Raw genomic sequence first — 57671 nt, forward strand, 5'->3', positions numbered from 1 at the left:
TTGTTGAAAGCATTGACTGGCAAGCACGATCTATTAGCTGGACAGATCCAATGGGGCACGAATGTTTCGATTGGTTACTATGATCAGGAACAGACGAATCTGAACCCGAATGTAACCGTCATAGAGGAAGTATGGTCTGCCTATCCGCATATGGAAGAAGTTCGAATTCGAACCGTACTCGGAAGCTTCTTATTCAGCGGAGACGATGTACAGAAGAAGATCGCTTCCCTCAGTGGTGGGGAAAAAGCTAGAGTAGCACTAGCCAAGCTGATGCTCCTTCAAGCAAATGTGCTCATACTCGATGAGCCGACCAACCATTTGGATCTATTCAGCAAGGAAGTGCTCGAATCCGCTCTGATTGACTATGAAGGCACACTGCTCTTTATTTCACATGACCGTTACTTCCTGAACAAGATGGCTGAGCGCATCGTGGAAATGAGTGCAGAAGGAACGTGTCATTTCCTAGGAAATTATGACGACTATGTAGAGAAGAAGCAGCAGCTGGAAGAAGATAAGGATCTGCTCTCCACAAATCCATCTCAGCCGAGCAAACCTGCTTCATTCCAGAGCAGTACGGCGGAAGGCAAATCAGAAGCAGCACCTAGCGGATTGTCTACGTATGAAGCAGATAAGCAGTCGAAGCGAGAAGAACGCGCACGACAACGTAAGCTGGAGCAAATCGAGAAGCAAATTGCCGAGTTGGAAGCAGAGATTGCTGCTCGTGAGCTAGAACTTACCGAACCCGAAGTGTTCAATGATTATGTACGCGTCCAGTCGATTCAAGAACAATTAGATGCGTCCAAAGCCGCACTTGATGAAGTATATGCCGAGTGGGAGCTGCTTATGGAGGCATAAGAAAGTTTATCCTCAATACGTGTTGAAAAGGGATCTCCATTGGGATCCCTTTTTTGTATACACTTCAGGCACCATACAACTTATCCATATGAACTATGTGATAGAAACTACCTTTCCGTTCGTTAATTCCACTAACTGCTCAGGCGTTAATTGAAAGACAGCTTTGGGATGTCCTGCTGCGGCCCATATCACTTCATATTTCATCAGTTCTTCGTCGATCAGCGTCTCAATCGATTCCTTATGGGCAAACGGCGGAACACCTCCGATCACATAGCCTGTATGTTCTCGGACAAAATCAGCATCTGCCTTGCCAATCTTTTCGTTCAATAGATAACTGATCGCTCTCTCATTTACGCGATTCGTCCCACTTGCCACAATCAGCAAAGGGAGGTCTGCAGCCTTTCTGCGAAATATAATTGACTTTGCGATTTGCGATATTTCACACCCGATTGTGTTTGCGGCTTCTTGCGCGGTTCTCGTGCTATCCGGCAGCTCAACAACCTGATTAGGCAGACCCCTAGCTGCAAGCTTGTCCTGCACAATCTGAGCACTGTTCTTAAGCTCATCCATTCCAACACCTCCATCACAGCTCGGTGAATCAATTTTACTCTGAATGGCTACTTACAAGATGGATGGTCAGTGCTGAATAGCATCAGCACCGAACCATTATTTATCGGGAGAAAGATAAGTCATCCCGCAGCATCCATGCCCCGCATCCCACTCCACCATTTGGAATTTTCATAAAGAAATGCAGACCTTAAGACCACATCCACGTAAATCACAGGTTATTCACAAGATTCATCTTTATGAAACAGAATTCAAGTTTTCATTTCCACTCATTTTTTATTGGTAGAGCAGTGTTTTGATTTTGTAAACCAAGATTATCCACTGTTTTATCCACATTATCCACAATTCCAGTGTATTCCATTGCAAATGTTATTCTTTTTTTCACCAAAACTAGATCCTTAGTCCTGCATGGCCGAAAGCGTTCTATCCACGTTTTCAACGGAATATGTGGATAACTTTGTCCACACTCCGTTAGGATACCTCCACAATCCCCGACTGGGCAATAGGGTCTGACTCAGCCACTTGGCCTCGAACGGCTTGATTGCATGCAGCAACATAGGCTTGTGCAGCCGCCATTACAATATCTTGGTGCATCGCACTTCCTTGGTATCGGCATTCATTGCACGACACGGTAACTATGGCCTCGCCCGCAGCATTCTCCCCGGAAGACAACGAATGAAGCTCTAAGTCTTCAAATTGAATCGGTTCAGAGAAGGACTGCGTAATTGCCCGTATCACGGCTTCAATTGGCCCGCTGCCCACACCGGCATAAGTATGCTCCATTCCAGTATCCTGCTTCTTAACTACCACGGAGGCAACACGACTGCGAGAGCTCCCCGCTATTACTTGAACATCAAGCAGTTCAACAGCCTCCAGCTGTTCATTCAACGTCTCCCCGATGCAATGAAGCAGTTGTTCATCCGTCACAACCTTCTGCTGATCAGCCATCTGCTTGAAGTTCGCATATACCTCTTCCAACTGATTCGTATCCAATGAGACTCCATATTGGGCAGCTCTATGCTTGAGTGCATGGCGTCCCGAATGCTTGCCCAGAATAATCATATGATGAGGAATGCCCAGCTCAACAGGATCCATGATCTCGTAAGTGCTGCGGTTTTTGAGCAATCCATCCTGATGAATACCAGACTCATGCTGGAAAGCGTTGCGGCCCACAATCGGCTTGTTGAATGCAATCGGGAAATGCATCATGCGGCTAACCATGCGAGACGTTTCGTATAAGTGCTCTGGCTTGATCTGCGTGCCCGCCCGCAATACATCATTCCGCGTATTCAGTGCCATCACGAGCTCTTCCAACGCGCAATTGCCTGTGCGTTCCCCAACCCCATTTACCGTTACTTCAATCTGAGTAGCTCCTGCCTTAATCGCAGCGATGCTGTTCGCAACAGCAAGACCCAGATCATTATGGCAATGGGCACTGAATTGAACTTGGTCTGCCCCCCGCGCGCCTTGTCTCACCTTGCGGAATAATGCTCCGTACTCCTCAGGAAGAGCATAACCAACTGTATCCGGCAAGTTAATAATTGTGGCTCCTTCTTGAATAGCAGTCTCTACAAGTTCAATTACATAATCAGCGTCTGCGCGTGTCGCATCCATAGCCGTGAACTCAATCTGATCTACAAATTGCTTGGCGTAGGACACCATTTCCCGTGCCATTTGCTTCACTTCTTCCCGAGTCTTGCGCAGCTGATATTGCAGATGAATATCCGAAGCGGAAATAAAGAGATGGATACGTCTCTTCGCTGCATCTTCGGTTGCGCGAACCGCAGCATCGATATCCTCTTTTACCGCACGTGCAAAACCACAGATTTCAACCTCAGGGAACATTCTTGAAATGCGCTGTACGGCCTCAAATTCCCCTGGGCTGGATACCGGAAATCCCGGCTCCATGACATCTACACCCAATGCAGCGAGTCTCCCCGCCAGCTCCAACTTCTGATCCAACGTGAGAGCTGCACCTGGTGCTTGCTCTCCATCCCGCAGCGTAGTATCGAAAATTCGAACCATATTGCTATTGTTCGTTGACATAGAAAGTCCTCCTTCATATGGAAAGGCTATAGGGAATCAGCATAGAAACTCGTTATTCATCTTCAAACGGAAATTATTTTTCTGTCGTCCAGAGACATACTCCAAAAGGAGAAATGAATACAAAAAAACCTATCGTCTCCACGTATCAGGAGACGACAGGTTGTATGCCGCGGTACCACTCCGATTGAAGGCCATATAAGATGCAGGCGCAGCCAGCTCCTATTCGAGACCTTCCTCTCATGCCTGATAACGGCAGGTACCGTAACTGCTTATCGAATATAATCGGAATATCGTCATATCCAATCATGCTCGTTCAGCTGTTCCACTCCCAGGCGAGTTCAGACTTTACTGTCACTGCGTCGCATCACCCCGCAGCTTGCTGTGAGACAGTTCAACTCTTACTACTCCTGTTCGTTGTGTATGAATACTATGTTATTGTCGTGTCGTTCGATTAAGTTGGGTGACAATAAAAAAACCTGTCGCCTCGTTAGAGACGACAGGTGTTCTGCCGTGGTACCACTCTAGTTGATGAACTCCATCTTCGCGATAGATGAAGCCTCATCCGCTTCATGCACATGTCGATACACGCAGGCCACAGCCTAGAAATATATCGTCATGTACGCCCGATGACGGGGGCTACCGTATCTGCGTACTTCATTCCGCCGATCCGCTCACAGGCGAGTTCAGGCTTGCTGCCACTGCGTTGCACCATCCCGCAGCTCTCTTCATTTGAACAGCAATTTCCCTACTACTCCTGATCTTAGCGTTATACCGTATTTCCCATTCCATGGAAGGATTTAGGTTTGATGACTATTATATTGCCCTCATCTGAAATCGTCAATACCTAATTATCGACGCTTGAAAGAAGCTGCATTCTGCAATGGATTACACGGACCACGCTTCTAAGGAGAACGATGGCTCTGCCTTGAAGTCAAGCGGCGTAGACTGACCATGCTTCCACTTCAAGTAAGCAGCAGCTCCAATCATTGCCGCATTGTCCGTACAATATTCGAATGGCGGGATGAGCAGCGGAATCCCCTCAGCAGCACAGCGTTCTGCCAATGCTGCCCGCAGGCCCCGGTTGGCGGCAACCCCTCCGCACAGCAGAAGCTGCTTCGCACCGTATTGTTGAACAGCCCGCATCGCTTTGCCAATCAGCACGTCGATGACAGAGAGCTGGAATCCACGGGCAATTCCTGCGTAATTCGGCTCGTCCCCCTTCATCTTTGCCTGGTTGACCGCATTCAGCACGGCAGATTTCAATCCACTGAAGCTGAAGTCGTACGATTCGGGATCAAGCCAAGCTCGGGGCATCTCGACCTCCTCGATTGATTCAACTGCCAGCCGGTCGATATGCGGACCCCCCGGATATGGGAAGCCGACTGCCCGTGCTACCTTGTCATAAGCCTCGCCTACTGCGTCGTCTCTTGTACGCCCGATTAACTGGAATTTTCCTTCTTCCTCCAAGAGCACAAGTTCTGTATGACCCCCAGACACTACGAGCGCCATGCATGGGTACTCAATCTCTTCCACTAGTCGATTCGCATAAATATGACCCGCAATATGATGAGTTCCAATGAGCGGAATATCAAGAGCCATAGACAGTGATTTGGCAGCGACAACGCCAACAAGCAGCGATCCGACTAGACCCGGCCCTTGTGTTACCGCAATTGCATCTACATCTGCCATCGTAACGTCTGCTTCCTGAAGCGCCTGCTCCAGCATCACCGTAATCGTCTCGACATGCTTGCGAGAGGCAATCTCCGGAACAACTCCGCCGAAGCGGCGATGAACGTCGATTTGACTGGACACCATATTGGACAGTACCTCTCGTCCATCGCGGACGAGAGCTACTGAGGTCTCATCGCAGCTCGTTTCAATAGACATAATGAGGCAAGAATTATCTTTAATAGATTGGTTCGTCAATGATTTCACCTGCTTTAATCAGTTAGCGCCTTAGGGTCTTGCATAGGGAGCCGTAGGATCCAAGTCTGACCACATAATAAGCGCGTCTTCTTGGTTATCGGAGTAATAGCCTTTGCGCACGCCTTGCGAAGTGAAGCCGAACTTGGCATACAATCGCTGTGCGACATGATTCGAGACACGCACTTCAAGTGTCATTCGCAGCATTTCAAGTGAGTGCGCCAGCTGAACTAGCTCTTGCAGCAGCATTTCTCCGAGCCGCTGCCCTCGATATTCTGGATGTACAGCAATATTCGTAATATGCGCCTCATCCAGGACGGTCCACATTCCTGCATAACCGATAATACGCTCACCCGCTGTCATCACGATATATTTTGCAAATAAATTGTTCGTCATCTCATTACGGAAAGCATCTTGTGTCCATGGCAACGTAAATGAAGCATGCTCAACCGCGAGCACACCCGAGATATCATCAATCGTCATACGGCGAAATTGAACATGTTGAGCTTGTTTCAGCTGAGAAGAGTGATTAACATTCGCCTCGTCCTGACCTGCATGTCGCGGCTGTGACACAATTCCAGCCTTCTGTTCTTCAGCTTGTCCCATTCGAAGTACGCTCCTTTACGATTGTTGTACAGCCTTGGCTGCCGCCTGCTCCTTCGCAAGCAGCTTCGATTCCGCTTCCGTCAATTGTGTGTAATTCGGCTCCAGTCGGTGTGTGTCACCAATCTCACCTTGATGGAAGGCCTTGCTTCCAATTCGGCCGATCCAATGGGCCTTCATCATACAAGGAACCGCCTGTATCCGATCTCCGAATTGTTCTTGAAGTGCTGCAATTCGTTCCATATGCGGCTCAATCTCTCCGACGAACCATACATGTTCGGGAATATCAACCGGCTCTAAATCAGTGGATTGCAATAGGTGTGCCACCTCTTCAGCCACCTGACTGAACAATCGAATGCCATCCTCTTGCACGCGATATCCGAGTTGTGCATCCCATTCCGGTTCTTGTCTAGAAGTCTTATCTTCTACTTCGACAGCGCCTGTATCTGTCCCTGTGCGGAACCGAGCCGTATATACTTGGCCTCTCCGAGCGTCCACTAACGGATAAACCCAGTCTCTGCCTATCTTTAGGGCCCCATCTGAGACTTTTCCCTCGCGAACAGCTTCTAGTCCGCTTAGCGCTAATGCATGCAAGCTTGACACACCGACAACCGGTTTGCCCCATGCCCAGGCCATGGTCTTCGCAGCTGTAACGGAAATTCGCACACCTGTATAAGAGCCTGGTCCAATCCCCACGGCGAGGAGAGACAGATCAACCCCCTTCCAATCCAGATCCTTCAGCATGGATTGCATCGCTGGAACCAGCTTCAAGGAATGATTGCGTTCAGCTTGGGATTCAAGCTGAGCTGCTGTTCTCTTATCATGAAGAAGCGCTAGAGCCATAGTAGAAGTAGAGGTATCTAACGCTAACACCTTGACTTGCTCCTGTTGTACTGCCATGATTCATACTCCCATCCGTTTCAATTCATTCACCCATGACACGTACGGCTCCCCGTATCCAGTCAATCGAATGATGCGTTCTGTCTCTCCCTCATTCTGAATGAACAAGTGCAAATGCTGCGGAGGCAAGATCGGGGTAATAATGCTGGACCATTCCACCAAGGACACGCCTTCTCCATAGAAGTACTCATCCAGCCCCAGCTCGTCCGCTTCCGCCATCGATATCCGATATACGTCCATATGATATAAAGGCAACGCATCGCCTTCGTATTCCTTAATAATCGTAAAGGTTGGGCTGTTCACGACACCCGTAATGCCCAGCGCCTTCGCTACAGCCTGTGAGAACCTCGTCTTGCCTGCGCCTAAGTCCCCATCAAGCGCGATTACAGTTCCCGCATGGAACCGTTCAGCCAGCCGGGAAGCCAGTCGTTCCGTATCCGCTTCGCTGCTTGAGCGGAAGGCAAATTCCGCAATTTGATTCATATTTGTCCTCCATCACGATACGTATAGTAACTAAGTTATCATTATAGCATAAATTCTACATCTCCAAACCGAGATCTGCCCTAGAAACATGCGAAGTCATCGTACAAATGTACCATTGGAAAATAGATTTCTAAGACCCTACATGCAATCCATGTCACGCTCCCATCACCATCCAAGAACCATCTTCACCTACCAAAAAGAAAGGCTTACCATCAAATGTCCAATATACAAAAAGACACCTGCATGCCGCAGGCGCCTTCTCCCTTCTCTTGATACATCATTCTATAAAGAGGCGTTAATGCTTCTTCTCCTCAATTAAACGGTCAACCGCTACCGTCTGCGTGTTCAATGGATTCGTTCCCACTTGAACGGTTGCCATACTATTCGCTACATCCACACTTTCAATCCATACAGACTGTTCACCGTCCAAGCGAACAGGCACCGTATCCTTCATCTCCAATATTTGCTTCGCACGATTGGCGTCCATCATCTTGTCCCATCCTCCTTCAATTTCCATGCCGCATTCGCCAGATCCAGCCTGCAGCTACCTTCTGTTAAGATGGCTCAGCGCTTCCTATTTCATGCATGATTCTGAATGGGTAACCCCTGTGCATCTGTCACATACTGAGATCAGGCAATCATTTTACATTTGTCATGCTTACTAATGTGATCATCAAGTATCGATAAGCAAAGGAGGCACAGCATGCATACGGTTTGGAAAGGCGCCATAAGCTTCGGCCTTGTACACGTCCCTGTCAAAATGCATACCGCAACCGAGGATAAGGATATATCCATGCGCATGATTCATAAAGAGTGCGGCAGCCCGTTATCCTACGTTCGATCCTGTCCGGTATGCGACAAAGAGGTGGCCTGGGACGAGATCATCAAGGGATATGAGTATGAGAAAGGGCGTTTCGTCTTATTCGACAAAGAGGAATTGGAGCAGCTGCAAGAAGAGGCCAACCGTGCTATCTCCATCATTGATTTTGTCGACTTGCAGGAAATTGACCCAATTTATTACCAGAAAACGTATTACCTCTCCCCAGACCAAGCAGGGGCGAATGCGTATCAACTTCTGAGGGAAGCCCTCAATGAGACTGGCAAGATTGGAATTGCTAAGGTTACCCTTCGTGCAAAGAGCAGTCTTGCTGCAATCCGTGTTTTGAACAATTGCCTCGTAATGGAGACGATGCATTACCCCGATGAGATCCGGGCTTCGACTCAAGTACCGAATGTTCCGGAACAGGTACAGGTGAACCCTAAAGAACTCGAGATGGCCAAGCTGCTTATTAGCCAGTTATCAACTACCTTCGAGCCTGAAAAATATACGGACGAGTACCGAGCACGCCTATTGGAACGTATCGAACGGAAAATTGCAGGACAAGAGGTTCGAACCGCTCCTGCTGCTCAGCCTACCGCCAATGTCGTTGATTTGATGGCTGCATTGCAAGCCAGCATCGAGGCAATGAAATCACCTGCACCGATTAGCACGGATACAGGCGTAAGTCAGCCGGTAACAGCAAGCAATGCAACAGCTACAGAAGGCGCATCGTCACGGAAACGAAGAACAACTAAACGAAAATCTGAAACGGCAGCACAGGAAACAAGTACCGTGCAAACCGATGCAAATGCAGCTGTGAACGATTCAGCCCTGTCCGAAGAAGCTCCTCGAAGCAGGCGCAAGGCTCGCAGCACTTCCACACGTGTTCCAGCTAAGCAAGCAGCTAGCGGAGAAGCTGCAGAACCAGCCCCTCCTGCACGTCGGCGCAGAAGTACTAAGAAATCGAAGGAAGGCTTGAGCTCCTAATGAGAGAGGATGGGCCGCGTAATCTGACTGCAACGTCGATTGCCAATTCTAACGTTCCCTCACAATCAGACTTACTTTCTATACCTTCTAATCAAGGTACAGAACAGACGAAGGAATCTCTTTCTGCTGCGTATCGACTGCCTGCCCCTCCCATGTCCCCGCTGCTGTCCTCCCATATCCCTACAGGAGCAGGCTGGACGCATCAACTAAAGTGGGATGGGGTACGCATATTAGCTTTATGCTCTCCTGGGAGCGTACAGCTGTACTCGAAGAAATTGCTTAACAAGACCAGTATCTACCCAGAAGTAACCGGGATACTCAATCAATGGTCGAGAACGCTTCAGCACCCTGTGCTCTTGGATGGAGAAGTCGTTGTAATGGATCCTAAGACGCTGCGCCCGTCATTCCCGCTTGTGCTTCAGCGGGAGCGGACAAGAGCGCAAGGAGCAGGTAAAGCGTTGCAAGCCATCTACGTACTCTTCGACCTGCTCGCATGCAATGGGAAGGATGTCCGGGCATGTCCCTACTCTGAGCGTTATGAACGCCTTATTAGCCTGCCAATACCATCAACAGAACGTTGCTTCGTAACGGATTGCTTCGATGATGGCGACGCCTTATGGCAGTGGGTCAACGAGCGTGGGTGGGAAGGAATCGTCAGCAAGCGATTGGATTCGCCCTATGTAGAAGGGAAACAGCATCGAGATTGGATAAAGAAGAAGAAGGATATGCAGCTTGAGTCTTTCGCAATTGGCTATGTGCGTAAAGACAATCGTCCTTCAAGCATTGTCTTGGCGGATTCTGCAGGGCAATATATAGGCAAGGCCTCTATCGGATTGGACGAGCTCCGCAGACAGCTGCTTACGGCATGGGCAATCAAGCATCCAGCAGACCGTCCAACAACACAAGGGCTGCCTGCTTCCTTATCGAAGGAGCAGATTATCTGGTATCGACATCCTATCCCTTGTCTCATCGGTGCTCTAGAATACACAGACGCTGGCTTGCTTCGCCATCCGCGCATCTTAACGCTGCCACTGCTTAATACCTGAAATTCCAAAACATTTTCAAACACGGTGCCTGATAAATTCGGCTATAGCGCGTTGAAGAGTGGCCATAGAGCGGCCATCATCAATGTGCGTGAAGGAGGTTTCATATATTGGGAACTTCAAAGGGGACTATCAGCCAGGCACAGACTTCTGCCACGACATTGAACATCGGCGGGAATCATGTGCAGATTACCAATCCTGACAAGATGCTGTTCCCTGAAATGGGGATTACTAAAGGACGGTTCATGCAGGAGCTTGTACGGCTTAGTCCTTATTTGCTGCCTGCATGTGAAGGAAGATACTTAACGACAATACGTTATCCAGATGGCGTAAGCGGGAAATTCTTCTATCAGAAAAATGCCCCTGAGCCCACTCCACCTTATGTTCAAACGGCTGTATCGGAAGGCATTTCTTATGTGGTGCTCAATGATATTACGACATTGCTCTGGCTTGGGAATCTGGCTTGCATCGAATACCACCCCTCCCTGCATAAGGTTCATGACCCGCTTCCGACGGAGTGGATTATTGACCTTGATCCATCTGTCGAGGAGGAGCCTCGGATCATGGAGGCAGCTGCGCTCGTCGGTGATATGCTGGAGCAGCTGGGGCTCCGCTCCGTGCCGAAGACCTCCGGTGCAACAGGCGTACAGATTGTAGTCCCCATTGAGCAAGGCCCTTCCTTCACTCAGTTAAAAGAACTGGGACATGTGGTTGCGGCTTATTTATGTGAACGTCACCCGAAGCTGTTCACGATTGAACGATTCAAAAAAAATCGCGGCACTAAGATTTATATCGATTACATGCAGCATGACAAAGGACGAACCATCGCGGCTCCCTATACACCACGAGCAACGCGATATGCATCCGTCTCCATGCCGCTTACTTGGGATGAAGTCAGACGGAATCCGATGCCTCGGGATTTCCATCTGCTTAATGCTGCTGATCGCCTGCAGCTAACAGGCGATCTCATTCAGCTTGAGCCGAAGCAGCACATTGAGCCAGTATTGGAAGCACTAGCAAGCCACATTGCTGCATTACAGAAGCGGCGATAGCAGCCGAGCCAACGCCTCGGCTGCCCGTTGCCAGCGGGAGCGATGAACGAACTTCGTATAATCAATTTCAACACTGTCATCAAAATCCTTATAGAAATCCTGCTCCAATCGTTCAATTGCCTGCTTGTCGAACAACACCGCATTGATCTCAAAATTACTAAAAAAGCTGCGCATATCCAAATTCGCAGTTCCGACTGAACCCAGCGCGTTATCCATAATAAATGCTTTTGCATGGGCGAAGCCTTTCTGATATTGATAAAAGCGAACCCCGGACTGCATGAGCTCTTCCACATAGGATAAGGAGCCCCAATCTACGATGCGTGAATCCGACTTCCCCGGAATAATAACCCGCACATCAATTCCGCTTACCGCTGCCGTCTTCAATGCAAGCCGGATGCTTAAATCAGGAATGAAGTATGGCGTTATTATCCACATCCGTTCCTGCGCCGAGCTTAATGCTCCGAAGAACAGCTCTTGAATGGCATCCCAGCTTGCGTCTGGCCCGCTTGAAATCATCTTCACCTGCTCACAGCCTTGACAGGTATGTTCAGGAAATAGATCCTGCCGATCATTCGGCGGCTCCTTCACAAAGGACCAGTCGTGCAGAAATACGGCCTGAAGCGCGTAGACACCATCCCCTACTACCCGCAAATGTGTATCTCTCCAAAACCCCAGCTTGTGGTTCAACCCTAAATAATCGTCACCGATATTAATACCGCCAACAAATCCAATCGTCCCGTCAATCACGACAATCTTGCGATGGTTCCGGTAGTTGAGCCTGCGCCGAAAGAAAGATACCCACACAGGAAGGAACCAATGAAATTCCACGCCTGCCTGCTGGAGCTTGCGCACATATTTGCGCCGCAGCTCAATGCTTCCTACCCCATCCGCAATGATGCGCACCTTGACGCCTTCCTTCGCCTTCGCAATCAGTGCTTCTTGAAACATCGTGCCAATACCATCATCTCGAATAATATAAAATTCCATATGTATATGACGCTTCGCCCCGCGGATAGCGTCCAGCATCGATTCAAACGCAGCCTGTCCATTCGTTAATACCTCAGTTGAGTTGCAGCTGGTTATCGGGCTGGGCGACAAAGTAGAAATTAAAGAAAACAAACGTTCATGCTTAAGCATATCGCTGTTGTTCAATTCCTCAACTTGATCAATAATACTCAACTTGGACAGCTCGCTTTTATTAACGTATTCTCCCCACAATTCATGCTTGCGCACACGTCTACGAGCCGTATATTCCTGAGCCAGAAAGTAATACATGACAAAGCCAATGAGAGGAAAGCAGAAAAGAATCAATAACCAGGCAACTGCTTTAGATGGATGCTTGTATTCTGAGAGCACAATCGTCACGATTTGGAAGAAGTACACAAGCAATATTACGATGACCCATATCATGAATTCGTGCAACCTCCGTAATGTGACGTCTTCTATTTATACCATATTCCTATCCATTCCAGATCATTTGATGGTTCACACGAACAGTACTGCGTTTTTTCCATTGTATCCTCTTGTACAATAACCACACTCCATGTACAGTAAATATTACTACCCCAACACTTTCCATGGAGGATCAGTCGATCATGAACCGCAGAATTCGATTGCGCGTATTTGCACTAGGTATGATCATGGTATTTGTTTTTCTCGTCTTAATCATACGCACGTTCTGGATTCAAGTCATCAGTTATGATTTCTACATGGAACACAATGTAAAGACCTGGGCGCGCAGCGAGGTTCTTCTGGCCAAAAGAGGCACAATATATGATCGAAACCAGAAGCCGCTTGCTCTCGAAGCCTCAGCATATAATCTGGTGGTTTTCCCGCAGGAGATCGAGCATCTGAAGCAGCAAAGTCGAGTTGCCGATGGGCTTCATCAAATAACGGGCAAACCTCTTCCCGAGCTCAATGATCTCATTAGCCGAACGAAGCAGCGCCAAGTCGAAGTGCGCACAGAAGGCTGGCTCATGGACTATTCGAAGCTCGATGATTTCCGCACCCTCTTCGGCAAAGAATTGGATTATGGAGAGTGGCTGCATTTCCCTGATTATGGGGTTGGATTAATGAAGTCCTCCAAGCGTTATTACCCCTATAATCAATTAGCCGCTCACGTACTCGGATATATCAATAAAGAAGGACAAGCTGTATCCGGCATTGAAGGCAAATTCAATGAACAGCTGCAAGGTGTGAATGGCAAGGCAGCATTTCTGAGGGATAATCGCGGCAACCCCATTGCACTGGCAAGCCGTTCGACAACACCGCCCATTGACGGTCAGTCCGTAACGCTTACGATTGATATCGAGGTTCAGCGGTTCGTAGACGAGGCCATGACTCGTGTCATGAAGCAATGGCAGCCTGCCAGAGCCATGGCCGTTGTTATGGATCCGTATTCGATGGAAGTGCTAGCTATGTCCTCGAAACCGGATTTCAATCCGAACCGATACTGGGATATATCGAATATTGGCGCCTTGACGAACGATACCATACATTTCGGATACGAGCCTGGATCAACGTTCAAGATCGTTACACTTGCAGCTGCCATTGAGGAGAACGTATTCCGACCGGACGATACATTTGTCTCTGGCTCGATCAAGGTTCCCGGCAACCTCATTCACGATGTGAAGAAGGATGGCTGGGGAACGATCAGCTACCAGCAAGGATTGGAGAAGTCAAGTAATGTCGCCTTCGTCAAATTGGGCTTGGAGAAGCTCGGTAAGGAGAAGCTGTACGACTATATTGACCGCTTCGGATTTACATATCCAACAGGCATCGAATTAAGTGGGGAGGCAGCGCCTCTTATTCGATTTGAGCGTCCTTCCGAGATTGCAACCGCAACATACGGGCAAGGCAGTGTGCGCGTAAACACACTCCAGCTTGCAGCCGCTTATGCCAGCATCGCGAACGGTGGGAAATGGATGCCGACAAGCATCCTGAAGAATGACTTCACTCCTTCCACTCAGACTGAGCATCAGGTCGTCTCCCCTGCCACTGCGAGAGAGGTCACAGAGCGCTTAGAGCAAGTTATTCTAAAAGGCACGGGCAAGCCTGCCATCATCGATGGCTATCGAGTAGCCGGCAAGACCGGTACTGCACAGAAACCGACCAAACGAGGAGGATATAAGGAGAAAAATTGGCTTATTTCATTTGTCGGCTACGCACCGGCCGATAACCCGAAGGCTGTCGTCGCGGTTGTAGTGGACGAACCCGATCTTGGAGGCGACTCCTCCTTGGGTGGTCAGGTCGCTATGCCCGCCTTCCGCTCCATCATGCTCAGTACGCTTCAATATATGGGGATTAAGCCCGATCCAAGTCTACTCCCTACTAACGATGAAGGTTCTGAACCACCGGTAAAGATCAACAGCAAAGTGGAAGCGAAGAATACAGCTGTCGTAGGAAATTATAAATCAAAACCGGTAAAGGACTCCGTGCAGGCTATCAAAGATAGACGCATGCATGCCGTTGTGCTTGGAAAAGGTACGCAAGTGCTTGAACAATATCCGCAGCAGGGTGAAGAGCTGTATGAACAGCAGCCAGTCTATTTACTAACAAGCAAGGAGAAGGACGTTCCCCTCCCTACGCTTGCCGGATTGTCGCTGAGAGACGCACTTACCATCTGCCAGTTGCTTGATCGCAAAGCCACCATCATCGGGGAGGGGTATGTCGTCAAGCAAGAAGAGAGTATGGCCGGAGAACAACAATCTGTAACACTCTATTTGCAAGCCGGAAGCTATCGAAATCCACAACAAGGCTCTACTTCTTCTGAAACTTTGGTGCCAACCAAGACAGAGAACAAGTGACGCCTCCACGAAAAAAGGTATGTTTTGAGGAATCGTTGAATAGAGATCAATAGACAACTTTCTTACGAGCATGCGAATCGTGCGCGAGCAGCAAGCTAACCCGGGAAGGGGAATGCTTGATGACGCGTCTAAAGTTGAGGTGATAGGATGAAACGGCATTGGTGGAATGGATCGATGACACTGCTTGTCATTCGTGATGCAGATCAAGCAGTGAAGCAGGTCAGTGTATCGAAAATGCTAGTTGTCTCCGTCCCGATTGCGGCAGTCATATCGATATCTGGGCTCTTTCTGGCTATGCAATGGAAATCTACCGCACATATTCAAGAGCTTCAGGGACAAGTGACTTCCCAGACTATGGCCTTGGACGTCACCGTGAAGGACAAGGACGAGGCTATTCGTCTTCTGAAAAATGAAGTCATCCGCTTGTCTTCCCAAGCAGAATCCGTCAAGGATCAAATGGAGCAGATGAGTTCCCTGGAGAAGCAGCTTCAGCAATTCGTCGAAGGATACATCGCTCCTTCGGATGCATCCAAACATTCAGCTATGCTATCTGCCCCCTCACAATCCTCTGTTTGGAATGAACGCATTCAGGTTGGCGGCGAAGACATCGAGGCGAGCACGGATCAAATTCTGAATTTGGCAAACCGCTCTCGCATCGATCTCAAGCAAGTAAGTGACATGTTGAATACAATGCAGCGTTCTGTTCCGACTACCTTGAAGCAAGCACAGAACAGACAATCGACGATCGCAGGAACGCCGTCCATCTGGCCGACGAAGTCACGCCGCATCACATCCAGCTTCGGCTATCGCCAAGATCCAATGCATGGCCGAGCCGCCTTCCATGCGGGACTCGACATCGGCGGCGAGCTGGGCGACCCCGTCTATGCCGCAGCTGACGGCAAGGTCATTGAGGCCGGATTTCAGCCAGCTCGCGGCAACTATATCGTCATCCGCCATGTCAATCAGCTAGACACCTGGTATATGCATCTACAGTCGATCCTCATCGACGTAAATGACACAGTGGCGAAAGGCGACCATATTGCCAAGCTTGGGAATACCGGAAGAAGTACAGGGCCTCATCTTCATTTTCAAATTGTACAGCGCGGCGAACCGATCGATCCGTTTCCTTATGTACGCAACGCTCTGTATGAGACTACAAGTTCCAAGAAATCTATCCCTACTCCTCTTATTCGCAACAGACGTTCAAGCGAACCATTAACGTCTCTCAGCACTCGTGCCGACTCGTATCCGATTTATCAATCCTAGCTTCGTCATCCCGATCCATTTCAAGGAGGTTATGCGAGCATGCTCCGTCGCTCAACACAACAACCGAAGCACAGTGACACGTATATCGCACCTGGGACTCAATTAGAAGGCGCAATCCGCTGCGAGGCAAACATCCGCATTGACGGCAAGTTCACAGGAGAAGTGACTTGCAGTGGTACGATTACAATTGGTGAACATGGAGAGGCACACTCTACCCTTACCGCCAATCATATTATTGTAGCAGGCAGCGTAGTTGGCGATATTCACGCAAGCGGCAAATTAGTAATTTCCTCAACGGGGCAAGTCTGCGGCAATTGTCTATCGGAAGTGCTGTTAATCCAGGAAGGCGGATTACTGAATGGAACAAGCCTCATGGAACGTTCATCCGAGGCTAGCTCATCCAAAAAAGGCGGCAAGGGGAACAAACAAGAGACGGCCAATGCATCTAGTCATAAAGAAAACGAGAAGCAAGCGGGATAACCGCTTGCTTCTTCTATTATATAGAGGAGAAGGTGTTAACATGGGAATTCTCGCTCATTTTTTATGTATTTATATGTTTACCCCTTCAATTGGTTGCGTATCGATTCGGCTATTTTCTGCAATTGTTCTTCATCAGGGAGGAAGTAGTAGATCCCATTGATCATCTTCCCCTTCCCCTGCAGCACCTGCTGCTCCACTTTCGTCAACTGTGGCCGATAATGAAGCATCAGCTGCTTCCAATCGTCAAATTGCAGGTTTGTACGGATATTCTCCTTTACCTGTGCGAGCAAATCCATCCAATGTCCTGCTGAGTCAAGTTGGGCCGACTTGTTCAGTATCGCCTGCAGCACTTGGCGCTGTCGCTGCATGCGGCCAAAGTCGCCATCTGGATCCTGCTTGCGCATCCGAACATATACGAGTGCTTCTCTCCCTTGCAACGCCACCTTGCCCTTCGGGAAAGTTATACCGTCGTCCGTGAATGATAAGCGATTCTCTATTTCTATGCCGTTTAAGGCATCTATCATCGACACAAACCCATTCATATTCGTCTTCACATAATAATGAACAGGCACCTTAAAGAGTTGTTCCACCGTGGCAACTGTCATTGGAACTCCGCCAAATGCATAGGCATGATTGATTTTATCAACCGTATGGTGGCCTACGATTGACGTCCTCGTATCACGAGGAATGCTGAGCAAGGACAAGGTACCACTCTGCGGGTGAACCAGAACCAGGGCGAGCGAATCAGATCTCCCCTTATCGCCAGGCCGCTCATCCGTTCCGATCAGGAGCAGCGTAAAGGGGCTCTGCTCGGATAAATTCGGCAGACCAGTAGCTGCCTTTGTCGATGCTGGCACTGTCTCGTTCCTATCTCGCACAGCATGCTTCGTCAAATCAGATGTCGGCTGCTCCAGTAATGGCCCTCTCGTTCCTTCCGGGAGCGGTTCATACATCGCATCAGCCGTTCCCTTCAACGTATTCCATACGATAAGAAGAACGGTAGATACAATTAATATCATAGCTCCAAGCAGGATAAGAACGACCTTGTGCCATCTTCGCAATGAGTTCCTTCGTACTATCAAACAATCTCCCCTCCCCTTGCTCCCCTCTATTCACCTTGATCGTTCGTGCAAATTTGAACCGACCGGCCAGATCGCGCAAGCAAACAACGAATAACGAGATCCATCTTATTCACTTGTGCGATCTGCCCTTTCACCCTATTACCACTCTATTTCTCGGGAGGAGCATCCTTCTGCAAGAAATGCCGTATTGCCTCATTCCAATGTCGAAGCAGCGAGAAGTCATTAAGCCTCAACGCTAGTGGCTCCAACACTGAATATTCAGGTCTGCGAGCAGGCCTTGGAAAATGAGAGGTGGGCACCGCGCGTACGATCGTAGACAAGCCTGCCTCCTTGATAATTGCTGTAGCGAATTCATGCCACGAGCAGCTTCCGCTGTTCGTAATATGATAGGTTCCATATTTGGTAGTGTAGAGCAATTCGACTATCTTCTCCGCCAAATCAAGCGTATACGTAGGCGAACCAACTTGGTCATTAACGACTTGCAGCACTTGTTCCGTCTGTGCCTTCCTTAGAATCGCTTTGACGAAGTTGTCCCCATACAAGCCGAAAACCCAAGAGGTGCGTACAATAAATGCACCAGGATGATGATTTCGTACAAATCTCTCGCCTTCCCACTTCGAACGCCCATAGATATTGATGGGACGAACGGAATGGAACTCATTGTATGGGCAGTCACTCTTCCCATCAAATACATAATCCGTGCTGATATATACAAGTGCTGCACCAATACGGTTAGCCGCTACGGCCACGTTGCGCGTCCCGTAGCTGTTAATTCGATACGCTGTGTCAGAATCCGACTCAGCCAAGTCTACCTTCGTATACGCCCCAGCGTGGATAACATGTGTAGGACGCTCCTTCTCCATCACCGTCCGCACTCGCTCCGCATCCGCCACATCCATATCGTGATGCCCGTAGCCAACTGCCGATATGCCGTGGCGATGCAGCACAATCAGCATCTCCATTCCAAGTTGCCCACCTGCTCCTGTAACCAGCACCTTCATCTCTTCCTTGTTCACTCGGCAGCACCATCCTTATTGCAAGAATTGGGGGCTGCCTTCCAAGCAGGAAGCTCGGCATCTTCTAACATCGGATGCTTGGCATCCTTCTCTGACAAGATTGGCTTGCTTACAGGCCAGTCAATATGAAGCGCTGGATCGTTCCATGCAATCCCTCGGTCGGATGCCGCATGATAGGGAGCATCCACCTTATATAGAACCTCTGTATTCGGAACGAGCGTGCAGAAGCCATGTGCAAAGCCTTGCGGGACGAGAAGCTGCCGACGATTTGATCCGCTTAAGATAGCACCAACCCATTGTCCGAACGTCGAAGAGCCTTGGCGAATATCAACCGCAACATCATAGACGGCTCCGACTGCAACCCGTACCAGCTTCGTCTGCGCATAAGGATCCAACTGATAATGAAGACCTCGCAGTGTGCCAGCACGCACGGATAAGGAATGGTTATCCTGCATGAACGAATAATTTATACCAAGCTCTTCCCACTTATGTGCGTGATAGCTCTCCATAAAAAATCCGCGTTCATCCTCGAACACATTCGGCTCGAGAAGAAATACTTCGGGTAATTTTGTCTGACTGACCTTCATCCTGACAACTCCCTTTTCGAGAGATAATTCGTGACTGATTGAAGAGGCTTTTCGCCCACTCATTACTATTCTATGCCGTTCACCCTCTTATTGACATTCAATGTGGGGAAAGTGCGACATATATCCATCAATCACATATTCGGGATGATTCCAGTTCTACGGTCAGCCGAACCATTGGACTTGCGCCCAAGCAGGATCGGGGTTATACAAAAAACATTGATTATACGTATTCATCATTTTGGAATAATGCGGACATGCCTTCGTAAGTTGAATGTTTAGTCGTGAGGTAAGCATTGCTTTCTGCTGAGGGGTTAATATAAATTTGACGGTGTATTGATATTCAACCTGTTCTTGTTCATGCTTCCGTTCTTTGCACACAACGTTTCCGCGAATGGACATACGGTCGTCGTCAAATTCACATGTAAATGCTAAGGAGTAATGGTTCGATATTGGCAAGCTCAAATGAGTAATCATCGTTAAGCAGTTCGGGCTAAGCCCGACAAGCATAACTTCACAGCTTCGCGCGTGATGAACAGGCTCCTGATGCACGCGATCTATTGTCATCAGAACGGGTACCGGCTTGGGCAAGATAATGAATAGTTGCGACGGATACGCAGTTGGCCAATTATTCGTCATGATATTCCTCTTGTACAATCTGAACAACAGAATGACTCGCAGCACATTCCCACCTTGCACGCAAAATGCCTAATTGCAGCATGATGTCCGTAATATCAACCGTCCGTTTCTCTGTCAAGGACTCTCTTTCAAGTTGCTCAACTGTCATGTCATGCCTCACTCCTATCACCTCGTTCATTCACTGTCGTATCGGTTCCACCTGTTGCAGCGGAATTCATCCACTCTTCCTTACGCTTCCTTATGCCGATAGCGCTCATTCGATAAATAATCAAATAGAATACGCCCAATATGACGGCTTGCAAGATGGCTGCCGCCAGCGGGGACAATTGCAGCCATACGACGATTAGCAAACCTAGCGCCAATGACAGAAAACGAGTAACCGTCCACCAAAAATTCCAATGCTGCAGGCGAAGGGATTCTAGAATGACGGATACCGGAGAAAACAAAATATTTACACCGTACAATAGCGCGTAGACCGGCACATATTTGGCAGCAGGTTCCCATGCAGTACCGAACAGCCATACAAATAACGGCGGGCCTACAACCGCGATTACAAGAATAGGTACTACTCCAATCCGACATAGCTTGCGAAACGTATCCCGGAATAGTTGCTCGAGCATCTGCGGATTCTCGCGTGCATGCTTCATCGATTCCGCGTAGAACACTTGCGAGATAGACATGCTCAGCAGCAGTATCGGCCCTCCCAGCACCTTATCAACGAGAGCGATGGAGCCCGCTTCCTTCAACCCGTAATATCCCGCCATGAAGAGCGGCAGCATTTGGAGTGTCATCGAGGTGAATACTCCTGATCCAGTCACATACAGCGCAATTTTGCGATATCGGCTGACCATCTTCTTCATAATGCTCCAATTCGCTTGACGGGCCCATTGGCCAGGCCGGAATTGCTTATGAAATAACGTGTACAGTGTTCCCGTTCCTGCTACGCGTCCAAATACTTCGCCCAATACGAGACCGACTCTACCCAATCCGACAAACGGAGCAGCCAACTGGATAAGGATTCCCCCCATCCCCTGCACCCATTTCGTTCTGGCTAGCGGTCCATAGCTTCTCGTTCGGAGCGCCCAATAATTTAACGTATTATAGAGGCCGTAACCGAAGAAAGATATAGGAAGCAGGTACACGATCATTCCAATTCTGAACGAATCAGATATCATCGGTGCAAACAAAATAATCGCTGCCAAGAACACACCGGTGAGAAGAATGAGAAGCAAAAAACAAAAGGATACGATATAGGGGATATGCTCTTCGTCCTCCTCCATCGGTATCGCTCGTTCAAACCCCAAGCTTCCGAACAAAACAGAAATCGCCAGTATAGACATATAAACAGCCAGCTCACCGTATTGCTCAGGTGTATACAAATGTGCCAAGAGGGGGGATAGAACAATCCCTATTCCTTGGGCGGCAGCCGTCCCGCTAAGCATAATAATAACGTTCTTAACAAAGGATCCCTGGCCGGTGAGCACGCGCCAGCGCTTGATCGCAGTATGGATAATATTCATTCTCGTAACCTTCCTTTGTCATTCCGCTAAAATTGGCGTACTTGCGATAGAGGGATAACAAACGACTGCCCTGCCTGAACATCGTAGATGAATCTATCGCCAATCTGTTGTTGAATAAAGGTCGTATTGCCAAGGCTAACGACCACATGACTGCCTTCCTGCTTGATTACACTCTTAATCGTATAAGCCGCATTCCGTACAGCTGCAGAGTTCGATGAAGTCACCGAATGATTGTCAACATACACCGTAGCACCAACTAGTTTCTTCACATCGAACGATGCCATATTTTCAAATTGGAGTTCCAAACGATTATCAAGGCTCCACCCTGTTGTAAAGCCAGCAACTTTCCCCACTAAGCGCTCTGCTTCCGATTTGGACTCCTGCTTGCCGCCATCGTTCTGCAGCCACGTTCCATCGTGTGCATACTGAACCTTCGCCCCCTTAGACGACATACTTGTCAGTCCAAAAAAGCCCTTGAATGACAGTCCGTTCTCCAATTGGTATTCCCGATTCGATTCCAGACTGCAAATAATCGTATCTTTCCGACCATTTTGGAGGGCAACCTCAATGGCCATCGCTTCCCATTCAGGAACAGCCGCACCTTCATGGGTTACGCTAAGCCTTCGAATTGTTTTGATCGTTCGTTCCTTCGCGAATGGCTCCAGAATCGAAGTGAACAAGCTCTCCCCGCCAGGACGCCGTGTTAATAAATAATCGAGTCGCCGAGGATTCCCCGGCTTATTTTGGGGTGGATCTCCCTGGGCAACTGCTGCATCTGTATACGAACCAAGCATCGTAACCCGCAAATTCGGCTTCACCTGCGCGCGGTTATATGACACAGACTTCGCCGACTTCCACTCTGCATAAAACTGGCCGATCGGATCCTTGTCCTTACGGACATTGTACAAATAGTTATATCCGCTCTTGCTCTGCTCCGAATAGGCGGGATCTGCAAGAGGAATCTGTTCGCCAGCATACGTGCCTGACTTCTGCTCCACTAATTTCAGCCCACCAGTCTCGACCGTTCCTTCCATGCCGTGAAAGCTTGACACTTGTTCACCCGCCCCCTTGACGCGGAAGAAATCAACGGCATAGGCAAGTCGATCATCAATGGGAATAAGAGCGAACGTCCTTCGATACACGTCAGCCCCCTCGTATGCATAGGGCGCCTCCACATCGATTAATTTGGCGTATTTGCCGTCATCATAATGACGTGGAATGCCAACCCATGAATTTGGCTGCTGTCCTTCCTTATTGAACACAACTGTATTATGCGATATGGTGTTCGATTCCCAGCGTCTGCGCAAAATGTTATCGTCAGCGAAGGTCACGTAACCAAGATCCGGGGCCATATCTAGACCGAACCCATATAACCCGATATTCAGCGCATCCCGATGAGCGTGGGATGTGCCATTTCGCCCATAGTACAGCCAAGCCTCAATATCCCCATGCCTCAAAGCTGTGTATCCATATCCCGTTAAATTGATACTTTTGAACTTATAGCTGCCCTGAGATTGTACGACTTTCCGGAACTGAGCTAGCAGCGCTTCCATCTTCGGCTGAAACAAATCATTTGTAATCCCTTCCGTTCGGTTTCCATTCAATAGAAATGCTGCCTGGGCAAATAAAGGATCGCGATATTTAACAAATGCCCTCCATACCAAGTCCCGCTTCGCCCAAATATTATCTTTGCCTATCGAGCCGGAATCCCCGATATTGGGTGTGTCCTTGCCTTGCATCACAAGATCAAGAAAGGCATAGAACATCTTCTTCACCTTCGGATGCTTATACAAATCCGCGCTTGGGACGCGCTCATAGCTGTCCAAAATATCCGCCAAACTGTTCATTCGTTCCAACCAGGTCACATTGTATTCAGGTGAAGCTTCATCACCATAGCCATCGCGATCAATACGATTCGCCAGAACGTCATAGACGCCTCCGCCACTTATTCTCCATCCGCCGCCCGCTACACGCTCCAACTGCCCTGACTGCAGCGCAAATTGAATCCACTCCGCAGATTCAGGAAGCTGATCCAAGGTAATAGCCGCTAGTGCGATCACATTCTGATGAGATCCGAAGTTGCCTGAAATTTGCGCTTTCTTGACAGCAGGCACAATTTGACGAATGATACGATTCTCAAAGTTTTGCTTTATACTGTCGGCTGTTCCCTTCGATGAGGGAAGGCTGTAACGAGCGGCTTTCTTTTGCAAAAAGGACAAGTATGGAGCAGTCTTCTTCTGGAGTACGGGTAAAAAGGCATCGTAACTGAGGAGCAGCTGCTCCGTCAGTGTAACTTCAGCAATTGATCCCAATACTTTGCCTTGTCCCGTCCCGCCGTGCGCATTTTTGAACCCATCCTCCCACCGATACACGGAGACGTCCATATCAGGATACACATCGGCTACACGATCTAATAGAACCAGACCGCTATATGCATACTTCTCATTTCCCGTATATAAGTAGGCTTCACGCAGCGAACGCAATGCATCAGTTAACCACTGACTCCATACCCAATGATTGTAGAACGCGATGAACGTATACTTGTTGCCTTTTTCATCAACATATCCACTGCCGTCATCGACGCCAAATGCCGTGCCTTTGTCCGGATACAGCGTATTCACCAAATATTTGCGGTCGGCGCGCTTCGGATCAAATCCTCCCTTATCATCTAAGCCGCTCCGGTAGTATGAAGCGAAATCATTCGTTGGGAACATCATTCCATTCGATTTATCCGTTACTTTCCACGGCTTCGCCACAGGATCAATTTCGTAGCTTGAACGGTCATCACGAGGCCCCTTCTGACCACCTATCACACTTCCCATCTCTTCATTCACATCATAGCTTCTCGGCAAGGCCTGCGTGGTAATCATCGACCATAGCTCTTCGTAGCTCAAATCTATATATTTTTGCGCCCTTCTTATGCTTGCATCCCTTTCATCCCGCGCCCATTTATACATTTTCACATTGTCCTGAACAGCTTGACGTTTCTCTGCTGTATAGTAATTGCTCCTGGACTGGCCTGCTGCATGCGGACTGTTCATAAGCACGAAATCGATACAAAAATATAGTACAGCAATAATGAAAGAAACGATAATTAACTTCCATTTCCAATCAATTCTATAAGTTGTCATATATGTAATCTCCTTACTCATATATCGTGACATTTGCTGTCATCACTTTCTAGTAGGGCGTTTCATATTGTATAAAAAACAAGCTACTATTCCGATAGAAGAGGATGTGTTGCCTATGATTAATCCGAACTTTGTTACGCCGCAGAACTTCGGAGCTTTGTACGATGGAGCAGCAGACGATACCACTCCCGTCAATAAAGCGCTGCAATTCGCTGCGGTCAATCAGATGAGCGTCTACTTTCCTCCCGGCAAAGGTGCTGTAGTCTCCCAAGCAATCACCGTGCCATCCGGCGTCAGACTTATTATGGATGCCCCGCTTATTTATAAGGGAGACAACACTCAACCTTGTCTGCTGATCGGCAATGCCATCGAATCTACCACCATGATGGATTACAAATTGAATGTCCGAAATGCGCAAGTATCCGACTGGAGCAGCGAAGGGAACATCGGCATCATTCTGACCAACTTCATCTCATGTAATATCGATATTGTGGGAATCGATGGCTTCACAATCGGTCTGCAAGCTAAGGGAAATAGTAAAGGATTCTCCTTCAACAAGCTGACACTTGGACAAATCATAAATAATAAGATTGCGCTGGATTTGTCGGCAGTTCGTTCTGGCTGGGTCAATGAAAATTTATTTGAGAATGGAAGGTTTGGATGCTGGAGTCAGGTCAATACGAATGCAAGCCGTTACGGAATTCGCATTGTATCGCCTGATAATTCGTACTTTTACAATAACAACAATGTCTTTATCAAACCTAGCTTCGAGCTTGGCCAATCCTACCTTACGGGCAATGCCGAAGCAGTCCCGCTTCTGATCTATCACGGTGAGCAAAATAAATTCCAAGATATGCGCAACGAGGACAATAATACGACCTTTGTACGGGTGTTCAACTCGTCTTCGAATAACGTGTTCAATGTCGGTTATGGAGAACTGAACGGAAGCAATATCGATGATCGAAGCCGTTATCCTGTATCCGTGTACTCCTCACGCAAATCCAAATTAATCAATACAAAAGGAAACATGATCTTCCTATCCGGTTCCCTGAATAAAATAGCCTGCTACTATAATGGGAACAGCTTAGTCAATATTCCACGCGTTAATGTCGCCACTTCTCGCACGTCCACAGTTCTGAAGTCCGGAGCAATGACGCTCGCCAATGAATATGTAGAGCTTATTCAGCCAGCAATCGGCGTATTCATCAACACCTCCAAAGCCAAGCGATTTATTGTACAAAAAGATACGATCACTGGATATGGGGGACGCGTCATTGTCATCTGCTACGATGCAAACGGCAACATTCTAGGAAGCACTATTCAAAATGAAGCAACAGTCAAAGGCTCCTCCAACGCAGAGCCCTACTTCAACACAACCGCACCCGGGGGTGGAGCAATAGGCGGTTATATTACCGGCTCTGACTCCAACAAAGACTTCTATTTCCGTGTTCATTCTGATGTCACTATGATACGCGTCTTGTTATCAGGAGGAACACAGCCGCTGCGCATCAAGAGTTTCTGCATTTACAGCATCGACTGCACGGCAGCGGTCTGGTCTGGCTACGAAGAGATCATACCTGGTGTGAATCTTGGCACGCAGCCGCCTACTGCAGGACAATGGGATAAAGGGCGAATGATCTTGAACGATAATCTCTCGCTGCTCGGCACCGAAGGCAGCAAATATGTCGTAGAAGGCTGGCAATGCATTCAAGCGCCCAATCAGTGGATAGAAAAAAGATCCTATACAGGCTTATAGAGGTTGTTCAAAAAGTCCGCTTTTGATCACGAAGTAAATCATGAAGTGGGCTCGGCATCGAATCTTGAATTCAGCCGGGCCTTCCGGTGCTCATGTACCCAAAACGTACGCTCCGCTCCTCATGCCCTAGCTTCATCCAACTTTCTCGGTGCTGAAAACCAGCCTTTTTGAACACGCACTTATAAAAAAAATGGTACGGGCAGCCGGGTGATTCCTTCTTCACTCGGCTTCTATGCTTCTTCCTGTTCTACACACTTTGCCGATAAATCGCATTCTGCTGTAAATGTTCCAAAACGACATCGACCACCCGATCCTGTTCAGCACTCGTCAGATTCGAGCCGGATGGCAAGCATAGCCCTTGTGCAAACAATTGCTCGGACACACTAAGATGCGACTCGTGAGGGAAATATAAGCTGGAGTGGAACATCGGCTGCAGATGCATCGGCTTCCATACGAGACGCGACTCGATGCCGTTCTGCTGCAGAGCAGTTTTGATCGAGAGCGGATACGTCCCCGTACGCTTGCAGTCAACCAAGATAACCGTAAGCCAGCAAGTCGATCTTCCGTAGGTAGGTTCTGATATCAGTCGAATACCATCATAAGCTTCCAATACACTCCGATACCGCTGATATACAGCCCTTCTTGCGGCAATTCGCCCTTCAATCACGGTGAGCTGACCACGTCCAATTCCTGCCAGCACATTGCTCATCCGGTAATTGTACCCCATCTCATAATGCTCATAGTACGGCAGATCTTCTTTAGCCTGTGTCGCCCAATGTCTGGCCTTTCTAAGTGCCACGGGGTCGCTGCTCACCAGCATTCCCCCTCCGGATGTGGTAATGAGCTTATTGCCGTTGAACGAATAGATGCCGAAATGACCGATTGTCCCACAATGTCTGCCACGATAGGTCGTACCTAGTGACTCTGCTGCATCTTCCACCACAATAATGCCATAACGATTGCAGATAGCCATAATTGCATCCATATCTGCGCTCTGCCCATAGAGATGAACGATGACAGCAGCTTTCGGCGTCTTCCCCTCTTGCGCAAGCTGCTCACATGCCCGTTCCAGCGCCTCTGGCGACATATTCCAGGAGTTCGGCTCCGAATCAACAAATACAGGAATCCCGTTCAAGTACAGGATAGGATTCACACTAGCTATAAAGGTAAACGTGGAACATAGCACATAATCGCCCGCTTCTACCCCGGCCAGCCGTAAAGCCAAATGGATGGCCGCCGTCCCTGAGCTTAGCGCAACTGCTCCTTGCGCCCCTACATAATGGGCCACTTCTTCTTCAAATGCCTGAATATGCGGACCGACGGAGGACAGCCAATTACTAGCAAATGCCTCATCGATTTTAATCCGTTCTTCATCTCCCATATGCGGAGGAGACAGATATATATAAGGCTTAGACATACTGGGTCACCTCTGCTGAGTCAATCCCAACCGCCATAAGTGAAGGGTCGCGATAAAATGGGAAATACTCGCTCTCCGTAATACCATTAAATTTGCTTTTCAATAATTTGTATAGGTAGGGATCTCGTACTTTCCTTCCAACATAGAAGTCCAATGGTTCATGATTATTGAACCCTTTCTTGAAGCGATACAAGGAATCATTGCCTGTATAACCGCCGCCTAAATGAATCTTCTTGAATCCTCGTTCCTTGAAGTGCTGTATGGCGAAGTACAGCAAAAAATTATTGGGCGCGCAAGAAAAATATCGCTCATTGGAAGCGAGCAGATGATAGTGCACATGTTCACCTTCATGCAAAAATATCGATGCACAAACCAACTCGTCTTCCGCGTATATTCCCAGCATGGTGAGCTGATCGGATAGGCGATCCAGCATGTCATAAAAGTATTGTTCGGTAAAGTAATAGCTGGCCTGAGCCTTCACACGATCCATCGTGTGATAATACATATCAATGAAAGATTGAAGCCGTTCTAACGTCATCGTTTCCTGCCGTCCAAAAAGTCCAGATTTCAAAGATACACGAATTCGATTCCGGTTCTTGGAGCTGAACTTGGCGAAAATATCGTCCACCGCCGGTTCTAAATCCACACTGATCGTATTGCGCACGAAGCACGGATCCACGTCCATGTAATCCTGATGATTGCGATAAAGAGGATGAAATCTGACAAACTCCGTTATAATTTTTTGATCCTTACAATAGCTGGAGAAGGCTTGCTGAAATCGCCCAAGCAATCCATTACGATCTTCATTATGTAAGGAAGTGCATATAGGTCCTCCATAACCGTATGGGGTAATAATGTCGTACATTTCCGGAGCGTCTTCCCATAAGCGCTTAATATGCGGTAGAGTATTGACTTGCCTGAGAACAAATGGATACATGACAGTTCCGGTATCTTCTTTGTAAATAAATAGACGTGCCGATTCTTCCTGTCCGCTCTCGTATAAGGAGCAATAGCCTGATAACCAATATATGTCCGGATTCACTATACTCATGGCAAGTTCATCCCATTGCTTCCTATCGTCAGGCGACAGTATTTGAACATTACCCAATTGGACACCCTCCTTGAATGACGAACGAATGATAGTAATTCGCATACGGCTTCCAGAACGAGTTGCGAATGTTGGAGTTGTGCCACAATAAAACGAACTGTCCGCGATATCGATGCACGACTCCTAGAAGGTTATTCATCTGCTCAAACATCTGAGCGGGTTCAAGTCCTTGATAACCGCCAAGGCTTACCTCCATTGCGGTTAGAGGGAGCTCCTGTAGAGATAAAGGCTGTCTGGCATGAATATCAAAGACACGGTATGAATGGCAGATTCCGCTGCGAAACCCGATTTCATCGGCATACCCAATCGTACTGTCTATCTTCATCCCAGCTCGCTCCCATATGCCCCATGTATCCGGAACACGGAAGCGCAAATAATGATGCCTTCCCTCTGTCACCACGCATCCCGCCGCCTCTTGAAGCCGCTCCTTCTCTTGCAAGAACAACTCTTCATTGCAGTATGCATCATAGCTGGGGTGGAATCCGACGATATGACCGCGCTCACGTACACGCTTGAGCACCGAACGAGCGAGTTCTCCCCGGACATCATATCGATTGTCGTAAAAGGTCGTGCCCCCCGCCATAAAATAGAACCTGGATTGAACTCCTGCCTGCTCAGACAGGTCCATCAGCCAATCAAATGTATCGTACGGGTCGGCACATCTACCTGACTTTACTTGTATGTATTCCTGCATGCTTCGAATGGGAGCCAATGGACTCAAGTTGGCCAAGCCTCTTGCCATACTCCGAATAAGACGCTTCATACCGTCCCAATATCGCAAATCATCCACATCATGCGTCACAATCAATTCAGAGGGACGATTTGTTCGTTCTGCCTCCAACCCTACTTCAATGAGCATATTCCAGAGCATCTCAGCCATCTCATTCACAACAGGACGCTGCCAGAAGCGGCTCCGAACAGCCAAACTGCCGGATGAGGGGAACCGTTCATGACGGTCTCTTATGTTCGCGCACTCTTCCCATCGAGTGAGCATAAAAAAGCAAGCAGCCAGCAGATCTGCTTCGCAATACAAGTCCCCTCCATCCACTCGCCATTCCCCTCTCCCGAACCATACGGGCAAATCCCCTTCGGGAGCAAATCTGGAGTTGGCATAGGACACACGTAGTTGGCTCGTATCCGCGGACAAGTAAGACAATCCATCCTCATATTGAGCAAAGAAGGCATCTCTGATATACAGGCTGCTCCCGTTCGACAGTGCGAACCGGATATAGGGCGACTGATCCTTATCATTGTCCACGACGAGCTGATACGGTAATCCAAGCATATCGCCGACCAATTGTTGAATGATATATGTTCGTTCGGGTACGAACAATGCAGGTATTGTAATAATCATGGCCCTTAACCCTTTCCTGTCCTCATCTTATCAAGACAATGGCTTCACCATGCGAAACGCTACAGCCAACTGTTCCATGCCGGAGTGAGGCGGCTCTTCCCCTCCGTCTGACACAAGCACCCTTCGATGCGGGGCAAGACGTGCAAGCAGAGCAAGCACATCCTTATTCATTGCAGCTTTCAAGCGCATACGGAAATAATTCTCCTTCATAAGCACAATTCGTTCTTCTTGATGATCGAAGCTCACGCGAAAGAATCCATATCCATACACTTCGAGGCTGGCTACCGCTTGCGGCCAGTCTTGAATCATATAATCCAAGCTGCCCTCTTCCGCTTCTACGTCCATCCATTGATGCAGCGGAGCACTTGCATACCAATAATAAGCATGCTGGCGAACGAATCCGTTCCGCTCATATAGCCGAATGGCAGATTCGTTCGTGTCGAATGCATCAAGCTGCACGGAAGAGAAGCCCTCCTTCGCGGCGTGAATGCTTGCCTGTCGAATCACATGGGAGCCGATGCCTCTTCCTCTGAACAGAGCAGATACGTAGAAATTATTCAGAAATAAGATGTCATCGAACAGTCTCCATTCTGCGAAGCCAATCAGGGAATTCGCATTCGTATATATCCCTATAAAATGCGAAGTGAAACGAGACGGAGGGATAGCAAGCGAAGCACGCAAAAAATCAGCATATCCATGGGCCGAAAAAAGCGTCGCTTCATAGAGCCCCGCAGTCATCCATGTCTCGCTCATGCGGGAGATTTCCTCATAATGTTCCGGTTCCAACGTTCGGACATGAACAGATTCGCCTCGTGACTCGATGCGGCAGTCAGGAAATAATCGTTTCCACATGTCCCCATCACCCCTCGCGGCTGTGATATCGTTCCTTATCGAGGTCAGAAGCCCCACGACTTCCAGGAAGTGCAACTCCCTCCCGCTTGACCACGGTAATGATTGTTAAGAACAAAATTTTGATATCCAGCCAGAAGGACCAGTTCTCCACATACTGGACGTCAAGCTCCAAACGTTCATTCCAGGATAGATGGTTCCTTCCCTTCACCTGGGCTAATCCAGTAATGCCCGGACGAACATGGAATCGTTTCTGTTCCCGCTTCGTGAAGTACGGCAAGTGCTTCACGAGCAAAGGACGTGGTCCTACCAGGCTCATGTCTCCGCGCAACACGTTCCACAATTGGGGCAGCTCATCCAAGCTCGTTGAGCGCAGGAACGTACCGAAAGGGGTAATGCGGTGGGCATCTGGAAGCAGTTGCCCTGCACTGTCTCTGGCGTCTGACATCGTGCGAAATTTATAAACCTGGAATACGCGTTTATCCTTGCCCGGCCTCTCCTGCTTGAAAATGGCCGGCGAACCTAATGCAACGCGAACGCAAATATAGGTAATAAGGAGGATTGGGCTGATTACGAGCAGTAAAATGGACGAAACTGCAATATCGAATATACGCTTCATTACTGATGCTGCAGCAATTGTTCCTCGGCCACTTGACGGAGAACGCGTGCAGGAATCCCCATGACCAATTGCTGTCCTTCCACATCTTTAGTAACAACACTTCCAGCCGCGACAACGGCTTCTTCTTCAATGACAACCCCCGGCAGCGTTACGACTCCAGCCCCAAGACGTCCGCCCTTCTTCACAGTTATTCCCTTCATCCACTTAAATCGTTCCTTCGTTCGGCCAATGAAATTGTCATTGCTCGTGATAACACCCGGCGCAACAAATACATCATCACCAATAGTGGAATAAGCCGTAATGTAACAATTCGTTTCCAGCTTGCAGCGTGCGCCTACCGTACAATCGTTCTCTACCGAAGCTCCGCGTCCGATAATCGTACCAGCACCTACACGTACACGTTCACGCACAGTAGCTAGGTCGGCGACGAATACATCCTGCTCCAGAACAGCGCCCGCATATACGATGCTAGCTGTTCCAATCGTACAGCCTTCCTCGATGATGCACGGATCCTGGCTTCCTCTATCTTGAAGTACAGATCGTTTCGCACGAAATGGCTGCTTGCCGATGACGGCTTGATCCATAATCGTTACCCCATCGCACAAAACCGTCTTCTCTTCGATGATGACATGACGGCCAATAACCGCTCCCTTGCCAATGACCGCACCTGCTCCAATGATGCTCCCATCGCCAATGCAGACTCCATCTTCGATTGTCACTCCATCACCAATTACACAGAAATATCCCAGCCTCACCTGTTCTCCCATTCGAATATCCTGTCCCAACACTTGCAATTCTGCTGCTGCATGCTTGTCATCCTTTATCCCCATCTTCGAATCATCCCCTCTACACATCGTAGGACGCAGCCGTATTGCGCTTGCTAACTCGCTTCTCGTTACGCCCAACGTCCTCCGCTATTGCCGCGGAGAGCTTATAGGACATGCGTTCCCAATCATGCTCTCGTTCCACATACGCTCTTGCTCTATGGCCCATTTCCTCCCGATCCTTCAACTGCCTCGCCAGTTTGGACAGAGCTTCACTTAATTCCTCTGGATCTTGCAGGACAAGACCGATTCGTTCCTTTGCAATGACTGAGTCGTCAATCTTGCCAACGAGAAGAGTCGGCAATGAAGAAGCCATATAGTCGTACATTTTGTTGAAGCTCATGCCCCATTTGTAGACAGAAGCATCACGCAGCGCAATTAAGCCTACATGAGCCCGCGCCAAAAGTGTGGGCACGGCTTCCTTCTTCACAAGTGGGAGGAAGGCTACATTAGTCAATCCCGCTTGTTCCGCCTGCTGCACTAGAGCTTCCTTCTCCGGTCCGTCCCCAACAAAGACGAATTGAATGTTACTGTCGGTTCCCTTACTAAGTGCTGCTGCTTCCAAAAGGTGATGTATGCCGTCAGAAATACCGTGCGATCCGGTATAAATCGCAATGAACTTCCCTTGCCATTGTTCAAATTGGCGCTCCACCTCAGAAGGGAGTTCGGCCAGCGGAAGAGCGAAGCGCTCCATATCGACACCATTAGGCAGAACCAGTACCTTCGATCCCAGCCCGCTCTGCTTCTCCACATAATCAGCAGCTTTATCGAACAGCACGATGATGCGGGACGCCTTCCGATATAAATGAGATTCCAGCCAATAGAGCGCCTTGACGATCGGATGGTTCGGCGACATCTTGCCGAAGTCTATGAGTGTCTGCGGCCATAAGTCTCGTTCCTCGAAGTAGAATACCGCATTATGATGAGCAGCAAGGCGGGAACCGATCCATGCAGCCGCAGGATGCATAAGAGAGCCGATGATGAGATCGGGGCTCTCTTTGCGCCGCCGCCCCTCCCAATAACAGCGCCATGTATAATCCAGCATATTCTTAACGCGCCGCCAATCATTGCGCTTATAAGCCGTTGTGCGGAGCCAGACGAACCGCACTCCATCATATGTCACTTCCCGAACCGCATTGCGCGAGCCTTCCAAATGATTAATCCAATTCTGATGCCCGTAGGCGGAAGCAAATATCGTGACACTCGCTCCTTGCCTCACAAGCTGCTTCGCCAAATCAAAATGACGAGTCCCTCCGCCTGTGCCAGGGGCGACTCCGTAATGATTCACGATCCATATGTTCATTCCAGCTACACTCATACTGCCGCCTCCTTCCAATGCAAAGTTTCCACTTGCATCGCATAATCCAGCGAGCTTAACCCGCCCGTAAACCCTTCCTTGGCATGTCTTTGCGGATAAGAAAACGGTGTGAATTCGTGATATTCCACCCGGATTCCATATTTGTGAAATATGGATTCATCTAAATACTCCCTGCCGCTGGGGCCTGATAAATAAACATCGCCGCCTGCCTCATGAACGAGCTGAGCAAGCAGCTCCGATTTACTCCCATCTGCCAACATGGAACTGGAACGGATGAGCGGAGTGCGAATGTCCAGCCAGTTCATGAGCAGCTCGATGCTCGGTATAGCAAAATCGACAAGGCGCTCATATTTCGCACCGTAGAGATCGTGCAGTTCATTTTTCCGCTGAAGATACCCAGGGCATTTGCCATAGCTGGCCTCGAGCTGGCGCATGTGCTCCGCCTGCCAGTCGCGGTTGTTCGCAATTCGCACATCGATCGTCCTCGTTCCGAACAAGCCTTCCTTCGCTACGGGAATAGTCAGCCATTTCGGACCGCCTTGCGTGTCGATCATTGTGCGATTTTGATAGCCATTTTTCGTGAATTGAACGGTATCGAGCAAGATGAACAAATCCGAGCAGGCCATCTTATGAAAAAAACCAAGCCACGGCAGGACATTCGGCTGATGAATGCTGACAATCATATTCTCACCCTTAGGGGTTCAAAGGCTTCGGCATACTCTTCACCGATTTGAACGCCTCGAATTTTGGCCAATCCAAATACCATCTCTCTCGTAAAATAGCTCCGGTTCAGATGCAGCTGAGAACGATATTGCTGCAAAGCCTCCCATTTCCGCTCCATATATTTCCGGTCAAGCGGGGCAAATATTCGTGAATTGGTGCTCAGTTGATTCCAAGGGAGCTCGTAACCGTAAAGGGATTGTTCCTTGAATGCGCGCTGGCTCTCACTACAGATGACCTGATGATCTTGGTGTATATCGGACGAGGATGGCACTAGGACCAAATCCGGTTTCATGTCTCGCTTCATTCCAACGAGAACTTCCAGCAATTCTTGGCGATGGGTGGGAAATTGGCGGACAGGGAATCGATAGATGATGCGATTGTCATGTGGAATTTCCAATACGTCCATGGATGCATGAAATTCATGCGCCAGCGTGTCTTTGGCGAAATCGCCTGGCAATGATTGCTCAGCTACCGAAAACGCCGCGACAACAACATTAGCTCCAGACTCGATCTGCTTCGCAATAAACGCGCCGCAGCCTAGTTCCGCATCATCCGTATGAGGAGCCAGCACCAAAATGTTACGAGCGCTAACTTGTGTTGGTAGTACCATGCTACTTTACAACCTTCCTTTCACGTTCCCTATTCATCATGCCAAAGGCAGTTTGCTGTACTTCTTCCTTCCTGATGCGACCCGTGACGTCGGCATAAACATGCAGCAGCTTTTCTTTTTCTACATTCCAATGATAGAGAGACTGAACTGCTTCTTGCCCGCAGCGCCCCATTTCTTCCGCTTCTTCATGATGCGTAATGAGCCAATCGATTCGTTGCGATATGCCTTCAAGATCGAAGGGGTCGACGCAAAATCCGCAGCCTGCTTGCTCAATAATCTGCCTCCACTTCGGGAAGTCAGAGGCGATGACGGGAATGCCTGCCGCCATATATTCGAACAGCTTGATCGGGAGCGCGTCTATGTAATTGATCGTCGGGTGCAAAATAACGAGCCCTGCTCTCGAACGAGCCATCGTTTCATATACCTGCTTACGGTTCAACTGCCCGAGGTAATCAACTTTGGCCCAGCCGGAACGTCCCATAGCAACATGCTTCTCCTCGGCAGAAGCGAAGGAACCCGCCAGCAAAAGCTTTTTATCCGGTATTCCGAACTCCATGGCGCCAACTATCTGCTGAAGTCCGCGAATATTCCCGATGGAGCCAACATAACAGACGGCGTCCTCCTTACCTGCATGTTGGGAAATGCCAATGAATTCCCCGGATTGTACAGATTGTACGGATTGTGGTGACTCGGCAGTGTGTACGAATTCGTCCAGAATTGGATAATTGCACACTGTCTTGGTGTAACACTTCGGGTGTCTAGCGAACCGTTCTTCAATATGAGTCGTTGCCGTTACAATCGCATCGAAGCGAAGACTAGCCCAGAGCTCTATCCGCTCCACCAATCGAGATACGCCGCCTCTTAGCCACTTCGGAATCCACCCTTTGCTCAAAATCTGGCGCGGGACATCTTCATGCACATCGTATATGACTCTGTATCCCTTTTTCTTCAGCCACAACCCTATCGGAATCAATTCTGGATCATGAAAATGGTATACGTCTGCATCTATTTGCCTCGCCGCCCGATAGAGTCGCCATGTTGTCGTCCACATTCTCTCAGACCGAGAACGTGGAATCGGCAGAGGGACAATGCGCACCCCTTCAATAACTTCCTCTCCATGGTGCGGTACAATGAACAGTGTGTTATATCCAGCCTTGGCCAGCGAGACGGCTTCTTTGTACGTTATGCGGGAATCGTTGGCATCGTGGGCCGTACTAAGCATGCATACCGTGAACAAATGATTACGCTCATGTTGATCCTCCATCAATCCGCTGCTGCCATATTTAACGGTGTGCAATAGAATGCTCCTCCTCTCGCGCTGCTAATAATCCTGCTTTAGTTATGACTGGAAGCAGGCCGATTACGGCAAAGAACGCTCGATTGTCGGGAATATCGCCACTGACCGTTACATTGAACAGCATGGCTATAAATATCATGACCAGCACGATCCAGCGCTCGGATTGAGCAGATTTCAAGATCAATATCGCATATCGAATCGTAATGCCAATCAATAAAGCTAAGAGCAGCAAGCCAATACCACCGAGTTCTACCATCACTTCGATGAACAGATTATGCGGATAATCGCGGAAATCGTCCATCTGAGACAGCACAGGCCATGATCCAATCCCATTGCCCCGCAATGGGGATCTCAGCCAGTAATCTCCCGCTTCGCCTGCATACGACACCCTTGCGGAGGCCGAACCCCCAATTCCATCACTTCCCGGCATCAGCAGAGATAGCCGGAGCAATGTCTGTGGTGGATTCGGAGATGCAGACCATATTACCGCTGTAGAGATCGCCCCCGCTATCATGGCAAGCAACAATAAGCTGTAACGCCTTACGTACATCCGATTGTGCTCCAATCGAATCGAATACAGCATCGGCAAGAGCAAGGACAGAAATGTTGCTAGCAGAGGACCTCTACCCCCGCCAACAAATAAGTGAAACATACAAATACCGAATGAGAACAATGAGAACAATTTATACAGGGCTTCTCTCTGTCCGAACAGAAGCTGCCACATGAATACAATTGCACCTAAGCTCGAAATTTGGCCTGCTCCTAAATACGTGCCACCCATAACGTTGACAAATCCCTTCCCCCCGGACGCTGCGTAGGTGAGGATCCCTTCCCCTGCAATCCATAAGGAGAATATGCCGAGCGCCATTATGAATCGCTGTACCCGCTTCGGTTCCGAAGCAATGATCCATGAGCTGCCGATGATTGACCACAACACGAGTGTAAGCATCTTGGACACTTTATCAGTGGCATAGATCTGGCTTGGGGACCAGATTAGCGACAGCATCGCATAGGCTGCGAGCAGAAGATAAATGGCTGTCACCATGTAGCTGTCCCATAGAACGATGAATTTCCTCTTCATCAGTACAAAAATCGATACCAGCACACCGAGTCCCAACGTCAGCATCGTGATGTCCATCGGTATCCAACTGAATCTTGGATCGGATTTGAATACACCTGCGAACAGAAAGATCACAAATAACATTTCAAAGGAAAAAAGGGTGTGAAGGAGACTCATCAGAAGGTGATCAATCCGAATTGTGCTGGCACGCCGATGGTGATTAAAGTCGATAATATTTGGCTGAACCATACTCGCCCTTAACCGCATTGCGCGTATCGTATACAACTTGGGAGTGTTCACAGATGAACTGATAATCGAAAGCGGAATGATCGGTTGTAATGACCGTAATATCCGCTCCTCCCAGTAGCTCTCCCGTTAATTCTGACGCTTCCATACACTGTCCACGATGGATGCAGTGAACGACATGCGGATCGCTAAATACGACATCTGCCCCCTTCGACTTTAAGGCATCCATAATGGTAAGCACGGGAGATTCCCGCCAATCGTCCACATCCTTTTTGTAAGCCATGCCGAGCAGGACGATGCGCGAATTTTTTATTGTTTTCCCTTCTTCATTCAGGATCGAACCAATACGAGTCACTACATATTCCGGCATTGTTCGGTTGATTTCACCGGCCGTTTCAATGAGCCGCATATGGCAATTGTATTCACGAGCCTTCCAGCTTAAATAGAACGGATCGATCGGAATGCAGTGCCCGCCGAGGCCAGGCCCTGGATAGAACGCCATAAACCCATACGGCTTCGTCTTCGCGGCATCAATGACTTCCCAAATGTTAATCCCCATTCGATTGCACAGAAGGGTCAGCTCATTTACAAGGGCGATATTGATGTTGCGGAACGTGTTCTCGAACACCTTCTCCATCTCCGCAACTGCGGGAGAACTTACTTCAACCACATCTCCCTCCAAAACGGACCGATAGAGCTGAGCAGCCACTCGGGTGCATGACGATGTTATACCGCCAACTACTTTTGGTGTATTTTTTGTGTTATAGCTTTTGTTGCCTGGATCTACGCGTTCAGGAGAATACGCCAGGAAAAAGTCAACGCCACAGGTAAGGCCCGAAGTTTCTAGAATAGGCTTCACCAACTCATCCGTCGTCCCGGGATACGTCGTACTTTCCAAGATCACTAGCATTCCGGGACGCAAGTGCTTGGCAATTTCCTCTGTTGATTGCTTGACATAGCTCGTATCCGGTTGATGATAGCTGTCTAACGGAGTCGGCACGCAGATCGTTACGACATCCACTTCATTTATGAACACAAAATCTGTAGTTGCCATTAATTTATTCGCCTGCACCATCATGCTCAATTCTTCGTCGACGACATCGCCGATATAGTTAATTCCTTGATTAATCAGGCTCACCTTCGTGTCCTGTACGTCGAAACCGATGACTTGGAAGCCGGATTTCGCCTTCTCCACCGCCAACGGCAGTCCCACGTATCCCAAGCCTACTACGCCGATCACAGCTGACTTATCAAGCAGCTTTTCCATTAGCACATCGGCCGCACTGATCGTTAAAGAGCTGGCAACTACACTCATCTATTTATCACGTCCTTTAAAAAACTGTGTCACGGCGTCTATAATATATTGCTGATCCTGCTGAGTCAGTTCTGGGAACAACGGCAGCGCCATACAGCGGGCGGAGGCCTGCTCTGCATGCGGCAGATCGCCTTCGCTATATTCAAGCGGGCGATATACCTCTTGAAGATGCAGCGGAACCGGATAATATACACCGGAATCAATTCCCTGCTCCTTGAGATGCGCCATTAACTGTTCACGCTGATCAGTCTCAATAATGTACAAATGATAAGCATGCTTTCCGTAATCCAGCTCTGTTGGAAGCGTAATAGGCAATTGTGACAGCCCTTCTTCGTACTGCTTCACCTTCTGCCGGCGCATGTCTGTCCATTCATTCAATCTGCGCAATTTGACACGGAGCAAGCTCGCTTGAAGCTCATCCAGCCGGCTGTTATAGCCTACTCTGGCATGATAATATTTCGGATTCGAACCATGAACACGCAGCATGCGAATGGTGCGGGCAAGTTCTGCGTCGTGCGTAACGACGATGCCGCCATCTCCGAATCCCCCTAAATTTTTGGTAGGGAAGAACGAAAAGCATCCCGCAGTGCCAAGGCTTCCTGCCTGCTTCCCGTTATAATCTGCGCCCAGCGCCTGACAAGCATCTTCCACAACATGAAGTCCATGCCTCATGGCAATGTCATTCACGGCATCCATATCTGCCATCTGTCCGAAAATATGTACCGGAATAATTGCTTTCGTGCGCGGCGTTATCGCTTTCTCGATACAATTTGTATCAATCAAATACGTTTCTGGATTCACATCAACAAACACAGGAGTTGCCCCAACGCGCGAGATCACTTCCGCACTGGCAAAGAAGGTAAAGGGAGAGGTAATTACCTCATCTCCAGGACCGACGCCGAGCGCATCTAAGGTCAGCATGAGCGCATCTGTTCCATTCGCTACTCCAACGGCATACGGAACATTCAAATATTGCGCCAACTCTTCTTCGAACGCTTGAACTTGCGGGCCGTTAATATAATGGCCGCTAGATAGTACTTCTTCTGCAGCCCGCAGCAGCTCTTCTGAAATCGACGCATAGGAAGCTTGCAAATCAATAAGAGGGATGCTGCGTTTTGTTTGCACGAGAATATTAGACAACCGAATCTCCACCTTCACCTATTAGTCCATTCATTCCGATTACAGGGAAATGAGCTGCTCTTCGCTGCTCCGTTGATTCACGCTTGCATCGTAGATGTCCAACACCATCTGCAGCGCTCTCTTGCCATCTTCGCCTGATACATGCGGATCACGATCATCGCGAATCGCTTCGACCATATCCCGAATCATATGGGTATGTCCGGGTTCGCCAAAAGGATTTAAATGCGTATGCTCAACAAATGCCAACGCTTCTTGCTTATCAAGGGATGCAAAGTTCCAATATTTAATCCAGTGCGCGGTTGGACCGCCAATCACCGCTGAACCATGTTCTCCGAACAATGCAATCTCTTCCTCTAAGTTGTTCGGATAGACGGTCGAAGCAACTTCTACCGAGCCAAGTGCGCCATCGGCAAATTGCATAACAGCCAATGCCACGTCCTCCATTTCGATATTTCTCAGCCGCGTTGCCGACATGGCTCGCACTTTAACTGCCGGCCCCATCAGCCAAGCTAGCAAATCCATTGAATGGATGCCTTGATTCATCAGGACACCGCCATCCATCGCTCTCGTTCCCCGCCAAGGAGATTGATTGTAATAGTCCTGGTTCCGATTCCAGCGAAGCTTGACGCTCGCATGGCTCAGCTTGCCGAATCTCCCCTCATCCAGCATTTTCTTCAATTGCACAATTGCCGGACGATAGCGGTTCGGATGTACGACTGCCAGCTTCACCTTATGCTTGCTGCATGCTGCTATCACCCGCTCTGCATCAAGAAGCGTCAAGGCGAGCGGCTTCTCCACGACAACATGCTTGCCAGCCTGAGCCGCTTGAACGGCCATATCCGCATGCAGCCCGCTCGGCGTACAAATAATGACCACATCTACACGTGGATCCTGCAGTATGTCCCTGTACTGCAAATACGCCGCAATCCCGTCTTCTGCCCATGGTCTCATCCGCTCCGCGTCCGAGTCGCACAACGCTTGCAGTACTGCTCCTTGTACGTTCTGAATAGCTTCCACATGCTTTGCTGCAATATGGCCGCAGCCTACAATCCCGAATCGTATCATCGTGCCATCTTCACTCCTTCATCCGAACTCGAAATAGTTTCCATTAAAAAACGCTTCAAATGTAGGGGATTATCAAGAAGAAGCTCATTGAGCTGCTTATTCCAGTGCTCAAATGCGCGCTCCTCTATCAGAAGTGGATTGCCGACAAAAATGCGCTGATGTTCCGTTCTCCGCAATCCCTCCTCCTCCGTTGACAATTCCTCATGCAGCTTTTCCCCAGGTCGTATTCCCGTTACTTCAATTTCAATATCTTTGTAAGGCTCAAAGCCGGACAAACGGATTAAATCTGTTGCTAAATCCAAAATTTTAACAGGCTTGCCCATATCCAAGATGAATACCTCTCCGCCAACGGCATAGGCTCCAGCTTGAATTACTAAGGCAACAGCTTCTGGAATCGTCATGAAAAAGCGCGTCATATCCGGGTGTGTGATCGTGATGGGCCCGCCCTGCTGGATCTGCTCCTTGAAGCGCGGAATTACGCTGCCGCGGCTGCCAAGCACATTGCCGAACCGAACCGAAGTAAAGTTCGTACTGCTGCGCTCGTTCAGATGCTGGATGACCATCTCAGCCATTCGCTTCGTTGCCCCCATGACACTCGAAGGATGCACAGCCTTATCTGAAGAAATAAGGACGAAACGCTCACTGCCAAATCGATGGGCACATTCCGCTACATTCCTCGTTCCGTGCACATTATTTCGAATAGCCTCGGAAGGGTTCAGCTCCATGAGCGGGACATGCTTATGCGCCGCCGCATGAAACACGACATTCGGAGCATATTCGTGGAACAGTTGTTCAAGTCTTGGCTTATTTTGAATATCCGCAATGATTGGCATAATTTCCAACCCAGGATGAAGCCGGCGAAGCTCCGACTCAATGGCATAAATACTGTTCTCTCCATGACCAAGCAGGAGCAATAATTGCGGACTAAGGGCAGCGATCTGACGACATAACTCGGAACCAATAGAACCCCCAGCCCCTGTAACAAGAACCGTTCTACCCCGAATATAATTGCAGTTGTCTTGCAAATGCAGGCGAACAGGCTCTCTCCCAAGCAAATCCTCGACGTCTACATGACGAATATCGTTCACCGTGAGCTTGCCCTGCATCAGGTCATCCAGACTAGGCATCGTATAAATATTGCAGCCCGTTGTCTTACAGCAATCGATAAATTCGGCAATTTGCTTGCGCGGCAAGGAAGGCAGGGCGATAATAATGTCCTGAATCTGATATTGCTGTACAGCTTGCATAATCGAATCACGGCCACCAACGACCGGAATGCCCACGATTTTTTTGTTCCACTTATTTGAATCATCATCGATGAACGCTGCAGGCAGGGAGTCTGAATGCTCATTGTCCAATATCTTTTTGGCCACTAGCGACCCACAATCACCCGCTCCGATAATGAGAATGTGACGCTTCACCCGCTGATGGCTCACCGTACGTCTCTGCCTGTACCTTTGCAGCATTCGGATTCCTCCGACGGACAGAAGAACCGTCTCATAGGTCATGATCATAAACCCCCATGGCACCTCATTTCCCCATAGGAGAATAGATATTATCGAAGACATACCACAGCCAGCCGTAACGGCAGACGCAATTAACAACACATGTCTACTATCTGCATAACGCCATACTTGTTCATATAAATTGAACACCTGGAAGCCGATCAGACAGCAGACGATGGTAAGCACGCTGAACCCGAGCACGAACGAATTTCCAATCTGTCCTTCGTTAGCATGGATCGTAAGCAAATAGGACAGCCCGACACTTACAGCAATACATCCTGCATCCAGAACTGCAAAACTTCCTTTCTTGAGCCACCACAATTTCAACTCCATCACTCCATTAGTTCAGTTGTCTCTATCCCGAGCAGCTATTTCATCGCAATTACCTGTGAATTCAACGAATTGCGCCGTTCGACTTGATTGAGTACAGTGCCGATAATCGTACCGCTCACGCACTCTATGGCCTCTTTCACTTTCATGAGCGTAGCAGCTTTTACTTTTCCAGATTTAACAACGATCAGTACCGCATCGCACAAACCTGACAATATTAGTCCATCCGTGACTTTCGTTATGGGGGGCGAATCGATAAGAATCAGATCGAATTGTTCTGCAAGATGACTTAAGAGGTATTCCATTTGAGAGCTGCCCAACAGCTCGGAAGGATCACTGTTCGTCGGATTCCCAGGGAGTATGAATAAATTAGGTATGGAGCTTTCTTGTATCATTTCTTCCGACCATTGCGCAGATTCCAAATAATCGCCTAATCCGCTGCGCTTCGAGAGGGAGAATACATGGTGAAGTGTTGGCAGGCGCAGATTCGCATCGATGATTACGACTTTCTTTCCTTCCAGCGCGAAGGCAATTCCCAAATTGCTAGCTACCGTCGTCTTGCCTTCCCCATGCACGGATGAAGTCACCAAAAGAGTTCGATCATTTCGCTTGGCTAGCATATAATTCAACTTCGTTCGCAATGCGCGGTACGTTTGGGAAATGTTAGACGTCTTCTTCATATGCACTAATAGCTGAATTTTACGTCGATATCGGAACATTCTTTTTATCACCCGCCAATTTGGTATTCGCTGTCTTTTGCGTCAACATATCTCCTCTTTTGCAAGGTTCGATGGACACGAGAGGTGAAAGTTCCAGTTCCCTCAGTCGTGCTTCATTTCGCACAACATCTCCCGTCATATCTTTCATGCTGACAAACAGCATGAGTAAAATAAAGCAAGCAGCCCCAACGATCACTGTGTTGCGCAATACATGGGATTCGACTTCTGGAATCATGCGCTGTTGGTGATTCGGGTCATCGAGAATGAGAATGTTGTCCATTTTGTAGATGAATGCTACTTGTCTTTTTAGCGTGCTTGTTACATCATTCATAATGTCAATCACTCTCGATTCTGAGACGTCTCGAACGGTTATAGACATTACTGGGGTTTGCTCCACCGTGCTTACCGATATGCGATCCGCGAGTTGACTGATTGACAGGCCCCAGCTTGGATTATCACGTATAACCGCCCCAAGAATAGTAGGTGTCTTAATTAATTCCTTAAAGGTGTTCATCAAGGATATATTCAAATTCATTCTTTCCATCGTCATTTCTGCATCTGAACCGCTATTACTCATAATCATCTTTACTGTAGAGCGATAGGTCGGTTTTTGAGTTACTTGCATGAACAATGCCGCAAGCAATGTTACAATAAGGGTAGTGATGATTAGAAACCATTTTCTACGGTTGATAACTTCAAGCAAGGTTAGAAGTTCGATGGTCGTTCACTCCTTTTTGATGGATTATAATGCTTCTCTACTTGAGGAAACGTAATCGATTTATCTTCAATTGACCATCATATGGGGGGGACACTATAATAGAAAAAGAGGTTCTAAAGTCATAGTTTTGATACATTTTGTAACCTTGAACTACTTTTAGATTAAGATACATTTTGTATCGTGTCAATTCATTTCTGTATAATTTATAATTTTTTTGCGACATATTGTTTCAAAAAGGGTGTATCGTCTTAGCAAGGGAGGAATTGTTGGCATGAGTACCGGAAATCGCATATCATATCTTCGAGATCAGAAGGGATGGACACAAGAGGGACTCGCTGAGCTGCTGGGTATTACCCGAGCCGCGCTTTCTCACTATGAAAAAAATCGCCGCAAGCCTGATTTTGAAACGTTGACCAAATTAGCGGATTTATTTGGAGTATCTATAGATTATTTGGTGGGACGCATCTCCAATCCAACAACAACCTTGACACATGAGGTTCGTGAGTTTGCAGACGCTTTGGAGTTGTCTGACGAAGACTTGATGAAGAGGTTCCGTCTTACGGTAGATGGACGTGAGCTGTCTGAGGACGAATCGCGACGCTTCATCGCATTTGTGCGCGCCGAGCGTTCCATGCAGCCAACTTCCAGAATTAAGAAATAACCATAAGAAAACAATACATCCTCCATTGATCAAATGGAGGATGCTCATCTACATACTATTCAATTGCAGGTATAGCCTCCGGTCGATGGTATACATCGGGCCATCGTTCAAGATCAATTTGCAATTGAGTCAAAATGTCAAAAATATCTAGTTTAGTCTGTTTATTGTCTAGACTTGTTTCATTTTGACTTTTCAGATTATGATTCTCCCCTATTCCTCCCATAACCCGTACCTCACTTATCTTGTAATGACCACTGCTATAGCTCTTTATTTAGTTCCAAATTGCCATATTTCAATCTTTATTATAACCCATAAGATGCAGGTACACTGTCGTATCATGGGGAGAGGAGCGTACCTATTCAGTTCTACTTTTGTCGAATTTTATACGTATTCTTCAAAAATTACGAAGATGAAGGAAAAGAGCGCGGACGAACCGGGACTTTGCCTTGACGTTGAAGCCATGCATGAATGATAAAACTAATAATCGATAATACCGCAATCGCGATTGAGATGACTGCTACGCCAGCAAGCCCGCTATGATCGTACGTAACGCCCAGCAAATATGGCCCTATCATCCTTCCAATAGAGCTGATTCCACCTGCAACCCCCATATAGAATGGGGCCTCACGACCAGCCCGAGCGGATAGGAATGCTGGGACAGCCGGGGATACAAGCATTTCTCCTAGTGTTGCCAATGCCATTCCAAGCACGAAACCTGCATAGTTCGGCACAATCCAAATGACGAGATATGCCGCTCCATAAAAAATGCCGCTCCATGTCAGCTGATCCGTTACACGCTTCGCTATGGTTCTCTTCATCCATGTTGTAATCGGCTGAGCTGCAAAGATAAGTACGCCGTTCAATGTCCACAGCAGACTGTACATTGAGAGGACCATACCCTGATCTGCAATATGCGGGGCAATCCCGCTTCCCCACAAGGAATTCGCCAGCCATATGAACATGGCCCCTAAGGACATGAACAAATATATGCGATAAGCGGCTAGCTTATTCCATAGTGTCTGTTCCGGCAGCACTCCAGCTGAGGGCTGTTGTCTATCGCCAGAATTTACTGCCACTCCAGTACCTTGACTCTCAAGAGCTTGTCCGTTATTTGTCAAACTATTCTCTTGCACGGCTCCCTCTTCCTGCATGCCTTGCAGGAAGCGATAGAAGAAGAAGGCAAACCCGGCTGAGGTGACTCCGTTCAGCATGAAGGTTAAATTAAACGAAATGTCTGCGAGCACACCGCTCAATGCTGTTCCCAGCGCGACCCCGATGTTGTTCGCCACATAGATCACATTGAATAATTCGTCCCGACGGTCAGACCAGCGAAAGCCAATAAAAGATTGAATCGCCGGCATCGATACGGAATTGGCTAGGCCAATCGCCCCCATCGTAATGATATATCCCCACCAGCTGGCATATGCCGTGAACACAAGCGAGAATTGCAGCACAGAGGTAATCGCCAGTGCCCATACAAGCAGGCGTCGCACTCCTACCCGATAATACAATCCCCCTCCAAGGAACTGTCCAAATACGCCGCCGAGCATTTGTATCAGAATGACGAATCCGGCATCAGCCAAGGAGCGATTTAATTGCATGTGAACAAACAACGTCGTGAGCGGCCACATGAGAGCACCGCCTGTTGAATTAATCATGCTTGCCCAGATAAATACGTTCATCTCCCGCGTATAATTGCGGAACGCCCCCATCGGCGAAAACTTCATGGTATCACCAACGATTTCTAGTAGAAGTAGGTTGAAAAAAGCGATGGCCTGCGCCCGGATAGTTCCGAACTGCAGGCCATAGCTATCATACCATAATTTAGTTTCCGCTAGCACGTGATAAATCGCGCATATTCGCTTCAAATGCGGCAAGCAGCGCCGCTTCTCCGGTCATCCCCTGCGCCTCTACCTTCGCAATTTGCTCCATCATGCGCTTATAATCCTTCGGAATGACACGGACGAATTGCTCGCTTGCTCCATTGTCCCATTGCTGCAAGATTCGTTCCCCAATGGTGCTGCCCGTTGCTTGCACATGACGCTCAATCATGCCTCGCACCTGCTGCCCTTCTTCCGCTCCTTCAAGCAGCTCCAGCAGCACCATTTCTAGATTGCAGCGGTTCACGAATGTACGATCCTCATCCCATACATATGCGATCCCCCCGGACATCCCTGCCGCGAAGTTGCGCCCCGTCTTGCCGAGCACGACGACACGTCCGCCAGTCATATATTCACAGCCATGATCGCCTACGCCTTCGACGACCACATGTACACCTGAATTGCGAACCGCGAAGCGTTCGCCAGCGATTCCGCGAATGTAGGCTTCACCGCTTGTAGCCCCGTAGAATGCCGTATTGCCGATAATGACATTGTCCTCTGCTGCAAAAGTAGCCTGCGGAGACGGCTTCACGATAATTTTACCGCCCGATAACCCCTTGCCGACATAGTCGTTGCAGTCGCCTTCAACCGTCAACGTCATGCCGCGTGGAACAAATGCGCCGAAGCTCTGTCCAGCAGACCCGATAAATGAGTAACGGATCGTATCCTCAGGCAGTCCTGCCGCGCCGTATCTCCTCGTTACCTCGCTGCCCAATATTGTGCCTGTCGCACGATTCACATTGCATATCGGGAATGTCCCTTCCACTGGCATTCCTGATTCCAGCGCAGACTGCGCTTCGGGAACGAGCCTTGTCATATCGAGCGTCTCTTCCAAGCCATGGTTCTGAGCGCGTACTTGAATGCGCGAGGAACCTTCTGGCATCTCAGGCTGATACAGCACCGAGGACAAGTCGAGATGCTTCGCCTTCCAATGATCCAGTGCATCCTTCATGCCCAAGCATTCTGTACGCCCAATCATCTCATCCAGCGCACGGAATCCAAGCTCCGCCATCCATTCACGAAGCTCCTCTGCAATGAAGAGCATAAAGTTCACGACATGCTGCGGATCGCCTGCAAAGTTCTTGCGCAGCTCTGGATTTTGTGTCGCCACTCCGACAGGGCATGTGTCCAGCTGGCATACTCGCATCATAATACAGCCGACCGCAACAAGCGGTGCTGTGGAGAAGCCATATTCCTCAGCTCCCAGCAGGGCAGCGATAGCAAGGTCGCGTCCTGTCATCATCTTCCCGTCCGTTTCCAATACAATACGATCGCGCAAGTTGTTCAGGATCAAGGTCTGATGCGTCTCCGCCAATCCAAGCTCCCACGGCAAGCCTGCGTGACGGATCGAGCCCTGCGGTGAAGCGCCAGTGCCACCGTCATAGCCACTGACGAGAATTACATCTGCACGCCCCTTGGCTACTCCGGCAGCAATCGTCCCAACACCGACTTCCGAGACGAGCTTCACATTGATGCGCGCCTGCGGATTGGCATTCTTCAAATCATAGATCAGCTCAGCTAAATCCTCGATCGAGTAAATGTCATGGTGCGGCGGCGGAGAAATCAAGCCTACTCCTGGTGTCGAGCCGCGCACTTCCGCAACCCATGGATATACCTTGCGGCCTGGCAGCTGACCGCCTTCTCCCGGCTTGGCTCCCTGTGCCATCTTAATCTGGATCTCATCTGCGTTAACGAGATAATGAGATGTTACACCGAACCGTCCAGATGCCACCTGCTTGATCGCGCTTCTTCGGGAATCGCCATTCGCATCCTTCACATAGCGGGCTGGATTCTCTCCGCCTTCACCGGAGTTCGACTTGCCTCCGATTCGGTTCATGGCGATAGCCAAGCTCTCGTGCGCTTCCTTCGAGATCGAGCCGAACGACATTGCTCCCGTCTTGAACCGCTTCACGATCGATTCGACGGATTCCACTTCATCCACTGGAATCGCTGGGCCAATTGGCTTCAAGGTGAACAACGAACGAAGGGTTCGGCTGCTGTTGTACTCTCCTTGCACCAGCTTCGAATACTTCTTGAACAGACGGTAATCGTTCGTACGTACAGCTTGCTGCAAGGTATGAATGGTTTGCGGGTTGAACAGATGCTCCTCCCCGTCCTTGCGCCACTGATACTCGCCCCCGGAATCCAATTCCGTATCTCTTCCCGGCTGTGAGGCGAAAGCACGATAGTGATGAGACAACGCCTCCTGCGCTACTTCCTCCAAGCCAATGCCGCCGATTCGGGATGGCGTCCAAGTAAAGTATTGATCGACAAAGTCCTGCTTCAATCCAATTGCTTCAAAAATTTGTGCGCCGCGATAAGACTGTACCGTCGAGATTCCCATCTTGGACAAGATCTTCACGACGCCCTTCGTCGCGGCCTTCATATAATTCTTAACTGCCTTCTCATGCGTAATGCCGTGCATGATGCCTTGGCGAATCATATCATCCAGCGTCTCGAACACCAAGTATGGGTTCACCACACTGACGCCATAGCCAAGCAGCAGTGCATAGTGGTGTACCTCACGCGGCTCGCCCGATTCCAGCAATAGGCTTACCTTCGTACGCGTCCCTTGGCGAATGAGATGGTGATGAAGGCTGGATACTGCAAGAAGCGCCGGAATAGCCGCTTGTTCCTCCTCCACGCCACGATCAGACAGGATGATTAAATTATGTCCCTTGCCGATAACCCGATCAGCTGCCTCGCACATCGTCTTCAAAGCCGCTTCAAGCCCCGCCGCTCCTTCTGATGCTGTGAATAAGATCGGAATGGTGATCGACTTGAAGCCTGGTCTGCGAATATGGCGAAGCTTCGCAAATTCTTCATTGGAGAGCACGGGAGAATCGAGCTTAATCTGGCGGCAGCTCTCCGGCTCTGGAAGCAACAGATTCCGCTCAGGCCCGATCGTCGTGCCCGTCGCTGTGACAATCTCCTCGCGAATGGCATCGATAGGCGGGTTCGTCACCTGTGCAAACAATTGCTTAAAGTAATTGTACAGCCGCTGCGGACGTTCAGATAATATCGCAAGCGGTGCATCATATCCCATCGATCCAAGCGGCTCTACACCAGTAGCCGCCATCGGCTCGATAATCTTGCGCAGTTCCTCATAGGTGTAACCAAATGCCTGCTGGCGCTGCTGCACATTCTCATGCTTCGGCTCAGGCACTTCCGGCGCGTCCGGCAAGTCCTCAAGACTGACCAGATGCTCCTCCAGCCAAGCTTGGTACGGATTCTCCGCCGCAATCTGCGCCTTCACTTCTTCATCGGAAATGATGCAGCCTTGCTCGGTATCTACAACGAGCATGCGCCCAGGACGAAGGCGATCCTTGTAGGCAATCTGCTCTGGCGCAATATCCAGCACGCCCGCTTCCGAGCTAAGCACAATCATATCGTCCTTCGTCACATAGTAACGAGATGGGCGCAATCCATTGCGATCCAAGGTGGCTACAATTTGCACGCCGTCTGTAAACGCCATTGCCGCAGGGCCATCCCAAGGCTCCATCAGACAGCTGTGATACTCGTAGAAGGCCTTCTTCGCCGGATCCATGCTGTCATGATTGTTCCATGGCTCAGGCACCATCATCATCGCAACATGCGATAGCGGACGTCCCGCCAAATACAGAAATTCAAACGTATTGTCGAACATACCCGTATCTGAACCATCGTCATTAATGACTGGCTTCACCTTCTCCAGATCAGCGCCGAAGGCGCCTGATGCGAACAATGTCTGACGCGCATGCATCCAGTTCACATTGCCGCGAAGCGTGTTGATTTCACCATTATGAATCATATAGCGATACGGATGGGCACGCTCCCAACTCGGGAACGTGTTCGTGCTGAAGCGTGAATGAATAAGTGCAATCGCAGATTCGAGCAAATCATGCTGCAGATCGAGATAGAACTGCCCAACTTGCTCGGTGGTCAGCATTCCTTTATATACAATTTTCCGGCAAGACATGCTCGAAATATAGAACGTGCTCGCTTCCTCTTCACCGGTATAGCGAATTTCCCGCTCCATCCGCTTGCGAATCATGTACAGCTTGCGTTCGAAGGCCAGTTCACTCTCACTATCCGCATTCCGTGCGATAAACACTTGGCGCACATAAGGCTGAACTGCCTGTGCGGATTGACCAAGACCTTCCCCATTCGTCGGTACAGTACGGAATCCGATTAATTGATGCCCTTCTTCCTCAACGATGCGGCGAAGACGCGTTTCATGCTCTTCCCGCGCTTGCTCATTCTGCGTCAGGAACAGCATACCTACGCCGTATTGACCTGATTCCGGAAGTGCAATTCCTTGCTGGTCCAACTCGCGAGCAAAGAAGCGATGCGGAATTTGCAGCATAATTCCTGCTCCATCGCCTGTATTCGGTTCGCTTCCTTGACCGCCGCGATGCTCCATATTCACCAGCATCTGTAGCGCCTGACGTACGATATCATGGGATTTCTGCCCTTTAATATGAGCAACGAAGCCCATTCCGCACGCATCTTTTTCAAATCGTGGATCATATAAGCCTTGCTTGGGAGGTAATCCGTTCAGTTTCATACGAAGCAACCTTTCTATTTAAAAGTGATCGACATACGTTGCATAGGATCGACAGCAATCAACACGTTCTCTTTAAGAATTTATAATTATTCATTTGTATTGTTTCATTATTTTATCACCACGCTAATATGATGGCAATTTAATATTTTTATGTCCTTGATAAGTTATTATAGTTGATAATTCCTTTATATAGAGCCAAGATGATCAATCCCCCTCTATGCATAGATCACCATTTTCGTTTATAAATTCTCGTTCTTTTTTTGCATTTTTCGACATATATGAACCATTATTTTCTTTGAAGAGGATAAATAATATAATTTTATTTGTATTTATATTCATTTGTGTGTATATTAAATTTACCTGCTATCGGAGCATCTACAGATCATTCACCAATTATTGTATTTACAAATCTGTAATTATAGATATAATGAGACGTATGGAACCTTTACTCATTTGCAAAGCTTTGTCTAATGACACACGCGCCCAAATTCTTCAATGGTTGAAGAATCCTGAAGAACATTTCAATGAAGAGAAGTACATTCAGTATGGAATATCATTTGCAACAGGCATATGCGTAGGCGATATTCAGAAAAAGACAGGGCTTGCGCAATCGGTCATCTCCAGCTACCTGCTCACAATGCAGCAAGCTGGACTATTAGAGTCTGAACGAATCGGCAAATGGACGTACTATCGCCGCAATGAACGCACGATACGAGAATATGCCGATTACGTCACCCATCACTTGTAGAGGAGGAGGAATATCTCTTTTTTTGTTAGAATACATCTATATTTTTAGATATGTATTTATGTATATCAAATGGAATGGCATAAATGGGTTGAAGTGTATTGAAGTGAAGCTCATTGAAGTGAAATTATTTGAATGAAGTACATCGTAGTACTCATGACCATTAAAATGTAAATTCTGATGAATAGAAATGGAGTTATCGTTGAAATGAGAAAAACAAACCCCTTGCTGCTTCTTCTGCTGTCCCTTGGCGTATTCGGCATTATTACGACAGAAATGGGTATTGTGGGCGTGCTGCCTCAAATATCGCAGAAATACAACATTACAGCTTCCCAAGCAGGCTGGCTGGTCGGTATATTTGCACTCATCGTGGCCGTTAGCGGTCCGTTTCTTACCCTGATCGCATCCCGCTTTAACCGCAAAAGTGTCCTATTGACGGCCATTTCCATGTTTGTTCTGTCCAATCTCGTCTATGCGTTCACCTCGCATTTTGAGGTAATGCTTATATTCCGGATCTTGCCTGCGATGTTCCATCCGATTTTCTTCTCCATCGCACTCGTAGCTGCCGCCAGTCTGGTACCTCCCGAGCAGAGCAGTCAGGCTGTCGTTCGCGTATTTGCAGGTATTACAGTAGGCTTCGCATTTGGTGTCCCGATTACGTCTTACCTTGCTGAACGTATTTCGTTATCCACCTCCTTCTTATTTGGGGCCATCGTGAATGCAATCGCCTTGATAGGTTTGCTTATTTGGCTGCCTTCCATGCCTGTGAAGGAGAAGATGTCTTACGGCAAACAGCTGAGTATTTTACGTAAGCCCGGACTTTGGCTCAACATAGCGGCTGTCATCTTTATTTTTGCAGCGATGTTCTCTGTGTACGGTTACTTTGCCGAATACACAAGCCAAATCACTCGAATGAATGGCTCACTCATCAGTCTCATGCTCATGGTATTTGGGCTTGTTATGATTGCTGGCAACTTTCTGTTCGGAACTTTGCTTCAGAAAAATACTACAAAAACGATACTGCTTTTCCCGCTTCTCTACGCGTTCATCTATGTACTTGTCTATTATGCAGGGTCGTATCTTTCTCTCATGATTGGGATGATATTCATTTGGGGAACTGTGCACTCAGGAGGACTGATTGTCAGTCAAACTTGGCTGACTGCTGAAACAAAGGAAGCACCTGAATTCGGCAACAGTCTGTTCGTTTCTTTCTCCAACTTAGGAATTACGATGGGTACTGCTGTTGCGGGATTTATCATCGCTCACCTCGGCATGCACCAGCTTATCTGGTGTGGAATAGGATTTTCCATGCTTTCGTTTGCCGCAATTACGATCAAAATGAAGCTCTTCGGTGATGCCATGCAAGGAAAAGAACAAGCAGGTCAGTCAGTCGGGGCATAGCAACATTACGGAGATGTATAGTGATTTCGGCTGTTTACTCTAGCTCTGTTCGCTCCAACTCTTGCTTGCACCAGCTTCTTCCTTGCAGCACATAATTGTAATAACAAAACAGGGACTGCACGCGCAGTCCCTGTTCTGTATTTCAATAAACTCAACCGGTTCAATGGTTGCCCTTATTTCACCGTTACACGCAGTGATGTGCTCTTGCCGTCCAATGTCAACTTCAAACTCCCACTGCCCTTAGATACACCTTGCACCGAACCACGCGACGCCTTAATCTTCACATTGGAAGGAACGAATGTCACGGAGGACGTCACATCCACAACTTCACCTGTATCATAAATCGCCTGAACCTTCCACGATGCAGACTGACCGATGCCCAGCTTCACAGTTGTCGGATTTGCTTCCAGCTTCAGCAAGCGAGGCTTCACATGCACTGTAACCTCCAGTTTTCTTCCTTGATACTCACCGACCAGCTTCGTGCTGCCAATAGCCACACCCTTGACAGTAGCTCCGCGAACCGTCGCTACCTTTTCATTTTCAATAGTCCACTTAATACGTGAAGCAAGCGCAATCGTCTTTCCGTTCTTGTAGGTTCCTGTTACCTTAACCGATTGGGACTTGTTCACGTTCGTACGAATTTCAGAAGGAACGATATCATACTTCACAATCTCTTCTTCGATCGTTGCTTTCACAGTCACTTTCACATTGGCAAATGTACCTGTCAACGTCGCACGACCTGCAATGAGGCCCTTCATGTTCCCCTCGCGAACGAGCAAGTTCGGAGAACTTGATTCCCATTTCACTTGAGTCGTTACATTTTCCTCTGTACCATCAGCATAAATAACATTTACTTCTGGCAATGGCTGCTCACGACCCGTTACGATACTGATATCCGCATTGTTCGCCTGCAATACGAGTGCCTTGCGCTGAACATTTACTTCCAAAGGAAGCGTTTGATTGCGAATGCTCGCAGTCAGGAAAGTCGTTCCCGGTGCTGCTGCCTTCATCTTGCCATCTTTAACGGAGACAACACTTTCATTAGAAGATGTCCACTGCACCAGTTCCGATACATCAAGCGTATTGCCGCTCAAGGATACCCCATTGATCTTAGGCAAAGGCTTCACATCTTCCAAGATTAGCTCCTGCTTGCGAACGTCTCCAGGTTTTGCATTCTTATCTTCTTCCGTCCATTTCAACTTCTCGATCGTCGGGTATACCGTAATCTCAACCGACTTCGTCAGCCCTTTGTAAGAAGCTGTTACCGTTGCAGTTCCTTCGCTCTTCGCGTAGACCTTGCCGTGTTCTACCGTTACAGCCATCAGGTTGCTTGATGTCCACTCTGCAAGATCACTAACATCCTGCTGATTATCAGCCGAATTGAGCACGAAGGTCTGCACTTGCAGCGGCCCGTCTCCCAGCATCATGTGCTGTTTCTGATCCGGTGTGATGCGCATCGCTTGGTAAGAAGCACGTACGACCACTGTAATGGATTGCGAAGCCCCAAGATAGTTCGCCGTTACCGTTGCCGAACCTACGTTGATAGGCTTGACTTCTCCGTTCTTCACTTCGACGATATTCGCATCGCTTGTTGTCCAATCTGCCTTACCTGTTACATCTTCGAGCTTGCCGTCAGCAGTCTTCGCCTTGGCGGTTACGGTCTTGGAAGCTGCACCGTATTCGAATTCAACCAGCTTTTCTGGCGACAGCTCCAATTTGTCGTAAGGCTGCTCAACCTTCAGCTCGATCTTCGTGCTTAATCCTTTATGCTTAATGGTAATGTCCGTTTTACCCTTGGACTTCAGTGTAATGACCCCTTTATTCACATCCGCTACATCTGTATTGGAGGAAGTCCAGGAGGCTTCAGCCGTAACGTCATTGTTCGTACTCGTCGATTTGTCCAAGGCGAATGCCTTCCAGGCAAGCTTGTCTCCAAGATTCGCCTTCACTTCATTGGCAACCTCTTGATCCGTATCTCCTGTACGAATAACGATCTTGTCATACAAGTATTCGGATACAACCGTTTTCTTCAATGTATATCCTTGATATTTCACTGTAATTTCCGAAGTACCTTTTCCAGCGCCGCTTACCCAACCAGCGTCTACTTTGACAGCACTCGGATTCGAGGACGTCCACGTAGCCAAGCTCGTAACATCTTTCTTATCTGTCTTTCCGCTGATTGTACCAAGCACCTTCAATTGTACAGAGGAACCTTCAACTGTGACGTGTACTGGAGACACATCTGATTCAAAAGCAATACCTGTAAACGAATCTTCTGCATGAACGATACCTTGGATTGGCAGCATACCGAATAGCAACGTGCATACGAGCGCTATGCTAAGCCATGTCGATTTTTTCCTTGATGGGTACACCTTATCTTCTCCCTTCCCGTTTTGCTCCTGTGAGTAGTTCCAATGGAACAAAAAAGTACATATCTACTATAACGGTAAAAAGGAGGGGAATTATTATCTTATGCAGGCAACTTCTTGCGAGCGGCGGCTATTTTGATACTATAGTCCTACTTTCTTACGAGATTGAAAGAGTGCTGTCATCTAAACCAATGGAAACAAGATGATCCCTCCTGTATCGTTAACGGTGTAAGAATCAATACTGGTAATTGAGGTGGATGACGAATGAAAAAGAAACTTGGCATAGTAGCTACCATGATACTTGTACTTGTAATGGCGACAGGCTGCAGCCTATTCGGCCCTAAGGCAAATGGACTGATTATGTATGGAACGGATGCTCAAATTAAAGATGCATTGGAGAGCACGAAGAATGATGTGTCGAAGACAGATGATTTCGCATTGAAATATGATGCAAAGCAAGCGGATGGCCGTGTCATTGCGATCAGCAAATCAACCGCTCAAGGCTTGTTCAATAAAGGATTGCTTCAGCAAGTGAAGGACAAAGACACAACAGAAGAGATTGCGAAGCTGCCTGAAGTAACAGGCGACAATGCGGTGATCTTCGCGAAGACAGATACAACGGTGACAGAACTGAAAGGTGTGAAGCTCGCTGGTCAGTACGGTGGCGATATTGTAATTGGGGAGTCACGCGGATTTGCCCAAACGATTGTGCTGCTCGATGATGCAGCTTGGGAGAAGCTGAACGCAGACAAGCTTGGCTTAACGGTTGCTCATTTCAAGAAGGATCCGAAGAATGCACTAGTTGACTTGTCTAAAAAATTAGAGAAAGCTCAGATGGTCGTCATTAAAAAGTAAATAACTATATTATAGTCTCCACACAAAAGCACCCTTCTGCAGGTTCGACCACGCGTTCCTATTTGAAGGGTGCTTCTCTTTTGTATATCAACATCCGTCCTGACTTCCTTATGGCTGGCGAATCATTAACCCTTCCATAAAATGAAGGCGATAATAATCCTTAATCGCTTCCTTATCGAGCGGAGCATTCAGCTTGTTCCATTCGGTCGTAAGCGCTTTGTACAATTGAAGCATGACGAAGCTGACGACCTTCGGGTCACCTTGCTTCACTTCTCCACGCTCCATAGCCACACGCACTTCTCGCTCTATGTACTCAAGCAGTTCCTGTTCCATCTTAGCCAGCGCTTCCTTCGCCATCGGCGTCCCGAAGTCGCGCAGCTCCTGGGACAGCTTCAATGCCAGCTCATGGCGGCTTCTATATTCCAGCACACGATCCAA

Annotated in this window: 49 protein-coding genes and 2 other annotated features (2 of these 51 cut by a window edge); of the genes, 12 read left to right on the plus strand and 37 right to left on the minus strand. The window is 48.5% G+C overall.

Annotation, left to right across the window (positions count from 1 at the left end; translation table 11 throughout):
- Nucleotides 1-855, plus strand: the 3' portion of a protein-coding gene (locus PBN151_RS01800) for an ABC-F family ATP-binding cassette domain-containing protein (RefSeq protein WP_072727403.1). Its footprint begins 1116 nt before the window's first position; only the last 855 of its 1971 coding nucleotides appear in the window; its start codon lies off the left edge, out of view; the stop codon is at nucleotides 853-855.
- Nucleotides 856-948: 93 nt separating this feature from the next.
- On the opposite strand, the gene PBN151_RS01805 is transcribed toward PBN151_RS01800, so the two are convergent.
- From PBN151_RS01805 to PBN151_RS01835, 8 genes are all read right to left on the minus strand, one after another.
- Nucleotides 949-1425 carry a YbaK/EbsC family protein gene (locus PBN151_RS01805; protein WP_072727404.1) on the minus strand — a complete coding sequence of 159 codons (477 nt, stop codon included), beginning with the start codon at nucleotides 1423-1425 and terminating at the stop codon, nucleotides 949-951.
- A 256-nt stretch (nucleotides 1426-1681) separates the two neighbouring features.
- Complete coding sequence (locus PBN151_RS32220; RefSeq protein ID WP_265332066.1) at nucleotides 1682-1807, minus strand: hypothetical protein; 126 nt, start codon at nucleotides 1805-1807, stop codon at nucleotides 1682-1684.
- 86 nt (nucleotides 1808-1893) lie between these two features.
- A complete protein-coding gene (locus PBN151_RS01810; RefSeq protein WP_072727405.1) occupies nucleotides 1894-3468 on the minus strand; it encodes a 2-isopropylmalate synthase in 1575 nt (524 codons plus the stop codon).
- Nucleotides 3469-3613: 145 nt separating this feature from the next.
- Nucleotides 3614-3892: a binding site (T-box leader), on the minus strand.
- Nucleotides 3893-3954: 62 nt separating this feature from the next.
- Nucleotides 3955-4239, minus strand: a binding site (T-box leader).
- Between the two features lie 114 nt (nucleotides 4240-4353).
- Nucleotides 4354-5355 (minus strand): tRNA (adenosine(37)-N6)-threonylcarbamoyltransferase complex transferase subunit TsaD, encoded by a 1002-nt coding sequence (gene tsaD / locus PBN151_RS01815; RefSeq protein ID WP_072727740.1) that lies wholly within the window; start codon nucleotides 5353-5355, stop codon nucleotides 4354-4356.
- A 69-nt stretch (nucleotides 5356-5424) separates the two neighbouring features.
- Entirely contained in the window at nucleotides 5425-5874 is a 450-nt protein-coding gene (rimI, locus tag PBN151_RS01820) for a ribosomal protein S18-alanine N-acetyltransferase (RefSeq protein WP_051249928.1), read from the minus strand.
- Between the two features lie 138 nt (nucleotides 5875-6012).
- Nucleotides 6013-6894, minus strand: a complete 882-nt coding sequence (gene tsaB, locus PBN151_RS01825; protein WP_072727406.1) for a tRNA (adenosine(37)-N6)-threonylcarbamoyltransferase complex dimerization subunit type 1 TsaB — start codon at nucleotides 6892-6894, stop codon at nucleotides 6013-6015.
- Nucleotides 6895-6897: 3 nt separating this feature from the next.
- A complete protein-coding gene (gene tsaE / locus PBN151_RS01830; protein ID WP_021254337.1) occupies nucleotides 6898-7377 on the minus strand; it encodes a tRNA (adenosine(37)-N6)-threonylcarbamoyltransferase complex ATPase subunit type 1 TsaE in 480 nt (159 codons plus the stop codon).
- Between the two features lie 295 nt (nucleotides 7378-7672).
- On the minus strand, nucleotides 7673-7864 hold the full coding sequence (locus PBN151_RS01835; protein ID WP_072727741.1) for an H-type small acid-soluble spore protein: 192 nt from the start codon (nucleotides 7862-7864) through the stop codon (nucleotides 7673-7675).
- Nucleotides 7865-8080: 216 nt separating this feature from the next.
- On the opposite strand from PBN151_RS01835, the gene ku reads away from it, so the two are divergent.
- From ku to ligD, 3 genes are all read left to right on the plus strand, one after another.
- The gene (gene ku, locus PBN151_RS01840) at nucleotides 8081-9184 is read left to right on the plus strand and encodes a non-homologous end joining protein Ku (protein WP_072727407.1); all 1104 of its coding nucleotides are present in this window, start codon (nucleotides 8081-8083) and stop codon (nucleotides 9182-9184) included.
- Nucleotides 9184-10230: an ATP-dependent DNA ligase gene (locus PBN151_RS01845; protein ID WP_083544783.1), complete on the plus strand. Its 1047-nt coding sequence runs from the start codon at nucleotides 9184-9186 to the stop codon at nucleotides 10228-10230. The genes ku and PBN151_RS01845 overlap by 1 nt, the downstream gene beginning before the upstream one ends.
- A 107-nt stretch (nucleotides 10231-10337) precedes the next feature.
- Nucleotides 10338-11279, plus strand: coding sequence for a non-homologous end-joining DNA ligase (gene ligD / locus PBN151_RS01850; protein WP_083544785.1), 942 nt, complete (start codon nucleotides 10338-10340; stop codon nucleotides 11277-11279).
- Here the strand turns inward: ligD and cls are convergent.
- Nucleotides 11262-12689: a cardiolipin synthase gene (gene cls, locus PBN151_RS01855; protein WP_072727408.1), complete on the minus strand. Its 1428-nt coding sequence runs from the start codon at nucleotides 12687-12689 to the stop codon at nucleotides 11262-11264. The two genes, ligD and cls, sit on opposite strands and share 18 nt — an antisense overlap.
- A gap of 185 nt (nucleotides 12690-12874) precedes the next feature.
- Here cls and PBN151_RS01860 point away from each other — a divergent pair, with 185 nt between their 5' ends.
- From PBN151_RS01860 to PBN151_RS01870, 3 genes are all read left to right on the plus strand, one after another.
- Nucleotides 12875-15085, plus strand: coding sequence for a penicillin-binding transpeptidase domain-containing protein (locus PBN151_RS01860; protein ID WP_072727409.1), 2211 nt, complete (start codon nucleotides 12875-12877; stop codon nucleotides 15083-15085).
- A gap of 147 nt (nucleotides 15086-15232) precedes the next feature.
- Nucleotides 15233-16351 (plus strand): peptidoglycan DD-metalloendopeptidase family protein, encoded by a 1119-nt coding sequence (locus tag PBN151_RS01865; protein WP_072727410.1) that lies wholly within the window; start codon nucleotides 15233-15235, stop codon nucleotides 16349-16351.
- 39 nt (nucleotides 16352-16390) lie between these two features.
- Nucleotides 16391-16831: a bactofilin family protein gene (locus tag PBN151_RS01870; protein ID WP_072727411.1), complete on the plus strand. Its 441-nt coding sequence runs from the start codon at nucleotides 16391-16393 to the stop codon at nucleotides 16829-16831.
- A 77-nt stretch (nucleotides 16832-16908) separates the two neighbouring features.
- Here the strand turns inward: PBN151_RS01870 and PBN151_RS01875 are convergent, their stop codons facing one another.
- From PBN151_RS01875 to PBN151_RS01900, 7 genes are all read right to left on the minus strand, one after another.
- Nucleotides 16909-17913 (minus strand): LCP family glycopolymer transferase, encoded by a 1005-nt coding sequence (locus PBN151_RS01875; protein ID WP_083544787.1) that lies wholly within the window; start codon nucleotides 17911-17913, stop codon nucleotides 16909-16911.
- Nucleotides 17914-18059: 146 nt separating this feature from the next.
- Nucleotides 18060-18929, minus strand: a complete 870-nt coding sequence (gene rfbD, locus PBN151_RS01880) for a dTDP-4-dehydrorhamnose reductase (RefSeq protein WP_083544789.1) — start codon at nucleotides 18927-18929, stop codon at nucleotides 18060-18062.
- Complete coding sequence (rfbC, locus tag PBN151_RS01885) at nucleotides 18926-19516, minus strand: dTDP-4-dehydrorhamnose 3,5-epimerase (RefSeq protein WP_072727412.1); 591 nt, start codon at nucleotides 19514-19516, stop codon at nucleotides 18926-18928. The genes rfbD and rfbC overlap by 4 nt, the downstream gene beginning before the upstream one ends.
- Nucleotides 19517-19678: 162 nt before the next feature.
- Complete coding sequence (locus tag PBN151_RS01890) at nucleotides 19679-20152, minus strand: hypothetical protein (RefSeq protein ID WP_072727413.1); 474 nt, start codon at nucleotides 20150-20152, stop codon at nucleotides 19679-19681.
- The gene (locus PBN151_RS30940; RefSeq protein ID WP_161627364.1) at nucleotides 20142-20300 is read right to left on the minus strand and encodes a hypothetical protein; all 159 of its coding nucleotides are present in this window, start codon (nucleotides 20298-20300) and stop codon (nucleotides 20142-20144) included. The genes PBN151_RS01890 and PBN151_RS30940 overlap by 11 nt, the downstream gene beginning before the upstream one ends.
- 1 nt (nucleotide 20301) lies before the next feature.
- Nucleotides 20302-21672 (minus strand): lipopolysaccharide biosynthesis protein, encoded by a 1371-nt coding sequence (locus tag PBN151_RS01895; RefSeq protein WP_072727414.1) that lies wholly within the window; start codon nucleotides 21670-21672, stop codon nucleotides 20302-20304.
- A gap of 26 nt (nucleotides 21673-21698) precedes the next feature.
- A complete protein-coding gene (locus PBN151_RS01900) occupies nucleotides 21699-24803 on the minus strand; it encodes a heparinase II/III domain-containing protein (protein ID WP_072727415.1) in 3105 nt (1034 codons plus the stop codon).
- A 115-nt stretch (nucleotides 24804-24918) separates the two neighbouring features.
- Between PBN151_RS01900 and PBN151_RS01905 the strand changes: the two genes are divergently transcribed.
- Complete coding sequence (locus tag PBN151_RS01905; protein WP_072727416.1) at nucleotides 24919-26559, plus strand: hypothetical protein; 1641 nt, start codon at nucleotides 24919-24921, stop codon at nucleotides 26557-26559.
- A 247-nt stretch (nucleotides 26560-26806) separates the two neighbouring features.
- Here PBN151_RS01905 and PBN151_RS01910 read toward each other — a convergent pair whose 3' ends face one another.
- From PBN151_RS01910 to PBN151_RS01990, 17 genes are read right to left on the minus strand one after another with little or no spacing between them, the layout of a single operon-like run.
- Nucleotides 26807-27976, minus strand: a complete 1170-nt coding sequence (locus tag PBN151_RS01910; protein WP_072727417.1) for a DegT/DnrJ/EryC1/StrS family aminotransferase — start codon at nucleotides 27974-27976, stop codon at nucleotides 26807-26809.
- Nucleotides 27969-29084, minus strand: coding sequence for a lipid II:glycine glycyltransferase FemX (locus PBN151_RS01915; protein WP_072727418.1), 1116 nt, complete (start codon nucleotides 29082-29084; stop codon nucleotides 27969-27971). Before PBN151_RS01915 ends, PBN151_RS01910 begins: the two co-directional genes overlap by 8 nt.
- Entirely contained in the window at nucleotides 29077-30438 is a 1362-nt protein-coding gene (locus PBN151_RS01920; RefSeq protein WP_072727419.1) for a polysaccharide deacetylase family protein, read from the minus strand. Before PBN151_RS01920 ends, PBN151_RS01915 begins: the two co-directional genes overlap by 8 nt.
- A 30-nt stretch (nucleotides 30439-30468) precedes the next feature.
- On the minus strand, nucleotides 30469-31290 hold the full coding sequence (locus PBN151_RS01925) for a GNAT family N-acetyltransferase (RefSeq protein ID WP_072727420.1): 822 nt from the start codon (nucleotides 31288-31290) through the stop codon (nucleotides 30469-30471).
- 7 nt (nucleotides 31291-31297) lie between these two features.
- Nucleotides 31298-31906, minus strand: a complete 609-nt coding sequence (locus tag PBN151_RS01930; RefSeq protein ID WP_072727421.1) for a sugar transferase — start codon at nucleotides 31904-31906, stop codon at nucleotides 31298-31300.
- A complete protein-coding gene (locus PBN151_RS01935) occupies nucleotides 31906-32736 on the minus strand; it encodes an acyltransferase (RefSeq protein WP_083544797.1) in 831 nt (276 codons plus the stop codon). The genes PBN151_RS01930 and PBN151_RS01935 overlap by 1 nt, the downstream gene beginning before the upstream one ends.
- A 16-nt stretch (nucleotides 32737-32752) precedes the next feature.
- A complete protein-coding gene (locus tag PBN151_RS01940; RefSeq protein ID WP_083544800.1) occupies nucleotides 32753-34048 on the minus strand; it encodes a glycosyltransferase family 4 protein in 1296 nt (431 codons plus the stop codon).
- On the minus strand, nucleotides 34045-34731 hold the full coding sequence (locus tag PBN151_RS01945) for a WbqC family protein (RefSeq protein ID WP_072727422.1): 687 nt from the start codon (nucleotides 34729-34731) through the stop codon (nucleotides 34045-34047). Before PBN151_RS01945 ends, PBN151_RS01940 begins: the two co-directional genes overlap by 4 nt.
- Entirely contained in the window at nucleotides 34728-35381 is a 654-nt protein-coding gene (locus PBN151_RS01950; RefSeq protein ID WP_065292608.1) for a PIG-L deacetylase family protein, read from the minus strand. Before PBN151_RS01950 ends, PBN151_RS01945 begins: the two co-directional genes overlap by 4 nt.
- Nucleotide 35382: 1 nt before the next feature.
- The gene (locus PBN151_RS01955) at nucleotides 35383-36678 is read right to left on the minus strand and encodes a glycosyltransferase family 4 protein (protein ID WP_227774295.1); all 1296 of its coding nucleotides are present in this window, start codon (nucleotides 36676-36678) and stop codon (nucleotides 35383-35385) included.
- Nucleotides 36665-37987: an O-antigen ligase family protein gene (locus PBN151_RS01960; RefSeq protein WP_139295252.1), complete on the minus strand. Its 1323-nt coding sequence runs from the start codon at nucleotides 37985-37987 to the stop codon at nucleotides 36665-36667. Before PBN151_RS01960 ends, PBN151_RS01955 begins: the two co-directional genes overlap by 14 nt.
- Complete coding sequence (locus tag PBN151_RS01965) at nucleotides 37959-39272, minus strand: nucleotide sugar dehydrogenase (RefSeq protein WP_072727749.1); 1314 nt, start codon at nucleotides 39270-39272, stop codon at nucleotides 37959-37961. The genes PBN151_RS01960 and PBN151_RS01965 overlap by 29 nt, the downstream gene beginning before the upstream one ends.
- Before the next feature lie 27 nt (nucleotides 39273-39299).
- Nucleotides 39300-40424: a DegT/DnrJ/EryC1/StrS family aminotransferase gene (locus tag PBN151_RS01970; protein WP_072727750.1), complete on the minus strand. Its 1125-nt coding sequence runs from the start codon at nucleotides 40422-40424 to the stop codon at nucleotides 39300-39302.
- Nucleotides 40425-40478: 54 nt separating this feature from the next.
- The gene (locus PBN151_RS01975; protein WP_072727423.1) at nucleotides 40479-41504 is read right to left on the minus strand and encodes a Gfo/Idh/MocA family protein; all 1026 of its coding nucleotides are present in this window, start codon (nucleotides 41502-41504) and stop codon (nucleotides 40479-40481) included.
- Nucleotides 41501-43336 carry a polysaccharide biosynthesis protein gene (locus PBN151_RS01980; RefSeq protein ID WP_227774297.1) on the minus strand — a complete coding sequence of 612 codons (1836 nt, stop codon included), beginning with the start codon at nucleotides 43334-43336 and terminating at the stop codon, nucleotides 41501-41503. Before PBN151_RS01980 ends, PBN151_RS01975 begins: the two co-directional genes overlap by 4 nt.
- 41 nt (nucleotides 43337-43377) lie before the next feature.
- Nucleotides 43378-44058: a CpsD/CapB family tyrosine-protein kinase gene (locus PBN151_RS01985; RefSeq protein ID WP_021254368.1), complete on the minus strand. Its 681-nt coding sequence runs from the start codon at nucleotides 44056-44058 to the stop codon at nucleotides 43378-43380.
- Complete coding sequence (locus tag PBN151_RS01990) at nucleotides 44039-44776, minus strand: YveK family protein (protein WP_083544802.1); 738 nt, start codon at nucleotides 44774-44776, stop codon at nucleotides 44039-44041. Before PBN151_RS01990 ends, PBN151_RS01985 begins: the two co-directional genes overlap by 20 nt.
- 271 nt (nucleotides 44777-45047) lie before the next feature.
- Here PBN151_RS01990 and PBN151_RS01995 point away from each other — a divergent pair, with 271 nt between their 5' ends.
- The gene (locus PBN151_RS01995) at nucleotides 45048-45437 is read left to right on the plus strand and encodes a helix-turn-helix domain-containing protein (RefSeq protein WP_021254370.1); all 390 of its coding nucleotides are present in this window, start codon (nucleotides 45048-45050) and stop codon (nucleotides 45435-45437) included.
- Nucleotides 45438-45838: 401 nt separating this feature from the next.
- Here PBN151_RS01995 and PBN151_RS02000 read toward each other — a convergent pair whose 3' ends face one another.
- Nucleotides 45839-47149, minus strand: a complete 1311-nt coding sequence (locus tag PBN151_RS02000) for an MFS transporter (RefSeq protein ID WP_072727751.1) — start codon at nucleotides 47147-47149, stop codon at nucleotides 45839-45841.
- 112 nt (nucleotides 47150-47261) lie between these two features.
- Nucleotides 47262-51863 (minus strand): glutamate synthase large subunit, encoded by a 4602-nt coding sequence (gene gltB, locus PBN151_RS02005; protein WP_072727426.1) that lies wholly within the window; start codon nucleotides 51861-51863, stop codon nucleotides 47262-47264.
- A gap of 436 nt (nucleotides 51864-52299) precedes the next feature.
- Between gltB and PBN151_RS02010 the strand changes: the two genes are divergently transcribed.
- Both PBN151_RS02010 and PBN151_RS02015 read left to right on the plus strand, forming a co-directional pair.
- Nucleotides 52300-52611 (plus strand): ArsR/SmtB family transcription factor, encoded by a 312-nt coding sequence (locus PBN151_RS02010; protein ID WP_021254373.1) that lies wholly within the window; start codon nucleotides 52300-52302, stop codon nucleotides 52609-52611.
- Between the two features lie 204 nt (nucleotides 52612-52815).
- On the plus strand, nucleotides 52816-54009 hold the full coding sequence (locus PBN151_RS02015; RefSeq protein WP_072727427.1) for an MFS transporter: 1194 nt from the start codon (nucleotides 52816-52818) through the stop codon (nucleotides 54007-54009).
- Nucleotides 54010-54182: 173 nt separating this feature from the next.
- Here PBN151_RS02015 and PBN151_RS02020 read toward each other — a convergent pair whose 3' ends face one another.
- Nucleotides 54183-56381, minus strand: a complete 2199-nt coding sequence (locus PBN151_RS02020) for an Ig-like domain-containing protein (RefSeq protein ID WP_072727428.1) — start codon at nucleotides 56379-56381, stop codon at nucleotides 54183-54185.
- 261 nt (nucleotides 56382-56642) lie between these two features.
- Between PBN151_RS02020 and PBN151_RS02025 the strand changes: the two genes are divergently transcribed.
- Complete coding sequence (locus PBN151_RS02025; RefSeq protein ID WP_072727429.1) at nucleotides 56643-57233, plus strand: lipoprotein BA_5634 family protein; 591 nt, start codon at nucleotides 56643-56645, stop codon at nucleotides 57231-57233.
- 108 nt (nucleotides 57234-57341) lie between these two features.
- Here the strand turns inward: PBN151_RS02025 and PBN151_RS02030 are convergent, their stop codons facing one another.
- On the minus strand, nucleotides 57342-57671 hold the 3' portion of the coding sequence (locus PBN151_RS02030) for a TetR/AcrR family transcriptional regulator (protein WP_072727430.1). It continues 252 nt past the right edge of the window; only the last 330 of its 582 coding nucleotides appear in the window; its start codon lies beyond the right edge, outside the window; its stop codon occupies nucleotides 57342-57344.

It is taken from the genome of Paenibacillus sp. NAIST15-1 (assembly GCF_001894745.1).
Lineage (GTDB): Bacteria > Bacillota > Bacilli > Paenibacillales > Paenibacillaceae > Paenibacillus_B > Paenibacillus_B suaedae.

Bases quoted from the DNA above. Each gene is read 5' to 3' on its own strand.
- PBN151_RS01805 (WP_072727404.1), bottom strand. From the start codon at position 1,425: ATGGATGAGCTTAAGAACAGTGCTCAGATTGTGCAGGACAAGCTTGCA.
- PBN151_RS01810 (WP_072727405.1), bottom strand. From the start codon at position 3,468: ATGTCAACGAACAATAGCAATATGGTTCGAATTTTCGATACTACGCTG.
- tsaD (WP_072727740.1), bottom strand. From the start codon at position 5,355: ATGTCTATTGAAACGAGCTGCGATGAGACCTCAGTAGCTCTCGTCCGC.
- rimI (WP_051249928.1), bottom strand. From the start codon at position 5,874: ATGACGATTGATGATATCTCGGGTGTGCTCGCGGTTGAGCATGCTTCA.
- tsaB (WP_072727406.1), bottom strand. From the start codon at position 6,894: ATGGCAGTACAACAGGAGCAAGTCAAGGTGTTAGCGTTAGATACCTCT.
- tsaE (WP_021254337.1), bottom strand. From the start codon at position 7,377: ATGAATCAAATTGCGGAATTTGCCTTCCGCTCAAGCAGCGAAGCGGAT.
- PBN151_RS01835 (WP_072727741.1), bottom strand. From the start codon at position 7,864: ATGGACGCCAATCGTGCGAAGCAAATATTGGAGATGAAGGATACGGTG.
- ku (WP_072727407.1), top strand. From the start codon at position 8,081: ATGCATACGGTTTGGAAAGGCGCCATAAGCTTCGGCCTTGTACACGTC.
- PBN151_RS01845 (WP_083544783.1), top strand. From the start codon at position 9,184: ATGAGAGAGGATGGGCCGCGTAATCTGACTGCAACGTCGATTGCCAAT.
- cls (WP_072727408.1), bottom strand. From the start codon at position 12,689: ATGATATGGGTCATCGTAATATTGCTTGTGTACTTCTTCCAAATCGTG.
- PBN151_RS01860 (WP_072727409.1), top strand. From the start codon at position 12,875: ATGAACCGCAGAATTCGATTGCGCGTATTTGCACTAGGTATGATCATG.
- PBN151_RS01865 (WP_072727410.1), top strand. From the start codon at position 15,233: ATGAAACGGCATTGGTGGAATGGATCGATGACACTGCTTGTCATTCGT.
- PBN151_RS01870 (WP_072727411.1), top strand. From the start codon at position 16,391: ATGCTCCGTCGCTCAACACAACAACCGAAGCACAGTGACACGTATATC.
- rfbC (WP_072727412.1), bottom strand. From the start codon at position 19,516: ATGAAGGTCAGTCAGACAAAATTACCCGAAGTATTTCTTCTCGAGCCG.
- PBN151_RS01890 (WP_072727413.1), bottom strand. From the start codon at position 20,152: ATGACGAATAATTGGCCAACTGCGTATCCGTCGCAACTATTCATTATC.
- PBN151_RS30940 (WP_161627364.1), bottom strand. From the start codon at position 20,300: ATGACAGTTGAGCAACTTGAAAGAGAGTCCTTGACAGAGAAACGGACG.
- PBN151_RS01895 (WP_072727414.1), bottom strand. From the start codon at position 21,672: ATGAATATTATCCATACTGCGATCAAGCGCTGGCGCGTGCTCACCGGC.
- PBN151_RS01900 (WP_072727415.1), bottom strand. From the start codon at position 24,803: ATGACAACTTATAGAATTGATTGGAAATGGAAGTTAATTATCGTTTCT.
- PBN151_RS01905 (WP_072727416.1), top strand. From the start codon at position 24,919: ATGATTAATCCGAACTTTGTTACGCCGCAGAACTTCGGAGCTTTGTAC.
- PBN151_RS01910 (WP_072727417.1), bottom strand. From the start codon at position 27,976: ATGTCTAAGCCTTATATATATCTGTCTCCTCCGCATATGGGAGATGAA.
- PBN151_RS01920 (WP_072727419.1), bottom strand. From the start codon at position 30,438: ATGATTATTACAATACCTGCATTGTTCGTACCCGAACGAACATATATC.
- PBN151_RS01925 (WP_072727420.1), bottom strand. From the start codon at position 31,290: ATGTGGAAACGATTATTTCCTGACTGCCGCATCGAGTCACGAGGCGAA.
- PBN151_RS01930 (WP_072727421.1), bottom strand. From the start codon at position 31,906: ATGAAGCGTATATTCGATATTGCAGTTTCGTCCATTTTACTGCTCGTA.
- PBN151_RS01935 (WP_083544797.1), bottom strand. From the start codon at position 32,736: ATGGGGATAAAGGATGACAAGCATGCAGCAGCAGAATTGCAAGTGTTG.
- PBN151_RS01940 (WP_083544800.1), bottom strand. From the start codon at position 34,048: ATGAGTGTAGCTGGAATGAACATATGGATCGTGAATCATTACGGAGTC.
- PBN151_RS01945 (WP_072727422.1), bottom strand. From the start codon at position 34,731: ATGATTGTCAGCATTCATCAGCCGAATGTCCTGCCGTGGCTTGGTTTT.
- PBN151_RS01950 (WP_065292608.1), bottom strand. From the start codon at position 35,381: ATGGTACTACCAACACAAGTTAGCGCTCGTAACATTTTGGTGCTGGCT.
- PBN151_RS01960 (WP_139295252.1), bottom strand. From the start codon at position 37,987: ATGGTTCAGCCAAATATTATCGACTTTAATCACCATCGGCGTGCCAGC.
- PBN151_RS01975 (WP_072727423.1), bottom strand. From the start codon at position 41,504: ATGATACGATTCGGGATTGTAGGCTGCGGCCATATTGCAGCAAAGCAT.
- PBN151_RS01985 (WP_021254368.1), bottom strand. From the start codon at position 44,058: ATGTTCCGATATCGACGTAAAATTCAGCTATTAGTGCATATGAAGAAG.
- PBN151_RS01995 (WP_021254370.1), top strand. From the start codon at position 45,048: ATGAGTACCGGAAATCGCATATCATATCTTCGAGATCAGAAGGGATGG.
- PBN151_RS02000 (WP_072727751.1), bottom strand. From the start codon at position 47,149: ATGGGGGCGTTCCGCAATTATACGCGGGAGATGAACGTATTTATCTGG.
- gltB (WP_072727426.1), bottom strand. From the start codon at position 51,863: ATGAAACTGAACGGATTACCTCCCAAGCAAGGCTTATATGATCCACGA.
- PBN151_RS02010 (WP_021254373.1), top strand. From the start codon at position 52,300: ATGGAACCTTTACTCATTTGCAAAGCTTTGTCTAATGACACACGCGCC.
- PBN151_RS02015 (WP_072727427.1), top strand. From the start codon at position 52,816: ATGAGAAAAACAAACCCCTTGCTGCTTCTTCTGCTGTCCCTTGGCGTA.
- PBN151_RS02025 (WP_072727429.1), top strand. From the start codon at position 56,643: ATGAAAAAGAAACTTGGCATAGTAGCTACCATGATACTTGTACTTGTA.